This is a genomic window from Clostridium sp. AF34-10BH (genome assembly GCF_003478095.1).
Lineage (GTDB): Bacteria > Bacillota > Clostridia > Lachnospirales > Lachnospiraceae > Acetatifactor > Acetatifactor acetigignens.
The window spans coordinates 1-57,671 of record NZ_QUEC01000008.1; the positions used below are offsets into that span (position 1 = coordinate 1).

Consider the following 57,671-nt stretch of genomic DNA (forward strand, 5'->3'; position numbering starts at 1 on the left):
GTTTCATATATATTCCACCTTCCTACTTGCTCAGTTTTCTCCCTAAATTTCGTAGAACATACCAATTTTGTCTTTTATTCTCTGCATTTCATTATCTGCTTCAATGATAGCTCTTGCAGAATGAAGTAATTCTTCACTTATCTCATCATAGCCAGGCATTTCTTCAATTCCTTTTTTATAGCGAAGTTGATGTTCCAATGTTGCCCAGAAATCCATACCATTGGTTCGAATCTGTAATTCTGCACGCATAGGTGTTTTACCCTTAGCAAAAAATACTGGTATTTCAACAATCATATGATAGCTTCGATAACCATTCGATTTTGGATTTTTTATATAATCTTTTATTTCAATAACTTTAATATCATCCTGTTGGGTAATCAAATCTGATATCATATAAATATCGTCAATAAACGCACAAACTATTCGAACGCCTGCTACATCATTGAGATATGTCTGTATATTTTCTGTTGTAAATTCATATCCCATCTTCTGCAGTTTATCGTAAATACTATTGGGCTTCTTAATTCTTGTTTTTATAAAAGAAATAGGATTTCGATTGTTCTCAGCTGAAAATTCATCATCCAAAACCTCAAGTTTAGTTTGTATCTCCCGAATAGCACAACGATACATCATCATTAAATTATAAAATTTTGTAGCATTATTTAAAAACTGTAGTGATTCCGGACTGTCCATCCTGAGTTTTTTTACTTCATCTTTTGTCATGGAACTTTCCTTTCTACCTCATCCCTGATTTCAAAACATTATTTATTTTGATAGTTGATTCGTTCTCCTTGAATTACTGGATAACAAATCATTTTATCACTATCCAGATTTTCTACATGCATATCTACTGCACTGATCTGATGGTTTTCATAAGTATTGTAATAATAAATACCTTTTGTAACATTACAACACGACGTATACAATGTGATTTCATATTTTCCATCCGCTACTTCGCAACATCCTCGTTGCTGATCCACAGATCCGAGAATGTGGAAGAATTGGCTAACGCTTTCTTCCCCTGATTCACCTGAAATTGCATTTACCTTTGTAAAAGCCACACGTACAAAGCGTGAGGAAGATGAGAGATCTCCCGGAAGACCTAATCCTCCCATACCTCTACTATATGCATCAAGAGCCAAATTCTCGCAGAAAGTATTTCTGGGCTGTTTAGGAGATAAATACATATAATTATTTAGTTGAAACATCTGCTGTGGAAATGGCGGATTATTCGTAAGCACTCCTACTGGATTGTCATAAATATGTAAACCATCTGACATAGATTCTACCGTAATTGACTCATTCTCATCAGAAATGATCCAGTGTAATTGTGCTAATGGGAATTGCTCGCTGAAAGGAGTATTAACAATATTAATTCGTTCAAGAAGCTCGCGAACTTCAACTAAAGAAGAACACTGACTTAAAATCCACGGAATAAATTCAAACTGTGCAATATTTTCCACATCTGGCTTAATCGCGGCATAAACAGCATTTCCGACAAAATTCAGTCCTGCCATTGCCACTCCTTTTTCATTCATAGCATCATAATACAAAGGATAATCCTCTGCAACATGAGCCATTCCAATAATTGCATAATGATTTTTCATATCGCCAACATGGCGAAAATTAAACGCATAATTACGTGGTGTAATTACTATCTGATCACCATAAGAGAATTCATAATCGAGGGTTCGTCCAAAGTAAAAATCTTTTGTTTTATAAGTTGCTGCTGTACACATGATCGTTTATCCTCCTAAATAGATTGAAATATGTCAATGAGTTTTTTTCTTGAACAATAGTATAGCACAATCTTTATTTTGTTCCAACTTCATACATGATCATAACATGTAAACTTTAAACTATTTTCCTAGATTATTTCTCCATCAGTTTTTCAAACCAAGTATCCATAGCTAGGATGAATTGACCTACGTCTGGCAATTCTTGCAGCATTTCGTTTCTCGTATATATATTTTACCACATACTTTTTCCAAAGGCACTGACTTCTCAGCCCTTAATTTTCATCTCTGCTATTATACGTTCTTCCCTCTGTCTCTCTTCACAATAATCCCAGAAGTCTTTCAATGCTTCCTCATCCGATTTCCACGGCAATGGTATGGGATCCAATTCATCTAATCGCTTCACAAGTTTGCGTACCTCTTCGGTATCGAACTCCTCATCACTTGCCTCCATTACATAAAAAATCCAGTTTTTCATTTATCATTCTGATTTCTTCGTCTTTAGTCATGTTAAAACCTCACTACATTATATACGTGACAGTTTTCGACAAAATCTTATAAATTTTTTGAAATTATTTTCTATTATTTTCTATTCCAGACTGCTTCGGATGCACAAACCTCAGATGCACAAAAGATCCCGGGCTGCTCACCCGGGATCCTTTGAAAAGAGATGTATGAAACTATGCGTTGCATTTGTTCCTGTCGATCCATAATGTAAGCTCTTACATTTTGAATCATAATTATTCTACCATTATTTCGACTATTTGGCAAACAGATTTCTTACAGTTGCGAGTTTTTCGCACTTTTAGCCAAAATCAGGACTTCTTTTTTGTCTAATCCTCATATTTAAAGTAGTCAAAATCCGCTGCTTTGCGGCTTCCACAGCCTCCGTTGTTGGCATAGATGCCTACCAGCGTACCGGTATGGCGTTTAGGATCATCGGGAACACCCTCGTCACAGAGGTAAATGCAGTTCTCCAGAACTCCGACCTGCTCCCAGTTCTCTCCGTCATAGCTGTAATAGAAAGTTCTGGTCAGCTTCTCCACCACTACTTTCAGATACAGAGCGCCTTCCTTCACATGGTCCACTTCCGCCACCAGCTCCTCGCCGTGGTTGCGGTTGATGACCAGTTGGATCTTCCGTCCGCCCTCATAGCACAGAGAGCATCTGGCATAGGTGGCTGTACTGTAGTAGCAGGTCAGTCCCGCCTGTTCTCCGTCCTTATCCGGGTAGAATTCCAGCTTCGTCTCTGCCACGTAGGACAACTCCTGTTCTCTGCGTAACAACGTATTTTTCGCACGGATCTCATTCAACTGTCCGTCTCTGGTCCAGATCCTGTAATACCCGGGACGTTCCGTCAGTGACCAGGATCCGTTATCCGGGTTGCGCACGAACTCCCATTCCAGATTCAGCCTGGTATCGTTAAAATCATCAAATAAGTTTCTCTCGTAGATACACTCGGGAAGATCCGGTGCAATCTGTGTCAGGCTGGGGCCTTTTCCTTCGTTGACGGTAAACCAGCCGTCCTCCGTCCACTGTACGGGATCCAGAGCAGACTCTCTGCCTACGGTAGTATAGTTGCCCTCGTTAGGTCTTCCGCAGAGATAATAACACCACCACTGACCGTTCTGATCCTGTACCAGCTTGCCGTGTCCGGCTCTCTGAATGGGTGCCGCAGGGTCCTTCTGACGCATGACCGGATTATAGGGAGAACACTCATAAGGACCGTAGAAATTCTTACTTCTTCCCACATTGATGCCATGGCCGTAACCGGTGCCACCCTCAGCCACGATAGCGTAATAATAACCGTCCTTTTTCATGATATGGGGACCTTCAGAGCAACGCTCGCCCGTGCCTTCCCATGCGGTCTTCGCCGGACCCGCCACTGCCAGTCCGTCCGCCGTCAGGGGAACCGCCTGTGCTGCCTTGGCAATGATCATATATCTGCTGCCGTCATCATCCACGAACAGAGACGGATCGATATCGTCCACTTCCAGACATACCGGCTTACTATAAGGACCCTCCGGCCTGTCGGACACCATCACCAGTTGTCTGCGCATTACGTTGTTATCACGCTTGCCGTCCGCATTCAGGCGTAAGGTAACATAGATATAGTATTTTCCGTCCACATATTCAATATCCGGTGCCCAGATTCCGTGGGAATCCCGGATGTCGCTGAGATCCAGCCATTCCGGATTCGTGATGGCATGACCGATAATATGCCAGTGTACCATATCCCTGGAATGGGAAATGGGGATCGCCGGAAAATACTGGAAACTGGAATTCACCATGTAATAATCGTTACCGACACGGATCACCGAAGGATCCGGGAAAAAACCGCGTTGTACAGGGTTATGATAAGTTCTAGGTTCACTCATAGGGAGTCTCCTTTTTACATGTATTAGTCTTTCTATTTGCGCAAAGCTGCGTGTACCACGCTCATACTATAAGTGTATTCTTTACCAACTCTCCTGTCGTGCCAGTTTCCCTTTTATTTTATGACAAATATTGCGTTTTCTCCGGACATTTCAAAATTTGGCATAATTATTCCATAATGGAATACTGCATCCACTCGTATAACAGCTTCGTGCCCTCCATGATCTCGGGCGGAAGCAGCGCGCGGGCCACCAGCTTTAATTCATCGGATTCGATGTCTGTTCTGCGAAGATGGGCATAATCGCCGTCAATGCTTTCTACGATGTATTCAAAACGATTCATAAGGGTATACCTCTTTCTTTGATGTGTTTGAGATAAGTTTAAGAGGTTTTTGGGGGAGAGTCAAGGGGATCTGACGCAGCAGCGGCTTATCGCATAAATTGCTTCGCAATTCATGCGATATCCGCTGGACTTCGCCATATCCGCACTAAAAAAGAAGCGCACTATTGCAAGCTAGCTTGCATAGTGTGCTCCCTTTTTAGCACGGCTGCGTCGAAGCGGTCCTGACGCTTACATCATTCCGCCCATGCCTGCGCCGCCGGCGGGCATTGCGGGGGTGTCTTCTTTGATATTAGCTACAACGCTTTCGGTAGTAAGTAGTGTGCTTGCTACGCTGGTAGCGTTCTGCAGAGCGCTTCTGGTAACCTTAGCGGGATCCAGGATGCCTGCGCTTACCATATCTACATATTCCTCTTTCAGAGCATCGAAACCGACACCGACCTCAGACTCACGTACCTTGTTGATGATAACGCTGCCTTCCAGTCCTGCGTTTGCTGCGATGTGATACAGAGGTGCTTCCAGTGCTTTCAGGACAATGCCTGCACCGGTCTTCTCATCACCTTCCAGACTTGCTGCCAGTTTGGCAACTTCCTTGGATGCATGAATGTATGCGGAACCGCCACCACAGATGATACCTTCCTCTACGGCTGCTCTGGTAGCTGCCAGAGCATCTTCCAGACGAAGCTTAGCTTCCTTCATCTCGGTCTCGGTAGCAGCACCTACACGGATAACTGCAACACCACCGGACAGCTTAGCCAGTCTCTCCTGTAATTTCTCTCTGTCGAAATCAGAAGTGGTCTCTTCGATCTGCTTCTTGATCTGTGCGATTCTGGACTGTAATGCTTCCTTATCGCCTTCACCGTCTACGATCACGGTGTTCTCTTTCTGTACCTTAACGGATTTTGCACGACCCAGCATATCCATTGTGGTATCTTTCAGTTCATAACCAAGCTCGGAGCTGATCACGGTACCACCGGTCAGGATTGCGATATCCTCCAGCATAGCTTTTCTTCTGTCACCATAGCCGGGAGCCTTAACGGCTACTACGTTGAAAGTACCACGCAGCTTGTTAACGATCAGGGTGGTCAGTGCCTCGCCCTCTACATCCTCAGCGATGATCAGCAGCTTAGCGCCGGACTGAACGATCTGCTCTAACAGAGGCAGGATCTCCTGAATGTTGGAGATCTTCTTGTCAGTGATCAGGATATAAGGGTTATCCAGAACAGCTTCCATCTTATCCATATCGGTTGCCATGTAAGCGGAAATATAACCTCTGTCGAACTGCATACCTTCTACCAGATCCAGTTCGGTCTGCATGGTCTTGGACTCTTCAATGGTGATAACACCGTTGTTGCTTACCTTCTCCATAGCATCTGCAACCAGCTGTCCTACAGCCTCATCCCCTGCGGAGATTGCAGCTACTCTTGCGATGTGCTCCTTGCCGTTTACTTTCTGGCTCATCTTACCGATGGCTTCTACTGCACATGCGGTTGCTTTCTTCATACCTTTTCTCAGGATGATGGGGTTAGCACCTGCTGCCAGGTTCTTCATCCCTGCATTTACCATAGCCTGTGCCAGAACGGTTGCGGTGGTAGTACCATCACCGGCTACATCGTTGGTCTTGGTAGCTACTTCCTTTACCAGCTGTGCACCCATGTTCTCGAATGCATCTTCCAGCTCGATCTCTTTTGCAATGGTAACACCATCGTTGGTGATCAGGGGTGCGCCGAAGGACTTATCCAGTACTACGTTTCTTCCTTTGGGTCCTAAGGTTACTCTTACGGTATCTGCCAGCTGGTTTACACCAGCCTCTAATGCTGCACGGGCTTCTGCGCCGTATTTAATCTCTTTTGCCATAATAATCAGCCTCCAATTTATTTGTTCTTAGTCTTAATTTCTTTTTAGGTTTGCAATTACTGAATGATTGCAAGGATGTCGCTCTGCTTTACGATGATGTACTCTTCATCATCCAGCTTTACTTCGGTTCCTGAGTATTTGGAATAGATGACCTGATCGCCAACCTTAACTTCCATCTTTACTTCCTTACCGTCTACGACACCGCCGGGGCCGACAGCAACAACTTCTGCCTGCTGGGGCTTTTCCTTATTCTGACCGGGGAGCACGATACCGGACTTGGTAGTCTCCTCTGCAACTAACTGTTTTAATACTACTCTGTCACCTAAAGGTTTCAAACTCATGACAACTGCCTCCTTATAACTATTTAAATATCATATTACTCTTTTTCATTTGTTAGCACTCATTTTTATCGAGTGCTAATTTCTATAGTTTATATTAGTTTTATATGCCGAGTTTTTCAAACGCATTCACCGTTATTTAAATAACTATTTCTTTTATTTTCTCGTTTTATCTCCGTTTTTCTAATGTTTTTATATTACATGTGTAAAAATGCGATTTAATATTTCGTTTATAATTCTGAAAATCCATATCCGGTTCATCCCTTGCAAACTCCTGTGCAGACATAAAGCTATACCGGTTACATCGTATAAGCAAAAAGCAGCCGGGGATCTTATCATTATCCCAAGCTGCTTCTGTTCCGCTCTGTATTTACTTTCCCGTCCTATGCGTTCTTGGATTCCTCATGCCATTTCTGCCACTTCTTCTTATAAATAAAGTAGCAGGGGATTCCTACGAATACCATTCCGCCTAAGATATTGCCGATGGTAACGGGAATAAAGTTGTTCAGGCTGTGCAGTACTGTCAGTCCCTGGATCTGCTCTGCGGTCAGGCCGTATGCTTCCTGTGCCTTTGCAACATACGCGGGATTCTGTGCAGCCATCATGCCTACGGGAATGTAGAACATATTTGCAACACAGTGCTCGAAACCGCCGACTACGAAGGCCATGATCGGGAAGAAGATCGCCCAGATCTTACCGACGATATCCGTAGCTGCCGCTGCCATCAGGATCGCAATACATACCAGAATGTTACACAGGATACCGGAGGTAATTCCTTTCAGCGGAGAAATGCCTACCTTGCCGACTGCCACTTTGATGGCATAAGCCCCCAGCAATCCGCCGGTGTAGTCCAGATTTCCGGAAAAGTAGATCAGGGTATCAATGATCAGCGCGCCGATCAGGTTGCTGAAATATACCACGATCAGATTGCGGATACATTCGAACCAGGTCACCTTTTTGCCTACCACGTCCATGACGATCAGGCAGTTGCCGGTGAAAAGTTCTCCACCTACAAATACAATGATCATCAGTCCCACAGGGAAGATGATACCGGCTACGAATCGGGCCAGACCTACGTTGTCAATAGCATGCGCCGCAGTACTGCTGGTAGCTCCGCCCAGTGCAATGAAAGCACCTGCCATAATGCCTAACAGGATCATCTTGCCCAGAGGAAGATGTGCCTTGCCCTCTCCGGCCTTCATGTTATTATCAATGACTTCTGCCGGGGTATTAAAATGCTGTTCCATATTTTCCCTCATTTCCGTACAGCCCTTATCTGCCGTACTTTCTCATACTCATTTACTACCTATATTACACGAAATCTGCGGCGGGAATCAAGCTTTTCCCCCTATGTATCTGATTATATACATTTCCTCTCACCGTTTTTGTCATAACACAATCTTTTTTTGTAAAATTTATGCAAAAAAATAGTAGACAAAAGCCGAAATGTGTAATATACTTAGGATGTTCGGCGAGAGCCGAACCGCTTATATAAGTAGATTTCCGGAAGAATTCCCCTTTTACACAATTAAAGTGGCTGCAGGTTTCCCGCCTGCGGCTGCTTTAATTGTGTTATAAGGTATTCTTTGTGGTTTTCCCCGGAATTGCAAAAGTTTTTGCAAAAATTTAAAATTTTCACTTGCTAAATGATAAACATCTATGCTATAATAGCTTTCGTCAGTGATTCAGCTGATACAATTTCATAGGGGAATAGTACAGCGGTAGTGCGGCGGTCTCCAAAACCGTTAACGGGGGTTCGATCCCCTCTTCCCCTGCTTTCAAAAGTCGATGTTATCGGCTTTTTTTATTTTCTGTTTTGGTAACACTTTTTACCTCACCATGGCGCGATCTGAAGAATCACGCCATGATGGGGTGTTATTTTAATGTGAATTAACAGGAATGTTTTTCATCATGATATTGAACATACGTTCGATTTATGTTATACTGTATTTGTGTAATCGAACAGAAAGCGGATGCGATTTTCCGATTGTTAGATGCCCTCTAGTCTTACAAAGGAGGGTGATGCCCATGAATACGATGGAAGTACTTACTCTGTTGTTAGTTGTCTTTGCAGCTTTATCATACATTGACAGACATGGTGACGATAATAACAAAAAGAAATAGCATCCCCTCGCCAAAGTAGATGCTATTTCTTTTCTAGTATTTTACTGAGGGCAAATCGGAATTTTCACCTCCGACTTACTTTCTAAATAGATTATACACCAAGAGGGATTGAGAAATCAATCCCTCTTACTTTTTTATTTCTCAAATCTCCTCTTTCTCCGCATCCGGCGCAATCACCGCCCCAATAGCGGTAGCATAATCAGAATACTCCGGAATAGTAATCTTTACATCCCACAGGCTCTTGAAGTCTTCGATGATCTGGCGGCACTCGAAGAATTTGGTCAGGCCGCCGATGAGGATATAATCCTTGATGCCGGTGTTCCGGGAGGCCAGGATTCCGGCCTGGCAGATGTTCTCGATGACCATATGGACGATACCAGCCGCGATGTCCTCGGGCTTGGACTGGGCATCCGCTTTGCCGAAGTTGGACGCAGTCACGTCCAGGTTCAGGCCGGGGAGCTTTTCCTTGGCCAGATCGCCGATCCGCAGGTCGATCTTTGCCACATCACCTTTCCGGGACAGAGGGACGATCTCATGGATGTCCCCGGTATTCAGTATGATCGAGGACAGTCCGCAGATGGTTCCGCCTCCTAAGCCGACACCGCCTAAATGCTTCATCTCATTCTCCGTCACCTTGACGAAAAAGCTTCCGGTTCCCATACTGATAACGATAACTTCCTTTTTATCCGTCAGATAATAGCCTCCGGTTCCTGTGGCAACGAATTCATCTACCTTATAGGTCGGACGATCGTATACCGCTTTCTCCACATATTTGCTTCCCACGCCGGTGATATAGACACCTTCCACATCTAAAAGCTGCAGATTATTCTCATACAGATATCTTCCGAAAGCACCGTAGAGGGATGCCACCTGGCTGTCTGCCTTGACTGCCATGGGCGGAAGCATATGTTCTCCTTCAAAAGCTACGATCTTGGTGGTACTGCTGCCGATATCAATTCCTATTCTTACGGCCATATCTTTGTCCTCCTCATAATGAAATGCTAAAAAGCTTCTTTAGAACAATCGGTCCATGGCATCCTGCACGGAGCTGACGCCGATGACACGGATTTTGCTTCCTTTTTTGCACTCTTCCAGTGACACGTAGGGCACCACGCATTCCTCGAAGCCCAGTTTCTCCGCCTCCGCCACACGCTGTTTTGCCATGCTGACCGCGCGGACTTCGCCGCTTAATCCCACTTCTCCGAAAGCTACCATTTTCGGATTCAATGCCTTATTCCGGAAGCTGGACAGAATCGCCAGCACGATTCCCAGATCAATGGCCGGCTCCTGGATCTTGATACCTCCCGTAATATTCACGTAGGCATCGCAGGAGGACAGCTGCACTCCCGATCTCTTCTCCAATACCGCCATCAGCAGGTTCACACGGTTGAAATCCGTACCGGTGGTCTGTCTTCTGGGGATGCCGAAATTACTGTGGCACACCAGTGCCTGCAATTCGATCAGAAGCGGTCTGGTGCCCTCCATGGTACACGCCACCACAGAGCCGCTGGCATTCTCCGGCCGTCCGTTCAGCATATATTCCGAAGGATTCTTGACCTCTGCCAGTCCCGTTTCCCGCATCTCGAAAACACCGATCTCGTTCGTAGATCCAAAACGGTTCTTCACCCCCCGCAGAATACGGTAGGACGCATGTCTGTCCCCTTCAAAATAAAGAACGGTATCCACCATATGTTCCAGCACTCTGGGACCTGCCACCGTACCTTCCTTCGTCACATGGCCTACAATGAAGATTGAGATTCCCAGTCCCTTTGCCAGCTGCAGCAAAATACCGGTGGATTCCCGCACCTGAGACACGCTTCCCGGCGCCGCCGACACGTTCTCGTTGTACATGGTCTGTATGGAGTCGATGATCACGACCTCCGGCTTGCTCTTGCGGATCACTTCACTGATGATATCCAGATTCGTCTCACACAGTAGCAGCATATGCTCCGAAAAAGCCCCCAGACGGTCCGCCCGCATCTTGATCTGTACCTTGGATTCCTCACCGGAAATATACAATACTTTATGTCCCGCCGTGGATAAGTTATGGCAGACCTGCAATAACAGTGTGGATTTACCGATACCGGGGTCTCCGCCTACCAGCGTCAGAGATCCCTGCACAATGCCGCCTCCCAGCACCCGGTCCAGTTCCTTAATTCCGGTGAGAGTCTTATTTTCCTCCCGGATAGCGATCTCCGACAGCACACAGGGCTCCGAAGCCTCTCTCCTGTCTCTCTTTGCACCGTTTCCGGTATTTTTCAATTCCGTTTTATCTATCGTCTCTTCCACGAAAGTATTCCACTCTCTGCAGCCGGGACATTGTCCCAGCCATTTCGTGGATTCATAGCCACAGTTCTGACAGAAAAATACAGTGGCCGTCTTTCCTTTTGCCATGCTCTCTCCTCAATCATTGTAATACCTATTCAGCCCCCGCAAAACCGCCTCCGGAAACTCTGAATATTTAAAAAAAGCCCAGTCACGAAGTACTACAATATCCTCCGTGCCTGGACTCCTTTGCAGTGCGTCCTTACGCCTCTACGATCTTAACAGGTACTTCACCTGCTGCTTCCAGTTCTACGCTCAGGCTCAGTTTGCCGCCAAGTCCGGTTTTCATGATTCCTACGTTCTTACCGTCGATAAATACTTCGTACTCGGTATCGTCCTTCAGTCCTACAGTGATCTGGGAATCCTCGTCACCTTCTACGATGAACTCCACACTGTTGTCAGCTTCCTTGAACTCCAGTACACTGGTTCCGGGAACAGATTCATATAAAAACATGCCGTTCTTTTCCAGCTTTGTCATCTCATTGTAGGTCTTAACCTTCAGCAGATCTCCTGCATGCTCATAATCTTCCACTTTTGCCTTCTTGGCCAGCTTGTGATTACCAAAGCTGATAGATCCGTCTGCTTCACTGCGAAGTATTTCTTCCACTACTGCCATCTGTCTGTCCTCCTGAAAGTAACTGCATCCGCAATACATCTTTCTCTTTCGTTCTTTGCGAATGGGGTTTGAATAGTTACAGTATAATATATCTCACCCTGTTTTTCTACAAAAAGTTTTATTTATTTTGTAACTATTCAGAGTCATGTAAATTGTGTCATAGGTACGTCGAATGCTTGCATTCGTAAGAACCTTTGACGTAATTTATAGGACGAAGTAACCTCAATGAGCAAAAGGAACGCTCTGCAAGAGCGATTTTGCAAATTGAGTGACTGAATAGTTACAAATACTTAATTTTTCACAGTAAATACAACTTTTCCATCCTTGAATCCGGCGGATACCTTATCTCCCGGTACCACCTTTTTCTGCAGGATCTCCTCTGCCAGAGCATCCTCTACCACGGACTGGATCGCACGCTTCAAGGGTCTTGCTCCCATCTTGTTATCCGCATATTTGGATACCAGATGCTCCTTCAGCGCTGCTGTGATGGTCAGATGGATCCCCAGCTGATCCTCACATCTCTTGTACAGATTGGATGCCAGAAGATTCACGATCTCCTTCATGTTCTCATTGTTCAGCTGATGGAACACGATAATATCATCAATACGGTTGATAAATTCCGGCTTGAAGCTGCGCTTTACTTCTTCCATGACATTGGATTTCATCTTCTCGTAATCCTTTGTCTCGCTCTTCTCTGTGGCAAAGCCCAGATTCTTGGGATCCACGATACGCTGTGCACCCGCATTGGAAGTCATGATCAGCACAGTGTTCTTGAAGCTGACCTTGCGTCCCTTGGAGTCCGTGATATGACCGTCATCCAGTACCTGCAAAAGAACATTAAATACATCCGGATGCGCTTTCTCGATCTCGTCAAACAGAACAACAGAGTAGGGATTACGGCGAACCTTCTCGCTCAGCTGTCCGCCTTCTTCAAAGCCTACATATCCGGGCGGTGATCCGATCATCTTGGAGACCGAATGGCCTTCCATGTATTCGGACATATCAACACGGATCATGGCATCTTCAGAGCCGAACATGGCTTCTGCCAATGCCTTGGACAGTTCCGTCTTACCAACACCGGTAGGACCTAAGAACAGGAAGGAGCCGATGGGACGGTTGGGATCCTTCAGACCCACACGGCCTCTGCGCATGGCCCTGGCCACTGCAGTCACTGCTTCCTCCTGGCCGATGACACGCTTATGCAGCGTCTTCTCCAGTTTTAACAGTCGTTCGCTCTCTTTTTCCGCCAGCTTCTGTACGGGGATCTTGGTCCACTGGGCAACGACCTCGGCGATCTCATTCTCACCGATACTGATAACATTGCCCGCTTCCTGTTTCTCCCGCTTTTTCATCAGGCGGTCATATTTTTTCACCAGCGCATCCTGCTGCTTCTTGATCTCTGCCATCTGGTCAAATGCTTCCATGCGGATAGCTCTCTCCATCTCCTGATCCATCTCGTGGATACGGTCAGCGATCTCCTTCGCTTTATCCGGGGCATCCAATGCACTCAGTCTTGCGCTTGCCGAAGCTTCATCGATCAGATCGATGGCCTTATCCGGCAGATTTCTGTCATTGATATAACGGCTGGACAATCTGACAGCAGCCTCAATGGCCTCCGGGGTGATCTGCACATGGTGATGATCCTCATATTTTCCTTTGATGCCCTCCAGAATACGGACCGCCTCTTCCTCTGTAGGTTCTTCCACAGTCACCGGCTGGAATCTGCGCTCCAGAGCCGCATCCTTCTCAATATACTTGCGGTATTCCGCAATGGTGGTGGCACCAATCAGCTGGATCTCTCCACGGGCCAGGGAAGGCTTCATGATATTGGAAGCGTCAATGGCGCCTTCCGCACCTCCGGCACCAATGATCGTATGAAGTTCATCCAGGAATAAAATAATATTCCCGTCCTCCGTCACTTCCTTCAATACCTTCTTGATACGTTCCTCGAACTCGCCACGGTACTTACTTCCTGCCACCATTCCCGACAAATCTAATGTCAGTACTCTCTTATTCTGCACGGTAAAAGGTACGTCTCCTGCCACAATGCGGGCTGCCAGACCTTCTACCACGGCGGTCTTACCTACACCGGGTTCTCCGACGAGACAGGGATTGTTCTTCGTGCGGCGACTTAAGATCTGCACTACTCTGCGGATCTCTTCTTCTCTGCCTACCACAGGATCCAATTTTCCTTCTCTGGCCAGAGCCGTCAGGTCTCTGCTGTATTGTTCCAGTGTAGACTGCTTCGCCTTACGGTCTCCCTTTTTCCCAAGATCTTCCTTGTACAGATTGCCGTCCTGTCCGATGGCGATCAGGGTATCTACATAGATCTTCTGCACATTGGCTCCCAACGTGTTCAGCAGACGCACGGCAACATTCTCGCCCTCTTTGATCAGTGCAAGAAGCAGATGCTCCGTGCCGGTCTGCTTCTGTCCGAAACGGGCAGCCTGGCGGTGTGCCTCTTCCAGAATCCGGGCAGCTCTGGGAGAATATCCCTCTTTGTCCTTCACGGCCACACCGTTTTCAAAGGCGATCAGATCCCGGATCATTTCCATGACCTGATCCACTTCTACTCCGTTATCCGCCAACACTTTTGCGGCTACACCGGTATCTTCCTTTAGGAGTCCCACCAGAATGTGTTCGGTCCCGATATAGCCCTGTTTCAGGCCTCTGGCACATCTGCCGGCCTGGGCAAGCGCATTCTGCGCTTTATCCGTAAACTGTGACTGCATCAATTCAGTCCTCCATATTCTTCATAAATTTCATCAATCAATTCATGTACTTCCTGCCTGGAAATATTTTTGCAGCTGCTCTTAGCAAGTATTACCTGCAGTTCCTTCCGCAATTCATCCACCGCACGCATACGGTCCACATCCAGAGCGATCACGGCTCCCTTTCGCCTGTCGACCTTGACATAGCCCTCCTGCTTCAGAACCGTATAGGCCTTATTTACAGTATGCATATTGATCCCGATGGTATCCGCCAGCTGCCGTACACTCGGCAGGGAATCTCCCTCATGAAACTGTGACGTGGCAATTCCCATGATGATCTGATTGCGCAGTTGCATATAGAGCGCTTCATTACTGTTGAAATCTATCTCTATTATCATCAAAATCACTCCCTTCCCACTGTCACCGATTGTTATACGTCTATTATAACAGTGAGGGCGGTGCTGTCAACTGCAGACCGGGAAAGTTTATCAAAATTTTAAAAAGAAAGCGGCATCCCACTCTCGTAAGATGCCGTTTCCGGTCTTTTTATTCCTATTGTTCTTCGTCGCCGTCCCAGTTCAGGAATTCGAATTCGAACTCGTCATCATCGGACATGAAGTTCTTGGACTTCCAGCCGGGATCCTGCGGATTATCGTTATTCTGTGCCGGTTTTACCGGTCTGTCTACTTGCGGTGCGGATCTTCCGGTCTGGGGTGCTGCAGGTCTGGTTCCCTGCGGTGCGGGTCTTCCGGTCTGGGGTGCTGCAGGTCTGGTTCCCTGCGGTGCGGGTCTTCCGGTCTGGGGTGCTGCAGGTCTGGTTCCCTGCGGTGCCGGTCTTCCGGCCTGGGGTGCCGTAGGTCTGGCTCCCTGTGTCGCGGGTCTTGCCTGCTGGCCTGCCGGTCTCTGTCCCTGCACCGGTCTGCCGCCCTGTCCGGCGGGCTTTCCTGCGGGACGTCTCTCTGCTCCCACTTCATGCATCACTTTCTGGCCACCCTGGGTTCTGCCGCCCTGAGGTGCCGGTCTTCCACCCTGACCTCTGCCGGTCTGGGGTCTGTCCACTCTTCTTCTGCGAAGTGCTGCTTCCTCCGCATCAGAGAAATCAGCCGCATCCGTCATATCCTTAATCTTGAAGATCAGCAGAGTGACTGCTGCCGCCGCTGCCACCAGAAGAATGACAAGAATAATGATCACGACCTTCTGACTGGTGATCTTCTTCTGATTGGTCTCAAACTGCGCATTGATCTCAGTAATCTGGTCAATAGAGCTGAACAGATCATCGATCTTGTATTGTTTCTGTCCTACCATATCTAACAGATACCATGCATCTCCCTGCAACTGGGTATCCCAGTCCTTGGAAGTGGTCTGTGTATCTTCGGCGGGCTGTTCTTCCGAAGGCTGTTCTTCCGCAGGCTGCTCTGTGGAAGGTGCCTGCAGTTCTCCGGATAACGCCACATAATCGGAACGGATAAATCCGGTCACTTCGGTATTGTTGGCGATGAAATTCACCTGATACCAGGTATTGCCGTCCGTACCGGTAGCCTGTCCGGTGACGGTCAGAGCCATTCCGTTCTCTGCTGTGGTTACGATCTGGCTCGTGGTAGATGCATTGCTGCGCACACGCACCGACTGTCCGCCCGTCACGGTAGCACTTACAGGCTCCACCGCTGTGACATCCACCGGTGTTTCATTCACTGCCGGAGCCGGTGTTGCTGCGGTAGTCGTCGTTGTAGTTGTCGTGGTGGTCGTAGTTGAAGAAGACGGCGGGGTAGATCCGTCGGTAATGCTTACCAGATCGGAACGAATATATCCCAGCGTATTCGCATCCACATATACCTCATACCAGGTATAGCCATCCGCTCCCTTGGTCTGGCTCTTGATGGAAATGGTCTTATCCTTTGCCGCACTGCCGATGACTTCACTGGAAGAATCCGCGCTCTTACGGATCTTTGCACTGGATGCTGTTACCTTGGCTGCGCTTTCCGCATGGCTGACAAACGCCAGATTCTCGGCAAAAAGTCCTGCTCCCAGCACAAGCACCAATGCAAACATTCCCCAGAAAGCCTTGAATTTACTTGTTCTCTGTACTGTCTTTTTCATCTGCAACTCCTTCTGTATCCTGACATGTCTTACGCTTCATCGATTGCCTTGCCAATGTCATGACGCATGTATTTGTTCTCGAAGGTGATCCATTCCGTTGCCGCATAGGCATTGGCACGGGCCTCCTTCAGGGTAGCTCCCTTGGCTGTCACTCCCAGAACACGTCCGCCGTTTGTCACGATTCCCTTGTCTGTGAGCTTCGTTCCCGCATGGAAACAATAATAGCCGTCTTTTCCGTTGAACTTCTCCAGTCCATTTATCACATAACCCTTCTCATAGGATACCGGATAGCCATCACTGGCCAGGACAACACAGACTGCAGCATTGTCTTCAAACTGCAGATCGATCTGATCCAGAGTACCGTCCACACAAGCCTCCATGACCTCGATAATATCGTTCTTCATGCGGGGCAGTACCACCTGTGCCTCCGGGTCACCGAATCTTGCATTGTACTCCAGTACTTTGGGGCCGTTCGGTGTCAGCATCAGTCCGAAGAAAATAACGCCTTTGAAAGGTCTGCCTTCCGCTGCCATGGCATCCACCGTAGCCTGGTAAATATATTTCTTGCAGAATGCATCCACTTCTTCGGTATAGAACGGGCTGGGAGAAAAGGTTCCCATACCGCCGGTATTCAGTCCCTGATCGCCGTCCTTCGCTCTCTTGTGATCCTGTGCAGAAGTCATGATCCGGATGGTCTTGCCATCTACAAAGGAAAGTACACTGACTTCTCTTCCGGTCATAAACTCTTCGATGACCATACGATTACCAGCCGCACCGAATTTCTTGTCCAGCATGATCTCATCCACGCCTTCCAGAGCTTCCTCCAACGTATTGCAGATCAGTACGCCTTTTCCCAGTGCCAGGCCGTCTGCCTTCAGCACGATAGGGAAACTTGCCTGCTCCTTCAGATATTTGATGGCATCCTCCGCATTATCGAAATTCTCATAGGCTGCGGTAGGAATATTATATTTTTTCATAAGATCCTTGGAAAAAGCCTTGCTGCCCTCCAGGATTGCTGCATTTTTACGGGGTCCGAAAGCACGCAGGCCCTCTGCCTCCAGTGCATCTACCAGTCCGCCTACCAGAGGATCGTCCATACCTACGATGGTCAGGTCAACGGCCTGTTCCTTCGCAAAAGCAACGATCTTGTCAAATTCCATGGCTCCGATGGGAACACATTCTGCGATCTGACCGATTCCGGCATTGCCCGGAGCACAATAGATCTTATCTACCTTAGGACTCTTTGCAACACAGGTTGCAATGGCATGCTCTCTGCCACCGCCACCTACGATCAATACTTTCATACCCATATTATGTTTCTCCTTATTCCGTAACTATTCACCCCCCATTCGCAAAACCGCCTCTGCGAGGCTTTCCTGAATAACATGTTTGTATGCTATTTGCTCATGGTGATTACTTCGCCCATTGGCTCTGAATAGTTACTCATTTGTTATGCTTTACTTTGCCGTCTACGACGCAGATCCGTCCATTGGCAATGTCATCCACCGCCTGAGGCAGAAGCAGCCACTCAGCCTGTTCCATGACACGTCTCTGTAAGATTTCCGGGGTATCATCATCTTCCACTGCCACTGCTTTCTGTGCAATGATAGGGCCTTCATCCATGCCTTCATTCACAAAATGCACGGTGGCTCCGGTGACCTTCACACCGCGCTCCAGTGCCTTTTCATGCACATGAAGTCCATAGTATCCCACACCACAGAAAGAGGGGATCAGAGACGGATGAATATTGATGATACGATTACTGTATTCATGCACCATAGCCTCCGGGATCTTCACCAGGAAGCCTGCCAGCACGATCAGATCCGGGGTAAATTCCTTCACCTTTGCAAGCAACGCATCGTTAAATACTTCTCTGCTCTCATAATCCTTCGTAGACACACATACCGCAGGAATTCCTGCATTACGTGCTCTCTCCAGGCTCTTCACCGTCTTGTTGTTGCTGATGACACCGACGATCTGCGCATTGGTGACCTTGCCCGCTGCGATAGCATCAATGATCGCCTGCAGATTCGTTCCGCCGCCGGATACCAGTACGACTACTCTTAACATATGGTCACACCCTTTTCACCGGCTTCGCAGGTACCTACCACGTAAGCGGTCTCCCCTGCTGCTTTCAGCGCTTCCAGAGTCTTGTCCACATCTGCGGGATCCAGTGCCAGCACCATGCCAAGACCCATGTTGTAGGTGTTGTACATCATCTCGTCAGCAATGTTGCCCTTTTTCTGCATCAGACGGAAAATAGCGGGTACTTCGTAGCTGTCCTTCTTCACAACTGCGCGGATGCCTTCAGGAAGCATTCTGGGAATATTCTCATAGAAACCGCCGCCGGTAATATGGCTGCAGCCCTTTACCTTAACGCCTGCGTTCTTCACAGACTTCATAGCCTTCACATAGATTCTGGTGGGAGCAAGCAGTGCTTCACCCAGAGTCTTGCCCAGTTCGTCATAATAGGTATCCAGGCTCTCTTTGGTCATATCGAATACCTTTCTCACCAGGGAGAAACCGTTGGAATGTACACCGGAGGAAGCGATTCCCACCAGTACATCACCGGGCTTGATGTTCTCGCCGGTGATCAGATCCTTACGCTCTACCACACCTACTGCAAATCCGGCCAGATCGTACTCATCCTCAGGCATCAGTCCGGGATGCTCTGCGGTCTCACCGCCTACCAGTGCTGCGTCAGACTGCTTACAGCCCTCTGCCACGCCCTTTACGATGGTAGCGATCTTCTCGGGAATATTGCGTCCGCATGCGATATAATCCAGGAAAAATAAAGGTTCACCGCCTGCACATGCCACATCGTTCACACACATGGCTACACAGTCGATTCCGATGGTATCATGCTTGTCCATTAAAAATGCCAGCTTCAGCTTGGTGCCTACACCATCGGTTCCGGACAGGAGCACGGGATCCTCCATATCTTTAATGGCACTTAAGGAAAATGCTCCGGAGAAACCACCGATGCCGCCCATTACTTCGGGACGCATGGTCTCCTTCACGTACTTCTTCATCAGTTCTACAGACTTGTAGCCTGCTTCGATGTCTACTCCAGCTTTCTTGTAATCCATTTTCTCCTCATTTCCGCCGCAGGGGCTCTTTCGTTTTATTTAGTGGGACAGCCTCTTAAGAGGTCCCGGATTCTCTGTCTTATCTTCTTATTTTTTCATGCCTTCCAGATATGCTTTATAGCCGATTTCCTGCAATTTTGCATCCTTGGCTTCTACCTGTTCTTTTAATTTGGTGCTGTATGCTTTTAACTTTCCGAGAAGTTCTGCGTCGGAAGTAGCCAGGATCTTGGCTGCCAGAAGTCCTGCATTGGCGCCGCCGTTAATGGCTACTGTGGCAACCGGGATGCCGGAGGGCATCTGAACGATGGAATACAGAGAATCTCTGCCTCCCAGGGAAGTGGTGTGCATCGGGATTCCGATGACGGGCATAGGGAAAATAGCGGCACACATGCCGGGCAGATGCGCTGCCATACCGGCTCCGGCAATGATCACCTTGAAGCCTTTTTCCTCCGCACTTTTTGCATACTCAAAAAACACATCCGGCTCTCTGTGAGCGCTGATCACGGTCATCTCATAAGGGATGCCCAGTTCTTCCAGAATGTCTGCGGCTTTCGCCATCACAGGCATATCGGAATCACTACCCATTACAATGCCAACCTTAGGGCAATTCTCTGTATTTGCCATAATGTCCTCCTCATGTATCGGTTGCACCGATTTTATCCATATATATTTTATCTTACTAAAATCTTTTCAATGATGCAATGGTTTTATGAAATCTTATGATAACTATTCAGAACCATGCAAAATTGCTTTCTGCAAATGCTTGCTGAATAGTTTTAATCCAACTCCCTCAGCGGCTCATTCAGTTCTTCCGTTCCGTGAAGGACAAATCTGCCGTTCGCAATAATGGGGATCCGCCCGCCGTCCTTTTTCACTGCGGTCAGCTCTGCCAGTTCATCGTAAGGAATGGTAATGTCCGTATGGCAGTTAAAATAAGCCTTGGAAGGGTTCACACTGCGAAGGGCGGCCACCTCATTGTCTCTGGCCACGATCTCTTTACCGTCGGGATTGTATACCTTCACCTCTTCCGCATGGGAATAGCAGGTATCGCCCACTGCAAAATGCGGTCCCATCTTCTCCGCGATCAGGATCGGCATCCTGGCTTCCACGCCCAGACGCTTTGCCGCCACATAAGCCGTAGTGTTTGTGCCGATGGCAAATTCTCCCAGCGGCAGTGTCTTATGGCGGAACAGGATATTTTCCTTAATGAATGCCTTGTTCTCTTCCTCCGTGGCAAAATTAGCACAGTTGTAGTTTTTAATCCTGCCGTTTTCGAAGGTGATCTCCAGATTCTTATATTCCAAGCCGTTCAGGAACACTTTTGTCACATGCAGCACACCGTTTGTGCCTTCCAGCACCGGAGAGGTAAATACTTCTCCCACGGGAATATTCACGTCTGCCACGCAGTTTTCAAAAATAGTTTCTTTGGCAGGATCTTTGAGCTTCCACAGATTCACTGTGATATCCGTGTGATTACCGTTACAGCCCTTCACCTCACAGTGGTCTGCCTGATCCAGCGCATCGATGATGGTCTGCTGGATCCTCTGATATTTTTTATAATCCAGGGTGTTGATCCGAATAGTCTCCCGGAAAAGTTCTTCAAAGCAGTCCCCTACCTCCGGGATGGGGAACGCAATAATCGTAAAGCTACGCTCTTCCTCAATAATATACTGTCTCTGCAACTGTCCCATCTGGGCGCGGTGCTCCACCATAAGAGTGCTCTGCTCATCCGTCATTTTCACCGCTTCCGGCTTGTTCACCGGTGCGAAATCTTTCTCACCGAAGGTCTCCACCACGGCCGGGCCCGCATAGCCTCTGGCCTCTGTCTTATATTTTTCAAAAGCGGTATGCATGACTTCCAGTTTCCGGCTGCAATACATTTTATCCAGGAACAGTGCTTTGTCATCCTTGTGATCGAACTCATACTGTCTGTTGGGGCTGACACTGTAGAAGCCGTTTTTATAAATGGAGGGATTATATAAAATACTGGCAGCTGCACGGTAGATCACAGGCTGCAATCCCATTTTGTCAAAATTCTCCAGAGCTCTCCGCATCATGCGTTCGAAGCCCAGCTGATAACGGACATCCACCGCAGCTTTTTTCGACAGATCCTTGCCGGTCACTTCAAAACCGATGCGGTACCCCTCGGTATAAGTGTCTGCCATGGTATTTATGGTCTCTTCCGGCAGGGAATTCAGGAATTTCGCCATTGCCAGTTCATTTTCCCCCACGTATTCTCCATAGGCATAGAGATAACGCAGATCGGTCAGTTCCGCCCTTCGGATAATGTCTGCCGCAAAATTATTCCCCGGGCATACCAGTTCCCGTACCCGTGCTTCCGCCGCCACATCCGCGTAATCGCTGACGAACCAGTAAAGGATCTCACGGATGGACGCATAAGACGGAAGTCTGTGATTCTCCTGCTCCTCATATACAAATGCCGCATATACCTCAGAAAACAGTTCCATACGGATCACCAGTTCGTCCAGTCTTCCCTCATAGGTAAAACCGATCAGGCTCCGCATTTCCGTATAAAGGAAGGCGGCCAGTGCGCCGAATTCTTCTCCCAGACACTTTACAGCTACCGCAGGATTAGCAAAGCTGTTCTCATAATTTTCCGGTAAAATATCTTCATACAGGGCATGGTTACGCTGTTTCAGCTCTTCCAAAGTGGCAGTGTTCTGTTTTCCCTGCTCCAGGAACTGTCTGGTATCCTCGATCAGCAGTAAAAATTTTGCTACCGCTGTAAAATATTCTTTCCAGTGCTGCAGGCTTTCTTCCTGCCAGTCCTCCCCGGGGATCTCCCGGATCCGGTCTAAGGCCAGTTCCAGACGTTCCAGTAATAATTCTCTTTCTTCCATAGATCTGATTGCTCCTTCTATCTAAATAACTGCTGTGTGATCCAATGCTTCTGTTCCAGAATATCCGTTACAGACGGCTTCCCAGATACAGCAAAAAGCTGACACCTCCAAGGGCAACAACATTTAATATTGTTCCCAGCACGGGAAAGATACGATAGATATCTTTTTCCCGAAGGGTCAGTATTCCCAGGATCAGTCCGATCAGGGAATAGATGGTGGCCAACACACCGGTAACACCGTATCCACCGTGCATCACGCCGCCCTGACTGTAGGACAGATACGTCACGATCCCCAGGGACACCAGACTGATGCCCCCCAGGATGGTCGACATGATCGCCCTGTTGGAATGTTTTTTATTCGTAAAAATGTAGTTCTTTTTCCGCATACTATTTTCAAGCCTTTCAGTAACCTGCAATCCCCCATGGAACCCGAAAAGGGCACTTCCGGTATGGAAATGCCCAATTTTCACGCCCTGACGGCGTTTTCCTTCTCATTTGTGATCAGAACAGAATACGTGATTTGCCGGAGACCAGCTTGCCGCCACTGATGATCAGCAACACACCTGCCGCGATTCCGACTACCAGGGAAATGACTCCCAGTACAATATTCAGAGCACCTGCTCCACGCATGATCTTATAGATTTTCTCTTCCATGGAATCCTCCTGTCTTCTATCCAAAACTTTCGAAGCCGTCTGCTTAAGCACCGTATACAGCATAATATTCGTCGATTGCCTTCTTCAGAGTATCATCAATGTATACCTGTCCCTTGTAAGGCTTGTTGTACAGATGATCGATGACATCCTGCATGGTTACGATGGCATGTGCATCAAATCCGTACTTTTCCTTGATCTCTTCCAGTGCGCTGACCTTGCCGCCCAGACCCTTTTCCATACGGTTCAGGGATACCATCAGACCAACGATTTCTACATTGGCTGCTCCTCTTACCTTGGGAACAGTCTCTTCCATAGATTTGCCGGAAGTGGTAACATCCTCGATCATGATGACTCTGTCGCCATCTTTTAAGGAGCTTCCCAGGAAGCTTCCCTTATCTGCGCCGTGATCCTTCTCTTCCTTGCGGTCGGAACAGTAACGAATCTCTTTGCCGTATAATTTGCTGTAAGCCACTGCGGTTACCACACTGATGGGAATGCCCTTATAGGCAGGTCCGAACAATACATCGAAATCATCACCGTAGGTATCGTGAATTGCTTTCGCATAGCTCTCCCCCAGCTTCATCAGCTGAGAACCGGTGACATACGCACCCGCATTCATAAAGAAAGGAGACTTTCTACCGCTCTTTAAGGTAAACTCTCCGAATTTCAATGCCTTACAATCCACCATGAACTCAATAAATTCCTGCTTGTACTGTTCCATTGTATCTAAAAACCTCCGTGATTCTCGTATCTTTGTCAGTTCTGCCCTTTATCATACCATACTTTTTTTTAACATTCAATGAGTTTCCTTGAGAAGAAAAAAGGCAGTCCATCGACTGCCTAATAGGTATCTCCCTGTAAAGGTCGGATATTCACTTCCTCCAGTACTGCCTGTGGGGACAGACGGAAGGTCAGGGTGATGACTTTTCCGAGGTCGGAGGTCTCTAAAAGTGACCTGTCCTCTTCGGAGGATTTCTTTCTGGTCTCGGTAAAGGTGCCGCCGGGATTAATGAGGGATACACCGATCCCCATAGGCTTGCATTCCTCCCGGAGGGCATAGGCATAGGACCGGAGCGCCCATTTGGAAATGCCGTAGATGCCGCCCCTGTCTCTGCGGATTCCCGAAGTGGAACCGATGAGTACGATGCGGCTGCCCGGTGCCAGCAGCGGAAGAAATTCCTTCACCAGACGGTAATATGCCGTCACGTTGCTGTCAAGCATTGCCTGCAGTTCCTCCGGCTCCGGCTGTACTACGGATGTCTTCGTGGCCGGATTGGGAAATACCGCCGCACACAGGATCAGTCCATCCACGTTATCTCCGAATCCCACTATTTTACCGTTCTTCACTGCATCCACCAGTCCAGTGGTTTCCTCTGCCTTACCGGCATTACAGGAATAGGTAACTGCTCCTGCCAGTTCTTTTCCGGTTTCTTCCAAAGTCTTCGGATTTCTGCCGACAATCAGTACCTTATGTCCATCCTGTAACAGTTCCCTTGCAGCCGCTTTGCCGATGCCGCGGCTGCCGCCAATGATCACAATGTTCATATTCAGGTCTCCTTCTTATCGCACCCATTTACAGTCAGATTCCTATCTGATCTTCTATTCCGCTCAATCGTTTTAGTATCTTCCGAGGATCGTATCCTTGACATCCCATCTCTGCGGCGGATAAGGAGTCTGATCACCATATCCTACATCCACATAGGTCACCAGCCGGATATAATCCGGCAGATTGAATTTCTTCCGCAGTCTGTCGCAGAATTCCTCTCCGGGGAACGTCAGCCATACCCCCTCTAATCCTACCGCATGAGCAGCCAGAACGATATTCTGTCCGGCGGCTCCGGCATCCAGCAGCTGATTTCTCACCGGGGTAAAGGAGTTGGCTCTGTAGCATCTCATATCCTGTAAGATCACCAGATGCACCGGACCTCCCGGCACGTCACTGCCGCGGAACAGTCCCGGCTCGTTTTTCTCCCGTACCACCACATAGCGGATGGACTGTATATTACAGCCGTGAGCAGCCCAAAGCCCCGCTTCCAGGATCTTATCGATCAGTTCATCCGGTACTTCCTTGTCCTTGAATTCCCGGACGCTTCTGCGTTCCTTTACAATCGTGAAAAAGTCTTTCTCCATCTGTTCCGTCACCGGCGTAGGTTTGTAAGGTGTCAGATCCACGTCTTCCCCCTTTACCAGTTTCTCCGCCGCATCGATCAGGAAAGAGGCATACCGATATTCCGGCAGATTTTTTCCCAATCCTCTTTTCTCCCACAGTTCCAGCAGATGCTTCGTATAATCTGCCTGGTTGGGTTTTAATTTCTGGTGGCGATATGCGGTGGCATATACCTGGATCTCCAAGGTATGATGGGAACGTTCTCTCACTCTTGCCCGGAATTCTGTCTCATCCATGGCTAAAAGCTGCTCGTCTGTCAGACGCATATTGTTATTCCAGATCTCAAGTACTTCATCTCTGGAAAGGTAATCCATACTGGTGTCACGAAACATACTGCTGCCTCCTTATTCTCTGTATTCTCCGCCTATAAGTTGCCCCAATAGTTGTTGGGAATATCCTGTCCACCGCTGTTGATGTCTTTTGCGATTTCTGCTGCAATTTTTAAAAGCAGAGGATCATTACGCCCCCTCTTCTGCTCCAGAGGAATCTCGTAGATTTTCTGAATGGTACTGGGTCTTGGACTTAACAATACCACTCTGTCTGCCAGGAACACCGCCTCATTTATATCGTGTGTGACGAATAATACGGTCTTGTTCTCTGCCTGTCTGATATTGATCAGTTCCTCCTGCAGAGTGCATTTGGTCAGATGATCCACGGCACTGAAGGGCTCATCCATGAGGATGACCTTGGGATTCATGGCAAGGGTTCTGGCGATGCCGGCTCTCTGCCGCATACCGCCGGACAGCTGTGCCGGATATTTGTTCTCAAAACCGTTCAGGCTGACCATGGAGATATAACGCCTTAACCGTTCTTCTCTCTCTTCCCTGGGTACTCCGGCGATCTCCAGTCCGAATGCCACATTTTTCCGTACGGTTCTCCAGGGAAACAGGGAGGCATCCTGGAATACCACGCCAATATCTCTGCTGGTACCGTGTACCGGCTGTCCATCCAGCAATACTTCGCCGCTTGTAGCATCCAGCAGGCCCGCCACGATCTCTAACAGGGTACTCTTACCGCATCCGCTGGGACCTACGATGCAGACGAATTCACCTTCTGCCACATCAAGATTGATGTCATGCAGTGCCTGTACTTCGTTTCCATCCTGATCGATATAGGTTTTGTTGATATTTTTAATGGATATTGCGGGCATTTCCATTACCTCCGTTTCCTGTGTCTCTTATTTTCAGAGCATTCTCAATTATTTTGCTTCCGGGTCGGTCATTCCCAGGGTATCTGCAGCTACCTGCGCGAATTCGTTGGTGTAGGTTCCTTCGTAGCTGACATTTTCATCTACCCAGCCGTACTCCTTCAGATATTCAAAGGTGGTAGCCAGACGATCTTCGGGGATTACCGGATAATCCAGCCATACATCGATTTCCGACTCGATGGCCTTTCTCATAACCTCTTCGGATGTATTCATCTCTTTTGCTGCCCATGCAACAAATTCGTCGAAATAGTCATTCTTAACTTCTTCATGTACCTGATAATAAGCGGTCAGGAAGCGCTGCAGCTTCTCCGGCTCATTTTCAATAAAGCTGTTGCTTGCGATGATCGTTCCGGTATAGTAGTCGGGGATGTAGTCCCAGGCTCTTCCCAGGATATGTCCGGTGCCGTCTGCCTCAGCCAGTGCCGCATACGGGTTGTGAATGATCGTAGCGTCCACTTCGCCGGAAGTCAGGGATGCATAAGCGGTCTGGTATACGCCGTTGGCGATCAGATCCACGTTATCCGTGCTGACACCGTTCTTCTCCAACATCTTCAATACGGAAAGTCGCATTCCGCCGGAAGCTCCTGCGGTACCGACTTTTTTGCCTTCCAGATCGGAGAAGTCCTGTATATCATTGTTTGCCACCAGCCAGTAGCATCCGGAATATCTCCACATATTTCCTACCAGCTTGGCAGGCACACCGTTGTAGATACCGGGGATATAAGAACTGGGATCTCCGTCTGCCACATCGATCTCTCCTCTGGTGATCAGGGACATTACTGTGGAGTTGGTATCAGCGCTGGCCTCTACGTTTTCGAACTCAATACCAAGCTCTTTATACAGACCCTTTTCAATGGCAAAACGGTTCACCGCACCGGTCATTCCGGTAGCGAAGCAGGAACGGATCACGATGGTGTCTCCGGATTCCTCTCCTGCGGTAGTTGCACTTGCTGCCTGGCTTCCCTCATTCTGTGCGGTTCCGGTTGCTGCATTGTTGCCGGTTGCTGCACTGCTGCCGCAGCCTGCCAGTACTCCGGTTGCCAGTGCCACCGTCAGTAATACGCTGAATACTTTCTTTTTCATAACATTTTCCTCCTCGTCTATTGAAAAAATTTATTTGCTTATACATGTCTCCATCGATAGCTGATAGCATATTCGATGGCATCGATCAGTTTTACCGCACCTACGGATAATAAGGTGATCAGGATGATCAGGAAGAACATCCTCGGGGTGTTCAACAGGTTCTGGGATTCTGTCAGCAGATAGCCGAGTCCCGCTCTCGCCGACTGCATTTCCGAGAACAGGACACCGGTCAGTGCCGTTGCCGCTGCCAGCTTCAATCCGTTGAAGATCGACGGCAGTGCCGCCGGAATGATGACCAGAAATACGGTCTGGAAACGGTTGGCCCGAAAGACCCTTGCGACCTTCAGGTATTCCTTTTTACACTCCTTGGCTCCGGTCACGGTATTGTACAGGATCGTAAATACCGAGAACAGAAATACCAGAAATGCCTTGGACTGAAAGCCGATGCCGAACCACAGGATCAACAGCGGCAGAATCGCTACCTTGGGAACTGCCATGATCGCAGAACAGAACACATTCATGTATTTCTCCGATACCGGAAACAGTGTCCACAACAGACCTACCGCAATACCGACTACCACTGCGGACAGGTAACCTGCCAGTGCCTCCTGGATCGTCAGCAATAAGTGGGGCCATAAGGTTCCGTCTGTAATGATCTTAATGCCCTCTTCCACGATGGAAGTCGGGGATGCCACGAAGATCGTAAGCACCCTGCCGGAATCTACTGCCCATTGCATCCACAGAAGCAGTGCCGCCACGGTGAGCAGCTGTGCCAGATTCACCCAGGTAAAACGTTTCTTATTCTTAGTTTTCTTCTTTTTTTCCATAAGTGTATTCTCCTCGCTTCACCTTATCGCTTTCAAAGTACTCTCTCTTACAACAGGTACCTTCCAGGATGACATTCTGTGTGATCCTGTGGGAGAGACACCTGGAAAAATTCTCAATGGTGGTGGTATCGATCACATCACAGTAAAACGGTGCGATCTCTCGGAACCAGGGATATTTGTCAAAATAAGTTCTCCACACTTCCGCATAGGGACAGTGATCTTCTCCCCATTCCGGGATCCATCCGGTGAAGGGAAGGTCGATAACACTCATAAAGTCTTCTACGGAATCTGCCTTCAGGCCTTGCGCCAGTGCCTTTTCCCGCAGCTGATCCGACCGGTCCACTGCCAGTTCGAATACGGTCTGTCTCACGATATCTTTGGTCTTCTCCAGTCCGAACTGGTCATATAATACTTTGCTGAAATGAAAGAACTGCATGGCGAACTGTCTTGCGGCCTTTCTTACTTCACTTACCAACAGTTCTCTGGGAACCGTTCCTTCTATTTTATAATCTGCTTTACTCAATGTCCGCTTCCTCCACCTTATTAAAGCTGTCCATAAAAGCTATGTATTCCTGTTTATCAGCGAATCTCGGATGATATTCCTGTTTGGTCCGCTTCGTCACTTCCGCGCCATTCTTTAACATTCTGTAAGCACTCAGGGCAAATATCTTTGCTGTCAGCACATAGGCTTCTTCCTCATCCACGATATCGAAATCCACCTGGTGCAGACCACCTACAGCACCGCCGGTATTGAAAGTGATCACAGGAAGCAGATGCTGTACATCTCCCACATCTGTGGATCCTCCGCTGTGTTCCTCCGGTCTGACCTCGTATACCGTTTTTTCTCCTACCAGTGCTTTCACCGCATCGGCCATCTCTTCCGGTGCCGACTGCCAGAGAGAAGGAAGATAGCCCGGCATAGTCTCGATACGATACCCTGCTCCCATGGCAAGTGCTCCTGCCTTGAAGGAACGATCTGTCTTGACGGATGCATCTGCGAAAGCCTCCAGGGTCTTGCCTCTTACCAGTGTCTCCAGCACCGCTTCGTTGGGAACTACATTGACCAGATCTCCGCCCTTGGTCAGGATCGGATGAACCCTCACGCAATCCTCATCCCGGAAGGTCTCACGGTTCAGTGCCAGTGCCTGTAACCCCAGGCTTGCTGCCGATAAGGCGTTGACACCTTTTTCCGGACATCCCGCCGCATGGGCTGCTTTTCCTTTGATACGGATCACCTTGGATACAAAACCATTGCCACTGTTGCTTCCCAGCCGGATTCCCTCTAAGGAAATATGATGCGCCAGTGCCACATCCACATCATCGAAAGCACCGATGCGGATCAGTTCACATTTTCCACCACCGTAAGCGATCTTGCCATCAGCGATCAGCTGATTCTTGAATTCGATCTCACCGTACTCTTCCGCCGGTGTGGCGAAGAAGATCACCTGTCCATCCAGCTTCTGTGCCACCTCTGCATCCGTAAGTGCCAGCGCCGCTCCGATGACTCCTGCCAGTTGTGCGTGATGTCCACAGCAGTGAGCTGCCTGTGTCTCCTGATTTGCATGTGCATGCTGCGGAATCCTCAGGGCATCCAGTTCTCCGATCAATGCCAGGGATGCATTTCCGGCCTTTTCTTTATTTAAATAGGCTTTTGCTCCGGTGATGGCCAGATCTGTCTGTACCGGCAGCTGTAAGCTCTTCATAAAATCCACGAACTTTTTCGAAGTGCGGAATTCCTTGTAGCCCAGCTCTGCATGATCGTAAATATCTCTTGCGAACTCTACGATGGTCTCCCGGTTGTCATCTATGATCTTAAGGATTCTCTGTTCTGTCGTATCAAAGGTTGCTGCCACGGTGTCATCCTCCTCGTCTTTTATATCCTAGTAAATCTATATGTTTTCTATGTTTTAGATGATATTACCTTATATTTCCTAGTTTGTCAATAGGGTTAGTATGTATTTATATAAAAAAGTTAGGTAACAGTTCAGCCATGAACATATTTGCCCGCAAAATCATGCAAGCATGATTTCTGTGCCCAGATATGTTCATGGCTGAACTGTTACCTATATTTACTTACTTATTTACTCTCTATTCTTCAATACTTCCGCAGGCACCAGCTTGTTCAGTCTGCCCACCAGCAGGAAGTTGATCACCAGATAGCAGATCAGGATGCCTCCGTAGATCATGCCGTACAACTGCGGCGGGAACTGTAAATCCATTCCGATGGCCACATTGGAAATAAAATACGGGAAGATCAGATCCATGGACCATTTTGCCAACGGTACTCCCAACAATGCTCCCAACATTATAATATAGAAGTTCCCGTCCAGATACAGTCTGCGGATCTCTCCCTTTCGGTAGCCGAATACTTTCATCAGGGAAATGGAGAATGCAGAACGGTCGATCATGACCTTCATCATCAGATACATGACGATCATGAAGATCAGTGCGGAGATGGCCGCCAGCATGCTGACCATAGGTCCCATCATATCCGTAAATATCTGAGAGCTTTCCTCCACGTTTTCTCTGGATACCGTAGAATACAGTCTGCCGTTGTCGATGTCCAGTGCATGATCGGCGAATACTACATTATAATAGTCGTCTTCCTGATCGAACAGTTCCTGCATGGCATCCCGGTCTAAAAATACATAAACACCGGAGGCAAAATGAACGATATCTTTGACAGTAAACGCATAATCTCTCTCGTTCACTTCATCGGAAAGCACTAGTTTGTCACCGACCTTCACGCCAAATTTCTGTGCTGCGGCGCTGGAGATCACGATCTCATTTTTCTTATTGCTGGTCTCCACCGGAAAATATGGATTATCCTTATCGATTCCCAGTACCGTCACATCCAGATTATAACCGTAAGCCTCTTTTTTCAGACTCTCCACATAAGCCGGAGTACCATCCTCCGGCACATCCTCCGTGGGATATTTGTAAGTATACATATAAGCATAGGTCGTCTCATCCAGGCAGGCGTCTCCAAAGTTCTTACACAGAACATAGCAGTCTGCAGAGATCAAAAGTACCAGCAGGCAGATAAACATACCGATCACCACCGCCACGGCAGAACGCATCTCCCGAAGGAGCTGACGGACCTGGAATCTGTGAAGGAACTTCATATTTCCCAGATTTACATCTTGTATCTTCCCGGCCCTGCCTGCGGTCTGTTCATTTCGAAGCAGAGACAGTGCCGTGCGCTTCAACTTCTTGCTGATCACCAGACAGTTTACCAATGCGGCCGTCACCGGCGGCATGACCAGACTGTAGACCAGCAGATAGGCCGGAGTCACGATTTCCATGGGTGGCAGGGAAAAATACACGATACTGTCCTGCATCTGCCAGCCGGTACCATACTTCGAAAAGCCCAGGACACAGCCGACCGCACCTCCTAAGAAGGAAATCATCATGGGATTGAGCAGATAATGGAACAAAAGCTGCCCTCGCGTCACACCCAAAGCGTACAGCGCACCGATGACGCTGCTCTCTTTTTCAATATTATGTACCACAAATACGGAGATCACGTAAGTGAACATGACCATCAGGATAATACCGGATACCATACCGGCATATTTATTGATGATCACATCCCCGCTGGCGGCATCGATTCTGGGATTATCCCCTGCCACCAGAAACTGTGTCAGATTGTCGATATCGAAAGTAAAATACTCATCGATCATATCATTGGCTTCATCCTGCAGTTCCTGCACACCGTCCCGCAGTTCCCTGCTGCCATCCGCAATCTCATCCACGGCATCCGTATAATCGATGATTCCTCCCCGGAAATCCTCCAGATCCGCCAAAGTATCCTTCGCGTCCTTCAAGGAATCCCGCAGCCTGGCATCCACACTGCTGCCCTCTGCCATCAGCCGGTCCAGCTCTTCCTTATAATTGTCGGCAGTCAGTTCTACCTGAATATCACTTTCTTCCAGCTGTGCCTCCACCATATCCATCAGTGCATCCACCACGGCATCTGTGCCGTCTACCAGAGGCTCACTGGCGGTATAAAGCACGCTCAGTCCCTGGAACAGCTTCTGGGATCCTCCGGCTGCTTCTCCGACACCGGCGGTATAGGCTTTCACCCCATCCCGAAACTGTGCCACGGTGTCCAGCTGACTTTTCACTGCAGACAGCTGCCCCGCTGCCTGGGATGCCCCCATCTGTGTAAAGACAGTTGCCAACTGATCCAGCTGCTCTCCGTAACCGCCAGCCGTCAGTCCCGGAAAGCTGATCCCGTATGCCGCATAAGGTTCCAACTCTGCCTGGAGCTGTTCATTCACCATGCCCAAAATGGCATTAAAAATAGCATCAGCTCCCTGATTCAACGCAGCACTGTTTTCCGTGATCTGACTCATACCGCCCACCAGTGCTCCGCCGCCGGCAGAAGCTGCATTAACTCCGTCCGTGTAGGATTTCACACCATCCCGGAACTCCTGCAGATCTTCCAGAGACTTTTTCGCGTCCTGCAGGTTCTGCCGCAGGGATGCGGTGTAGGCATGAGGATTAGCGATCATGGCATTCAGCTGTTGTTCATAATTTCCTGAAGTCAGTGTCACTTCCACTCCGGCATCCTTCAGGCTGTCATTCACCTGTTCCAGCATAGCATCAAACAACTCATCCGCCGCATCCGTCAGTTCTGTATTATGATCCGCCAGTTCATCCACACCGTCCACCAGCTCATCCACGCCATCCAGAAGTTCCTGGATACCATCCTGAATATCGTTCTTCGTCTCTTCCGCATCTGCCAGCATTTCCAGAAAATAAGTATCCGTCACCTTACTGCGGTCCAGTTCGAAGGATTGTAACAGTTCCTTCAGTTCCTGATCCGTCATGGTATCATTCAGCAGATAGGTGTAAGTATAATCCTCCGTCCGGAAATTCTGTCCGCCTGCTTTCAGAGCTTCATAATCCTCTGCCGTGACAAATCCGAAGCCAAACAGATTGCTGTCTACAGTGGTATCTGACGTTTTCTCAAAAGCAGCATCGTAATCCGGCGTGCTGCCGATTCCGGTAACGGTGAACTCTTTTCCCCCAACGATAAAGATATCTCCTAATTGCAGCTCATGTTTTTCCGCATAATGCTGTTCCAACAGGATCTCTCCCTGTGCCGGAATTTCCTCCCCTTCTGCTGGAACGAACAGATCTACCGATTCTCTTGCCTGATAGACACGAAACGTTGACTGTCCCAGATGAAAATCCAGGGAAAAATCCCTCTGCAGTGTCACACCTTTTTCCGTGATCTGTGCAGTCTCTTTTTCGGTCAGCGGAACAAAAACGCCAAACTGTCCGTCCTCTCTGTGATGGACACGTCCGCTCTCCTTCGTCCCCTGCATAATAGTCTCGGCAGCTCCCACAATAGCCACCACCATATACATGACCAGTGCCACCAGGAAAAACAGTGCCAGATACCGAAGCAGGTTTTCCCGGATATCCCGAAGTACTCGTTTGCTTAATATCCTCTGCATCCTACAAATCCTCCAGTTCTGCCGCAGGAACACGTTTCTCGTTCCGGTAGTTCTTGCTGATCTGTCCGTCCTTGATCATAATGACCTGATGTACCATGTTTTTAATGGAATTATTATGCGTAACAATAAGCATCGTAGTGCCATACTGTCTGTTGATATCCTCCAGCAGTATCAGGATGTCCCGGGAAGTCCTGGAATCCAGCGCACCCGTAGGCTCATCGCATAACAGAAGGCTCGGATTCTTGATCAAGGCTCTGGCGATGGCACAGCGTTGCTGTTGTCCGCCGGAAAGTTGTGCCGGGAACTTGTTCTGATGTTCCGTCAGTCCCAGTACCTGCAGCAGTTCCTCCATATTCAAAGGATTCTTCGTCAGATACTGGCAGACCTGGATATTTTCCTTCACCGTCAGATTCGGCACCAGATTATAAAACTGGAAAATAAAACCCAGCTTCTCCCGACGGTAATTGGAAAGTGCTTTACTGTTAAGCCCCGCCACCTCCTGTCCATCCACTACGATGGAACCGGAATCCACGGTATCCAGTCCTCCGATGCAGTTGAGCAGCGTGGATTTTCCGGAACCGCTGGTGCCCTGGATGACACACATTTCACCTTGTTCCACTCCTGCGTTGATTCCCTTTAATACCTGTACATAACCGCCGCCTTCTCCATAGCTCTTCTTCAGATTCTTCACTTCCAGATACATATCCTGCCTCCTCATCACTAATGATAATGATTTTCATTAACATAACACTGTTATGTTAATGCTCTGAAACAGCACCCCTGCAAAGTCCAAACTTCCTTGGGGTGCATTGTATTTTAGCTTTCTGTCATTATGCCCATCCATCCGCGCACCAGATACATCGTCAAGGCATCCACATGCTTCAATGCCACTCTCTCTTCTGTCTCATGCAGAAACAGGTGTACAAAAGTATCTACCATAATGTGGGCCATCCAGTGTGTCATGTAATCATCGACCCGCGGTCTTCCGGTGGCATTCGTCACCATATCGCATAATCTGCGGTACTGTTGCTCCGAGATATCCACGACCTCATCCAGACAATTTTCAAATCGGGACCCCTGAGATTTCGTCAGGAGCAGCAGAAAGGCCTCCCGGTTCGCATACATCTGCCGGATGATCTGTCTGGATGCTTCCAGATCCCCGTCATCCACAATATCCAGCTGTGCCACCTGATCCTCGTTGTGCATCTCTGTGGCATAATGTTCTTCCATTATTGCATACAGCTGCCGCAACGGCTCTTCCACCAGTGCTGCCAGCAGATCTTCCTTATCCTTGAAGAAAAAATACAGCGCCCCTGTGGTCACTCCGGCCTCTTTACAGATATTCCGCAGGGAAGCTTTCATATATCCTTTTTCCAGGAACTCCCTTTTGGCACATTCCAGAAGGTGCTGCCTGGTTTCTTTATTCTCATTTTGCGTTTCCTGTTTTAAGGGCATTGCGATCTCCTTCGGGAATAATACTCCTCTCATAGAAAGCATCCCCTGCCTGCAAGCAGTCAGGTATGTTTTCTATGGAAGAGTTTATTCTATCATATGTTCACTCGTTCACATAACATTGTTATGTCTGCATTATAAATAAAAACAGGATTGCTGTCAACCCTGTTTTTATTTTCGTCATTTCGTTTTATTTTGTTTTCAGCTGTTCGATCTTTTCCTGTAAATCTGCAATGGCTCTCTGGCTGTTCTTAATGGTCTCGCACTGCTTCTCAAAAGGAGGCTCCGGCATATCGCTGTACTGTTCAAAATAGATCTTGCCGATCTCCAGATAGTTCTTCTTCATGACTTCCTCGCAGGTAGAGATCTGGCTCTTCAGATTAGCAATGGCTGCCAGTTCTTTTGCTTTGTCTGCCGCTACTTTTCCCTTTTCGGTGATGGTATCACCGATCTTCTCTATAATATCCATCGTATGATCTCCTTTCTCTTCCTACCGCCCGTACTTTGGATCTGTCTGTCCTTCCCGTCCGGGCTGTTTCGGTTTCCATATTCCGTGTGTATTATTGTACCTTCTTCCGGATACCGCGTCAAGTATAAGCGCTACTTGCGCATTTCAAAGAATCTGTGCTATAATCGCCTTGTAATACTATTGGAGGTGACATCATGCAGCCGCTATATACCACTCTGAAAGTTAATAATGAGATTGAATTGTGCGAAGTATCCGATCCCGATTGCAAGCAGCTCATCGAGAGAGCATTGCTGAAAAACCGGATTTCTTATTATATCCGCTGGCCGAAGGCTTCCTTCTTCAGCCGCAAAAAAGATGCCTGCATCATCTGCATCAACGACAATGTCAAGGATGCTGCGGAAGAGATCGTCCGCGGGATCTGTGACGAATCCGGATACAATGTGCGCTTTATTTTAAAACGTTCCTCTAATAACTATTTATAGACCCTTAAAGCACATAATTTTATGTTTTTTTCGTTTATTGATTGATTTTTTCTCACTAACGGATCATAATGATGATATCATCTAATACAAAGGAGGGGCTTTCTAATGGAAAAGCGTGTTAACAAGCATGTATTTGCCTGGGTTTTCTGCTTTTTACTTGGTGAGTTGGGTGTTGATAGATTCGTCAGAGGTCAGGTTGGTCTCGGAATTTTGAAGCTTCTCACTGCCGGTGGCTGCGGAGTATGGAGCCTGGTCGACTGGATCATTGCTCTTACCAAGGCATACGGTGCTGCTTATGCCGGTTCCGAAGAAGTTGTATTCGTAGACGGTAAATATACAGCATAATCACAGGATAAAAAAAGCTTTTGCCGGAGACGACAAAAGCTTTTTTCTTTTTATAGGTTGCTGATCATGAATAAAAACATAAAACAAACTATATTTCTTATTTCTATTATTGCACTACTCCTGCTTTTCCTGTGGTTCTCAGGATATCAATGCCCTTTACTATTCTTTTTTGGCATTCCATGCCCTTTCTGTGGAATGACCAGAGCATTTTTATGCCTATTAAGCGGTGATCTTACAACAGCCTTTTATTATCATCCTCTCTGGCCTGTAGTATTGGGAATTTTTATTATTTTTCCTCTTTGGAAATTCCGGCTTCTTCACTTATCGGACAAATGGATCGATCATGGGGCTTTTGCGATTGGAATTCTGTTCTTGCTCTGCTTTATCATAAGGCATGTAACACATTCTCCCATTGTACAGATTGATTTTACAAAAGGTATTTTTCATTTCTTTTCATATATGAATATATGAAAAAGGAGCTGTAATACAGCCCCTTTTTTCAATGCTCTTATGCAATCGCTTTATCCGTTTTCTCAATCAAAATCGAATTTGGTGTAACGCTCATACATAGCGCCATAACGGAATCTTGCCATTTCATTTTTCTTGAGGACATCTTCCTCGGATCCCCTGTACTGACAACGCAGGCAGTAGTATTCCTTCTTATCCTTATCGTAGAACATATCCATATCGATATCTCTCATGAAGCAAGAGGGACATCTGTAGTTTAATTTGCCTTTTCCAGCTTGAGCCATGTTGCAACGACCTCCTTATCCTTGATTTTGGAATTGTAACCCAGTGTAAACATCGGGGAGAATGCATATCCTTCCTTCACATATCCGACAGCGCCTTCTGCATTGGTGTTCATGGATACTGCGGTCTCGATCTGAGGAATGACAGCTCTTACTTCGTCAGCCTCTGCCTTCTCCATCTCACGGCACTTGTACTCGTAATCCAGAGTCTCTACCTCGTCACCCTTTTTGGTGCTCAGGGTGATACCCAGCATGTCCTCAGAGTACTCAGTGGTACCATAGCATGCTACGATGTACTCGTTCAGTTCTACTTCTGCGTTCGGATCGCTCATCTCCAGGATCTTACGCTCGATCTTGATTGCTGAGCTGCCTTCCTCGAAGGAAACGATGGTCTGTAATTTTACGGTCAGATCATAGAACTCGATATCTACGGGATCCAATGTCAGGATTCTGGTGCTGCCTTCCTGAGAGAAATGAGCCTTGGTACGGCACAGGCACAAATCCACTTCTTCACCGTTGTGTTTTAACTTGGCACTTCTAACGGTACCTTCTCCTGCATAATGTGTGAAGTAACCTGCACGGTACTTCTCCTGGATCAGGAAAGGATAGGAAGCATCGGTCACATGCTTGGTGCCGATACCTACCGGCCACTCCAGCTTTGCAGCGTAAGGGCGCAGGTCTACGATAGCACCGCCCTGATCCATATTTACGCAGGCACGCATGAAGGGATCACAGTACCAGAACAACTGCTTGTCGGAACCGTACAAAATATCTCTCCACAGAGCACACTCAGGCTCGGTGTAGGTCTTCTTCTGACGATAGTAATCAGCGAACTCCGCCATGGTCATATCGGTAAGCTTGCCTTCCTTCTTCAGGTCGCCGTAATACTTCATACCGTCTTCATAACTCTTCTTCAACAGTTCGTAAGGCTGCTCCCAACGGCCCATTTTGTTCAGCCAGCCGGGTCCTACGAACATCATGTTGTATGCGTATCCGTTGTTGTACTTCTCCAGGGAACGATACTGATCGATCAGGTTGTACAGATAAGGATACTCCCAGGTCTTGGTGTCATAGATCATACCACGCAATACGTTCTGAGGATGGGTTCCGAAGTTGGAGCCATTGCCGTCATAGCATGCCAGCAGGTCTCTGGACAGGTGAGGGATTGCTACTACACCGCTGTCCTCAGCTTCGTTGGCTGCAGGTGCATGGGTATTCTGCTTGGAAGGGATCCAAGGTGCCCAGGGGCCGCCATCCATGAAGGTATACCAGGAGTTGTTGCAGGTATGATATGCCTTGGGGCCTTCCTCCCAACAGGTTGCTACCGCACATTTTACGGTAGGATAGGTTGCTTTGATATAATTGGTCAGATCTGCATCCATGTAGTAAGATCCGGTGGATTCGGGATAGAATCCGAACTTCTCATGGAACTTGCAGAACACATCATCCACGATAGACTTTTTGTCTTCCATGGAGAACATCCAGATACAGAAATCCTTGGTCTTGTACTTCTCACGGAACTCTGTGCAGGGCAGACCTAACAGAGACAGTGCGATCTCATCACCGTACTTCTCGTGATCTGCCTTAGCCAGTGCTACCGCTTCGTCATTGAACAGGGAAGCATAGGTCATCTGAATGGTAGTCTTCAAACCATTCTTATGCGCAGTTTCCTGCTGAAACTTGAAAATATCCAGAGATTCTGTCAGTAGTGCTTTTCTGCCCAGATCCTCTTCTTTGCCGTGTCCGGTTACTTTTTCCGCATACTCGGGAACCATCTCCGGACGGTGAATGATATTCACGATAAACTTATCCATCTTTTCCTCCATCTCGCCATTTGGCATCTTATATCGTGAGCATAGCTCACTCAATGCATTTCGCAAAATCACACTTGCAAGCAAGTGATTTTGCTTCATTATATCATGATTCGCACCTACGGTGCTTACCGTTGCTTCGCAACGATCATGATCAAATTCGCCGTTCGCCAATTATGCAAGCATATTGGCTCACTTGCACTCATTATATCATCCTCCCCGCATTGCGGGAACGAATATCACATTACTTCTGAAAGTCTCTGATCACTTTCAACGCGGGCAGTGCATTTCCATCATAATCGAACAGTGCCTGATTGGCCCACTCGTTTCCGCCCGGACCGGGATCCTGAATATAGTTCAGGGATTCCTCGTTGGCCCAGCCACAACCGGGCATTGGGATCCATGCCGGCTCCCAGTAGTAGAAACCTTTTCCTCTGCCATCCGGAACCTGCGCAATGCGTTCCATGACCTTCTGCATAAATGCAGCCTGTCCTTCCGGTGTCATAGGATACTCCACCGCCTCTGCAAGGTGGGGCTTGGTCGCTATGCCCTTGCGCTGTTCCGGTGACAGCTTTTCCCTGTCTGCATAGTCCTCCATGGTGAAGCCCATGGATACCTCTGCCACAATGACATCCTTCTGATATCTCTGAGAGAGATCGTTCATATTATTGGTCAGGTCATCAATGGTTCCGTGCCAGAAGGGATAATAGGACAGTCCGATGACATCGAAGTCCTCTCCTCTCTGTACATAGGCATCAAACCATTCTCTGCAGCGGGCATTGTTGCCGCCGCAGTCCAGATGAAGCATCACTCTGCTGTCCGGTGATACTTCTCTCACCGCACGGATGCCAGCACTGATGAATCTTGCAATATTGTCAACGTTGTCCCATTTTCCGTGGGGCCACATCAGACCATTGGTGATCTCATTCCCCACCTGTACCATCTCCGGAAGCAGATCGAGACGCTTTAATTTCAAAAGCACATCCTTTGTGTAGTCATACACATGCTTCTCCAGTGCATCCGCATCTGCGTATGCCCACTCCTTGGGTGGGAACTGTTTGCCGGGATCTGCCCAGAAATCACTGTAATGCAGATCCAGCAGATAGCTGTAACCCAGCTTTTTGCCTGCGGAAGCCAGTGCCACCAGTTTTGTAAAGTCACTGGTACCGGCTCCGTAAGGCTTGCCGTCCTCACTGTAAGGATCATTCCAGAGACGGATGCGCAGAGAGTTGGCACCGTATTTTTTCAGGATCTCCAGTGCGTCCCCCTCTTTGCCTTCGTCATAAAACCTTGCACCGAGAGCTGTCTCCTCCGGCAGACTCGATACATCCATACCTTTGATAAATTTATCCATAAATTTAACTCTTTGTCTCCATGTCATACGTTTATCCTAAAGAATCCATTCCATGGATTCTCCCAGGTTAAACCGCCGAAGCAGTTTAACCCTTCACGGCACCACCGGTAATACCTTCCACATAGAACTTCTGCATGATGACAAACAATACAGAGATGGGAATGGATACCAGTACACCACCTGCACAGAACTGACCAAAGTAAGTATTGATCAGGCTCTTATCCAGCATATTGTACAGACCGATAGCAACAGTCCACTGGGAAGAAATACCGGAATTCAACATCAGCTTAGCATATACGAAATCCATCCAGGGGGACAGGAAGGAGCTGATAACTGTATATACAATGATGGGACGGCTCATGGGGATAACAACCTTCCAGAAGATCGTAGCCTCACTGGCTCCATCCAGATAAGCGGCCTCGCGCAGGGAATTCGGGATCGTATCGAAGAAGCCCTTTGCGATCAGGTAACCCAGACCGGAACCGGCAGAATATACCAGGATCAGTCCGAGGTGCGTATTGGTCAGGTTCAGAGTCTTCAGAATGAAATATACTGCGATCATGGACAATACACCGGGGAACAGATTCACAATAACTGCGGCGTTCATCAGCGGCTTACGTGCCGGGAAACGCATGCAGGAGGTCGCATAGGCCACCATCAGTACAAAAGCAGTGGAGATCACACATACCACACATGCAATGATGAAGGTGTTCTTGAACCAGTTCGGGAACTGTGCCACACTGTCTGCGGAAAACAACAGGTTCTTATAATTGACCAGGCTCCATTCCTTCGGGAAAAAGGTGCTGGTATTCATGCCGGTGTATGCACTGAAGGAGGTGACCACCAGCCATACGATGGGCACCAGCCAGACAAATGCCAAAAACGCCAGTAACAGGTTATGTAATAAAGTCTTAATAAATCTCTTCATTAACGGAACGCCTCCTCTCTGTCACCCTTCAGGAATCTGCTGAAGGCAATGAGGGTAAATACCGCACAAAGGATAAACACGATAATACCGATGGCGGATGCCATCTTGTAATTGTAATAACTCTGTGTCAGATTGAACAGCCAGGTGATCAGCAGGTCCACTTCCTTCGCCTGGGAGTTCGCCATGGCCTGATTGGTGGTGGTATATACACCCTGGGTCAACAGATAGATTACGTTAAAGTTATTAATATTCTTGACAAAATCCGTTACCAGAGAAGGTCCGGTGACGAACAGCATATACGGCATGGTGATATGAATAAAGCTCTGCAGAGGAGTAGCTCCGTCAATCTTCGCACTCTCCAGCTGGTCAGAAGGAATATTCATTAACACGCCGGTAGCGATCAGCATCTGGTAAGGAACACCGATCCAGATATTGATCAGGATGATCATTACATGTGCCCATCCGGGAGCGGACAAAAACGGAATATAACTGGTGCTGATCGCGCCGATATCTCTCAGCCACTGGGTAATTCCTGCATTGGCACAGATTGTGTTCATGATACCGTTGTTAGCGAAGAAGTTACGTACCAGAAGCAAGGAAACGAACTGGGGAACTGCGATCGTTACAATGAACAGCGTTCTCCACAGCTTCGGCAGCTTCGTTCTCTTATTATTGATCAGCAAGGACAACAGGATACCGCCAAGGTAAGTGGTAAAGGTTGCGAACAGTGCCCATACCAGTGTCCAGATCAAAATCTTACGGAAAGCATAACCGAAGGTAATGGTCATTCCACCGTTGGCGAACAGATTCTTGAAATTGGTAAATCCCACCCAGGTAAACAAAGCGGAAGGAGGCATATGTCCCTGATCATAGTTTGTAAATGCGACAGCGATCAGGATCAACAGAGGAACGATCGTGAAAATAACGACCCCCATGACGGGAAGTGCCAGCAGTGTGATATAGAATTTGTCATTCTTGAACTGCTGCAGATCCTCTACAAACGTATTGATATGTTCTCCTGCCTGTGCTTTTTTCTGAAGCCGGTAAACAGTCACTTCATTCTTAAGCCAGATCACCAGAAATGTAAACCAGATAACAAATGAAACTACGGAGAACAACAAGATCATAAACGAGTTGTCATAATCGTTGAATTCATTCTGCATGGTTACAATGTTGAAAACCGTCTCCTGCTGAACCGTTCCCAAAGTTCCAAAATCACGTACATACTCTGTGGCAAAGCCAAAGGTAAATACAATGACTGCCACTTCGAGCAGAGTCATTAAAATACCTTTGATAATTTGTTTTCTGCGGATATATCCTGCTCCCATCCAGACCAGGGATAATTTTACGAACAGATCTCCTTTTACAACTGCCTCACCGAACTCCTTGAAGAATCCGCCGATTCCGCTCTTTTTCTTCTTCATTCTCTGCCCTCTCCTTTCTTAATATTAAAATAAATAATTTAGTAACTATTCGGAACACCTTCCCGCGTTCATCTGACTAGTTACCTAACCCGGCAGGCAGGAGTCGAACCCACTTACCGGAAACGTTTCCTGTAAAAAAGGCATCCCTCCACTACGTATTATTGTTCATAGCTTCAGGACGCCTTTCTATTCTCTGTATTCGTTCTGCACCAGAACGTTTTCATCATTCATTTGTCACAGAACCGGAACAGATCATCTTCCCAAACTTATTCAGCGGGTACGGAAACACCTTCTACCAGCTCATCCAGTGCTGCCTGGATACCAGCTTCATCATCAGCCTTCAGCTGACCCTGAGCTACTTTCTCACCGAAGGTAGCAGCGGGATCCCAGTACTTACCACCAACAATCTGAACTACACCATAAGCGGACTGCTCAGACAGAGCTGCAATAGCGGTATTGGAAGAAACTTCCTCGGAACCTGCTATGTTGATATTGGAAGGTCCGATCTCTCTCTCTGCGAAACGTACTGCCTGGTTGTCTTCGTTGGTGATCCAGTCAGCCAGCAGAGTTGCCCATCCTGCATTTGCAGAATACTTGTTAACACCTACCAGTTTGAAGCCTGCTACAGAGCCCTGCTGGATCTGCTTGTCGCCACAGGTATAGGTAGGAAGCTTGGTAGCTGCGTAGCCATCACCAAAAGCGGTCTGAGCTGCAGCTGCATCCCAGGTACCGGAAACTACTGCACACAGATCACCGGAAGCGATCTGGTTAGATACGTCACCATCAGCGATCGGAAGGAATGCGCTGTTGCCGGTGATGTTCAGCATAGCCTGTACCACCTGTACACCGGTAACGCCATCAGCGCTGGTGCCGTTCCAGTCCATAGCAGTGCTGCCGTCATCATTCAGTGCGGTAGTGAAGCCTGCACCATAGAAGAAGGAAGCGTTATACCAACCGGAAGCAAGAGTCATACCAACCTTCTTGCCAGCCTTATCAGCTGCTGCAAGTAAGGTATCCCAGCTCTGTGCATCTTCGGGAGTTACTAAAGTGGAATTGTAATATAAGAAATAACCGTTATCAGCACTCATAGGGAATGCATACAGTGTGCCGTCCTTGGTTGCTGCATCTACAGAACCGGGAGCATTTGCGCTCTTAACATCAGCTACGCTCTTGCCTGCATAAGCTTCCAGAGCTGCATCCATTTCATCAACGGACTGCAGGGCACCTGCATTTACCAGATCGATCAGCTGATCAGATGCGAAAGCATACACATCAGCAGCAGCCTCAATATCGGCTAAAACAGTATCCTTAGCTGTGGACTCGGATTCGGTACCAAGCTGGATATCGAAGTTTGCATAATCTGCATAATGCTCCTTGAAGGAATCGATCATGCCCTGTAACATGGTCTGATCTTCCTCAGCACCCCAGATTCTCAGGGTAACGTCCTGCTTCTCAGCGGGAGCGGTCTGCTGTGCAGCCTCGGTGGTGGTTGCTGCTGCAGAAGTTGCTGTGGTATCTGTTCCGGCATTTGCAGAAGCATCAGAGTTTCCACAAGCTACCAGAGAGAATGCCATAGTCAGTGACATTGCTAAAGCGACTAACTTTTTCATTTTGTTATCCTCCTGTTTTGTTTTGCAAGTTTGTGCGTATTGCGCAACCGCTTGTCTACAATAATAGTTTAGCAACATTTCCTTATGTTGTCAATTTATAATAATGACTGATATTGAGATCTAAAATTGTGCACTTTGTACAAGTGCGTTTTGAAACCATTGATTTTACTGGGTTTTCTGTATATCCAATTTCTTCAAAAATTCAATTTTTACCCTTGTATTTTGAAGTTTTTTTGGAAAACGTTTTTCTAAATTATGTCTTGTCATTTCAAGATCAGCCCTTCGTGGACTCTTTCAGGATGATTTCATAGTCCAGAAGTGTCTTGTCCGGAACCGTTTTCCCGTGAATCATGTCCAGCAGCACCTGGCAGGATCTTCTGCCCAGCTCTGTGATATTGAATTTCAGCGAGGTTATGGTAATCGGATAATTTTCCAGAATACGACTGTAATGGCAGGATGCCACTTTCATCTGATCCGGGATCCGCACACCCATGTGAGAAAGCTTTCTTACCACCTCATCGCAGATGTAGTCATCCTGGCACAAAATACACTCCACACCGCTCTTTTTCAGCTCTTCCACGGCCTTTTCCACCATAGCCTTGCTGCTCAAGTCCGTGTAGACCAGATCCGGATTCAGCTTGCGTTTGCCTTTGCGGTAAGCTTCCTCATAGCCCTGATATCTGCAACGGTTGACCATCTGATCCATATCACTGCCCAGATATGCAATATTCTGTATGCCCTTGGCAAACAGTACCGTCACCAGTTCTCTGCAGGCTCCCACATTGTCGTGGTCCACCTGTACCACATCATCGTCAGGGATTTTTCCCACTGCAACGAAAGGAATCTGCTTCTGTTTCAGGAATTTTACATATTTATCGTTCTCATAGGTCCTGGTAAGGATCATTCCGTCCACTTTCCGGTTTTTGATCAGCCGCTCCAGCGGTCTGGTATCGTTTCCATTCGTCGTCACCACGATAATATCGTAGTCATTGGCCTGCGCCACCTCTTCCACACCGTACATACAGGTATGGAAAAAGGGGATATCCACCAGGGTATTGACCTCCGGCAGGATAATTGCGATATTATTGGTCCTGGACTGTGCCAGGCTCTGTGCTGCCGCATTGGGATAAAAGCCATGTTCTTCTATGTAGTCGAGAATCCGGTCTCTGGTAGCGGCCCCAATACGGCCTTTCCCTGAGATTGCCCTGGAAACCGTGCTGGCAGACACCCCCAGTTCTCTCGCTACATCATGAATCGTCATCGCCTTGTCATTCTCTGAATGATTGTTCATATCAAGTCACGCCTTTCCGTGACCTGCAATCCTTGGATTGCAGACACACTATTCTCCCCATCCTTTGCGCAATCCGTTTTTTTCATATCATTTTATTGCCATTTTATGCGCAAACGATTGTTCATGTTTATAGTAGCATCTTAAGATGTGGCTTTCAATGCACCTTTTTACACAAATTCCCTTTTTATTTCTATACAATAGTTACAAAAGGGCAGGTTTTTCTGAAGTTATTTAAGCTATTTTGCAAGGATCCGCTTCCGGAACTGTTTCCATTTTTTCTAATTGTGCTGATTTTCAGGAAAGCTATCCGCCACGCACAGTTTCCCATATCCCACCCGGTCATTGGGGTATTCTGTCTCTCCCCGCAGGGGTCTTGCGCCTTTTCTGAGACAGGCTTTGACCTTTTCTCCGTAGAGGAAGGGATCATTCCCCTGCACGATCCCCCATTCCATCAAAAGCGCTGCCGCACCACTAACAATGGGCGCTGCGAAGGAGGTGCCGGTCACGGGAGTAAAACTGCCGTAGACATTCGGAGCCTGGATATTCACACCGGGAGCCACAAGATCCGGCTTGGTCAGTCCCGCAGCAGCCACACCAATGGTTCTTGTGCTATCCGCATAGCCTCTGCCGGAGAAATCGGCATAGGTATCATAGACCTGGTCATAGGCTCCCACGGTGATCACCTTGGCTGCGGTAGACGGAATGGTCAGTGTCACCTGGGGTGTGGCACGGTAGAATCCGGTACTCTCCCCGATTCCGCTTCCCGCTGGGAGATACAGATAATATTGTCCTGTCACGGTCACTACCGGTTCCAGCCGGATTGTCCAGATCCCTGCATTGATGTAGCTTCCCTCTGCCGGGATCATGTCCAGATAGATTTCCTGTGCCACCGCATAGGGCAGAGGCTCTCCCAGATAAACCAGTATTCTAGTCTGTTCCAATTCCAGCGTGTATTTTCCTCCCTGGATATTTGTGGACAATTCTGCTTTCTCACCTCCCGGGGCCTGCAGTCTTATCCGGAACACATCGCTGTAATTTTTCCATAGCTGTATGTTCAGGTTTCTCTCATAATTGCCCACAGCCAGTTCCACGCGGCCGTCCCTTGTTATATTGCCGGCAAAATGTCCTCTGGCGGCTCCTTCGTTGCCGCTGCCCACGCATATCACCGTCCTGCCGATCTCCGAAGCATTGTCCAGGAACCTCTCCAGCAGAGAACTTCCATCGTGGGAACCGTAGCTGTTGCCGAAGCTCAAATTGATGACAAGAGGCATATTTAACTGTCTGGCTTTCCGCAGCGCATAAGTAACGCCTCTCATAATCTCCGTGGTCCGGGGAAAACCTTCCTCCCTGGGAAGTCCCAGTTTCACGATGATCAGTTCCGCCTCCGGGGCTGCCCCGGTATAGAGACCGTCCGCACTTCTCCCGGCGGCAATCCCTGCCACTGCCGTTCCGTGGCCGGTCAGATCCCTGCTGGGGATCAGGCCGTACCGTTCCAGAACACTGCTGTTCAGTGCCCGGTTGATTTCCTCCTCCGTATATTCAGTCCCGATGGGAAATCCATCCGGTGTCCTCCCATATCCCGTATCGCCCGTTTCCTCCGGCGCTATCTGATTCTGTGGCAATGTCGGATTCCGCAGCGTCTCCTGCTCCCGTGATGCGGCCTGCTTTCCCGGAATTGTCTGATCCCATGGTATCGTCTGATCCCATAGATACCGTATCCTCGTACTGCCATCTGCCTTGCGGAACACCTCCAGATCCCAGGTGATCCCGGAATCCAATACAGCCAAAAGAACGCCCCTTCCATTCAGAAAAGGCGTTCTTCTTGTCACCGGTGGAAAGCAGGATGCGCCGTCCGGATCTGTCTGCTGATAGTAAAACCGCTTAGGCTTCTCCACATACTCGATCTCCGGAGTCTCCGATACGGTATCTACCAGTGTCTCCGGTACCGTAAGGATCGCATATCCGGCAATCAGCTCTTCCACCACAATATTCTGTTCCCGCAGTCCGTCCAGACTGCCATGATATTTTACGATCAGCTCCCAGCTGCGACTCTCCGCACTGTAACCGACATTCAGACTTTCCGTCTGTTCCCGTTCTTCCTCCGGGGTCTCCAATGCAAGATTCAGGATGTTTTCCAGTTTCTGGTCCATGGGCACTCCCCATTACTTCCGCTTCTTACATCTTATGTCCCATGTGGGAAATCATTCCGGAAAAGTCAGGTCTTACGCCTCTTTCGGAATCTGTCCATCCACATGAAGGATATGGTTGATCAGCCAGTCCGTCAGGTAGTTCAGAATATCCATGATCTGCTCATCCTGATTCCCTTCATCTTTCTCATGCTGATCAATAAATTCATCCAGTTTCTTGATAAATTCCTGATGCTGGATCTTCTGGGTAAAAATCTTTTTGTACTGGATGGATTCCATATACGCTTCTTCATCTGAAAAATGTTTTACGGTATAATCACGCAGTTTTTCCAGAATTGCATCAATCTTGTCATACTTGTCCGGTGTAAACTCTTCCTGCAGCAGTTCGTATGCTTCACTGGCATAGTCAAACAACTGTTTATGCTCCTGATCGATCATGTCAATTCCAATATAGTATTCCGGTTTCATTTCAAACATAACTTCAGCCTTCTTTCGTATCTTTTTTGTATCTTTTCCTGTATCCTAAATATGCACTTTTCGTGCAGAACTTTCAAGTGCTTCCACGCTTTTTATACTTTTTTAAGAATTCCCGCTGCCAAAATCATTCGCCCCAGAATTCCTTCAGCACCCGGACCGCATATTCCGTATCCTTCATACCTGCTGTCTCCACAGCGGAATGCATGGCCAGCTGAGGCAGTCCGATATCCACGCTGGACACTGATACATGTGCGGTGGAAATATTGCCGAGAGTGGAACCTCCCGCAATGTCGGAGCGGTTGGCATAAGTCTGGTAAGGTACCTTCGCCCGTTCGCAGTAATCCTTCATCTTTGCTGCCGAAATACCGTCAGTGGTGTATTTCTGGCTGCCATGATATTTAATGACGATTCCGCCGTTTAGATACGGGCGGTTGGCAGGATCTGCTTTTTCGGGATGGTTGGGATGTACCGCATGGGCATTATCCGCAGAGATCAGGAAGCTGTCTGCCACCCAGCGCAGATAGCTGCTGTGATCCGCCTGCAATCCTTCCGCGATCCGCTGTAAAATATCTTCCAGAAAAGTGGAATCTGCACCCTGTCTGGTACCGCTTCCCACCTCTTCATTATCGAACACCGCACAGACATTGATATACTCTGCCGGAGTACTCTCCGTAAATGCTTTCGTCAGGGCAAAAGCGCTCTGCAGATCATCCAGTCTGGGAGACAACACGAATTCTCCCTTTGCTCCTATCATTTTTCCTTCCTGTCTGGTGTACAGGAACAGGTCTTCTCCGAGAATCGTCTCAGCATCCACGCCTGCCGCTTCTGCTGCCAGCGCTGCCAGTGTGGGCTTCTCTACTGTTTCCGGCTGTTCCTCCGCATTCTCCGATGCGGTCTGTGCATCGTATGTAGTATGTGTATCATATTCGTCAAATGATACGTCCGCAAGCAAAGGCAGCAGATCCACCTGGGGATTGTACTCCACACCCTTGTTCATTTCCCGGTTCATATGGATGGCCACATTGGGGATCACACAGAGATCTCTGTCGATATTCACCAGTCTGCCCTCGATACCGTTCCCGTTCTTCACAGCCAGTCTGCCAGCGACGGAGAGTGGTCTGTCCAACCAGGTGGACAAGATCATGCCGCCGTATTTTTCGGTGTTCAGACGCAGATAATGCTCCTCCACGGTCAATTCCGGCTTCTCTTTGATCTTAAAGCAGGGGGAATCACTGTGGGCTGCTGCCATATGAAAGCCCCTGATGCCGACCTCCTTTTCCGGAATCACAAACGCAATAACGGAAGAATCATTGCGCTCCGTATAATACCGTCCGCCCTTTTCCAGTTTCCATTCTTCCTTTTCCTGTAACTGCTGAAAGCCTGCTGCCTCCAGCATCCTTCCGATATTGGCCACTGCATGAAAACAGGTAGGACTTATTCTTATAAATTCCAGCATCTCCTGTGCTGTCTTCCGAAAATCATTCATTCTGTTCACTTCATCCTTTCCCGGGCCGTCTGTCTGCCTGCGCTGTTCGTGCCCGGAACCATTAGCGTTCCGCACGCATGGGATTATTGAGGAAATCCTCATAAGTCAGACGGATACCTTCTTCCAGCTCCGTCGTATAATGGTAGCCCAGGCTTTCCAGTTTGCTGACATCCAGAAGCTTTCTGGGAGTTCCATCCGGCTTGCTGGGATCCCATTTGATCTCCCCAGTATAACCTACTACCTTCGCTACCAGTTCCGTCAGTTCCCGGATGGTCAGTTCCTTGCCGGTTCCCAGATTCACTGTCTCATCGCCGCTGTAGGTATTCATCAGATACACGCAGGCATCTGCCAGATCATCCACATAGAGAAATTCCCGCAGTGGGGTTCCTGTTCCCCAGCAGACTACTTCCTTTGCGCCGGATACTTTTGCCTCATGGAAGCGGCGGATCAGCGCCGGAAGCACATGGCTGTGGGTGGGATGATAATTGTCGTTGGGCCCGTACAGATTCGTGGGCATGACACTGATATAATCGGTTCCGTACTGTCTGTTCAGGAACTCGCAGTATTTCAGTCCGGAGATCTTCGCCAGTGCATATGCCTCATTGGTTTTCTCCAGCTCAGAAGTCAACAGGCAGCTCTCCTTCATAGGCTGCGGTGCCATACGGGGATAGATACAGCTGCTGCCCAAAAACATCAGCTTCTTGCAGTTGTTCTGCCATGCCGCATGGATCACATTCATCTCCAAGATCATATTTTCATACATGAAATCCGCCAGTGCCTCACTGTTGGCCATGATGCCGCCCACCTTGGCTGCGGCCAGGAACACATAGTCCGGCTTCTCCCTGGAAAAAAATTCCTCCACGGCAACCTGTCTGCACAGATCCAGTTCCTTATGGCTGCGGGTGATGATATTGGTATATCCTTTTCTCTGGAGTGCTCTACAAATAGCACTTCCTACCATACCCTTGTGGCCGGCTACATATATTTTTGCGTCTTTTTCCATGATATTACAGTACTTCCTCTCTTTATTTCTCCTGTTATTCCGCGGTTTCCTTCAACACTACCGCTTCAGCCTTTGCCAGCTTCAGATCGTGCTCTGCCATCAGACGGCACAGTTCCTCGTAGCTGGTTCTCTGGGGATTCCATCCCAGCACCGTGCGGGCCTTCGTCGGATCTCCCCACAGATTGACCACATCCGTGGGACGGTAAAAGGCCTCGCTGACCTCCACCACCACCTTGCCGTTGGCCTTGTTGATTCCTTTTTCATGGATACCGCTGCCCTGCCATTCCAGTTCGATTCCCACATAATGGAATGCCAGTGTGGTAAATTCTCTTACGGTATGCTGTACACCGGTGGCAATAACGAAGTCCTCCGGCTTGTCATGCTGCAGCATCAGCCACATGCATTCCACATAGTCCTTCGCATAGCCCCAGTCTCTCTTGGAATCCAGATTGCCCAGATAGAGTTTATCCTGGATACCGCAGGCGATTCTGCCGGCTGCCAGTGTGATCTTACGGGTAACGAAAGTCTCTCCCCGGCGCTCGGATTCATGGTTGAACAGAATGCCGTTGACTGCGAACATATTATACGCTTCTCTGTATTCCTTCACGATCCAGAAGCCGTACTGTTTTGCCACCGCATAGGGGCTGTAGGGATGGAACGGGGTGTTCTCATTCTGAGGCACTTCTTCCACTCGGCCATAGAGTTCGGATGTGGATGCCTGATAAATACGGCAGGTCTCGGCCAGTCCCACCATACGCACAGCCTCCAGAATCCGCAGCACGCCCAGTGCATCTACATCTCCGGCATATTCCGGTGCCTCAAAGCTTACCTGTACATGGCTCTGCGCTCCCAGATTGTAGATCTCATCCGGTCTGACTTCTCCGATGATACGTACCAGACTGGTAGAATCCGTCATATCTCCACCGTGGAGAACGATCTTATCCTCCCGGATCAGATGGTCGATACGACCGGTATTGCTGATGGAAGATCTGCGGATCAGTCCATGCACTTCATATCCTTTTTCCAGCAGGAACTCTGCCAGATAAGAGCCGTCCTGTCCGGTAATTCCTGTAATTAATGCTTTTTTCATTCTTTGTCCTCGTCTTTCTCTTCAGCTGCTTACGGCTGAAATACAATAGCGTGGGCGCAGGCATCTGCCTTATCCTGTCCACAGAATACACCGGCGATCGCCAGTCCGAAGGGGATGGAAGTCCCCATTCCGCGGGAAGTGATCACGTTACCGTTCACTTCCACGGGGCCTGCAGTCACAGCCGCACCTTCCAGATGATCCTCGAAGCAGGGATAGGCGCATGCTCTCTTTCCCTTCAGGATTCCTCTGTGTCCGAAGATACTGGGAGCCGCACAGATTGCCGCAATGTATTTTCCCGATGCATAAAAAGCATCGATCTGCTGCATCAGGGGCTCACAGGCCTCCAGATTCTTCGTTCCCTGTCCGCCACCGGGCAATACCAGACAATCATATTCCTCAAAATTCACCTGGGACAATGTCATATCCGCAGTCACCGGAATCTTATGTGATCCCATCACCTGTTTTTCTTCCGTAATGGACACCATATCAATGGTCAGTCCACATCTGCGGCAGATATCCACTACCGTCAGACCTTCTATTTCCTCAAACCCATTTGCCAGAAAAATCGCTATCTTACTCATGGTTTTCCCTCGCTTTCCGTTTTGTTTTCTGTCTCATTTGCAAGTCATATACTCTGACTTTGCACAGTTATGATTAGTATACACAATTTGGAAGCGTAATTCAATTCCCAGGGGCAGATATTTGCAGATTTCACTGTATTTTCAAGGAAAATCATGTTATACTAAAGAAGTGTTTTTAAGTCTTAATTACAGAAGCGAGGCATTAGTATTATGGAAATCGAGCGAAAGTTTACCCTGAAATCCTTACCCGACAATCTGGAAAGCTATCCTTCTCATCATATCGAGCAGGTATATCTGAATTATAATCCTGTGGTCAGAGCCAGAAAACAGGATGATGAATATTATCTCACTTACAAAGGCAGCGGCATGATGGCCAGAGATGAGAGCAATCTTCCGCTGAACGAGGCATCTTATTATCATTTACGGGAAAAAGCCGATGGCAGCGTAATCTCCAAAAGACGCTATCTGATCCCTCTGGAGCATCCCGGATTCAAAGAAGGCTTTCCCACTCCTCCGGCAGATTATTCCCTGACCATCGAGCTGGATGTTTTTGATGCCCCCTTCGCCCCTCTGATCATGGCAGAAGTGGAGTTTGGAAGTAAAGAAGCAGCAGAGGCTTTCGTCCCTCCCGCATGGTTTGACAAAGATGTCACCTACTGCAAGGAATACCACAATTCCTATCTGGCTCTGGAGCTGCATCACGCTCCGGAAAATTCCTAAAATGTAACTGCAGTCATTCAAAATGCACGGTAATTCCCCATCGGGAATCCCGTGCATTTTATTTTTTCTGTCTATACCACTGTAAAACAGCGGATACTTTCTTTCAACTGTCCCACTGCACCGGTCAGATCATCCACCGCATAGGAAATATCCTTCATCTCCTGCTGTAATCCCCGGTTGTTGTTCTTTACCACCGCCAGCTTTTCCGTACTGTCCTCCACGGTTGCTTCCATCTGTGAGTTAGCACTATTGACATTCTGCAGTACCGACAACAGTTCATCGATCTTCTGTCGGAATTCATTCATCATCTCATCCACATGATCCGCAGCCTCATGATAATTTGTGCCCGTATCCTCCAGAGCATCGTAATCTCTCATGACTCTGGTATTCATAAAATCCAAAAGTTTTGTAGCATTTTCGGAAAGTTCTTCCACGCTTTCCACTACCCGGTTACTTATCTCCTGGATATTATTGGCTGACTCTCTGGAGCTGTCTGCGAGCTTGCGGATCTCCTCCGCCACGACTGCGAATCCCCGGCCTGCTTCTCCTGCTCTGGCAGCCTCGATAGACGCATTCAGTGCCAGCAGATTCGTTGTTCCAGCAATTCCCAGGATTTCTTCCGTCAGTTCCGTGATCTTGTGGATCTGCCTGCTGTTGGCGATGGACTCCGTCATTGCCGTGTCGATCTCCTTCATCACCCGGGTTGCCTCCTGCTTACTCGCCACCGCCGTTGCCTTCATTTTTCCGGCCCTATCCTTGATATCCGCCGCATAATTGCGTCCATCCTGTGCCACCTCCAGCATGTTCTCCACCGTGGTATCCAGCACCCCGGTATCCTGTTGCACCCCTCCGATAGCCTCCGTGACAGACTGCATGCCACCAGCCATCACTCCCAGCTTCTGGGTGGTGTCCTCCGCGGTGGCATTTACCTTTTCCACATTGGAGATAATACCGGTCTGTTTTTCCTCCATATGTCCGCAGCTCTCGGTAATCGCCCTTATGATGGTCTGCATCTGCGCCACCAGATCATTGATGGCCATGGATAATCTGCCGACTTCATCCCCCGATTTCACCCGGATCCGTCTGGTGATGTCACCTCTGTTATTGCGAATGCCCTCCACCAGTTCATCCACCTGCCTCGTAGCATATTTCACCGGACCGATGACCCAGATCCGCAATCCCAGCATGATCACCACGACTACTGCAAGCAGTACCAGACTTGCCACCGCCACAATCATGGGCACTCTGGCCGCACGCTGCTCCATCTGTCCCTGTGCCTGTGCCATCTGCTCTCCGGTGATCTCCAGCATCTGATTCATATAACTTTCAATATGTTCATTGAACATCGGCAGATTCGATGTGGCGGACACATAGGCCTGCGTCTTATTCTCTGCACTGGTGACCAGCAGACTCTCCACGGTCTTTTTGTATTTTGCCAGTTCCGCAGAAGCACTGTCAAACGCCTCTCTCCGGGCATCCCCCTCAGACAGCAGTCCTTCGAACTCCGTCATCTGTTGTTCCATATCAGTGATCTCCTGCAGGATCTTATCCGACAAATTATCCATTGTCACACTGTTGGTGGTCATGACATGGGTCAGCACCTGCCCGTTAATGTAAGTAAACTGTCTGGAAAGCTCCGAGATTTTCTCCTGTTCAGCCACCTGACCGGCCACGATTTCATCGTTGGTTACAATGACCGATTGCAGTGTCTGCACCAGCACTCCCATACAGCTGAGTGCAGCAACTGCCAGCAGCAGTAAAAGCGTCACGATCTTGACTCCGATCCCGACTCCTTTTTTCTGCTTTCCTTCCCGCTTCTTCCGTTCTTTTCCCTTATTCATGCTCTTCTCCTCCGCCCAATACCATCAAAAGGGCCTGCAGCGCATATGCACCGGGCCCTTTTGATTAGATATGTAGAAATTAATTCTTGGCAATTAATTTTCCACCACGTTTGGATACAACATCGAAGATAACTGCTGCCAGAAGTACCAGACCCTTGACTACCTTCTGCATATTCTGATCGACACCCATCAAAGACATACCCAGGTTAATAACACCCATCAGTACAGCACCTACGATAACTCCGGGTACAGTTCCGGTTCCGCCGTATGCGGAAGCACCGCCGATGAAGCAGGAACCGATGGCATCCATTTCATAGTTCTGTCCGTATGTCGGCTGTGCGGAAGTCATACGTGCAATGGTTACCATACCAGCTAACGCTGCCAAGAATCCCATGTTCATATAAGCCAGGAAATAAACCTTGTTGGTATTGATACCGGATAATTTGGTGGCCTTCTCATTACCGCCCACTGCGTAGAAATAACGTCCCACAGTAGTGTTGGAAGTGATGTAACCATATACCATGATAACAATCAGTACCCAGATCAATACGCTGGGAATACCTTTGTGCTGTGCCAGACGATAGCTGAATGCCAGGATCACTGCAGCGATCACTACGATTTTGCCGATCGTGGAACCCATGCTGGGAGCTTCGTATCCTTTTTTCACCTTGTCGGCTCTATTCTTCAGCTGTAACACTGCAAAGATCACTGCAGCGATCACACCGGCAAATACACAGGTCAGATTGATGGGACCATTACCGAAGAAATCGGGAATATAACAGTCAGCACCGCCACCGAACAGATTTACGAATGTAGTGCAGTCCTTAATGGATACGGTCATACCCTGCAGGACTACGTTGCTTAATCCTCGAAAAGCCAGCATGCCGGCCAATGTCACGATGAAAGGCGGGATTCTCACATAAGCGATCCAGAAACCCTGGAAAGCACCGATCAGTGTACCGATAGCAAACATGATCAGAATAGCCAGCCACATGTTCATTTTCATGTTGACCATGAGTACCGCTCCGATGGCACCGACGAAACATACAACAGATCCAACGGACAGATCGATGTTACCGCCGGTCAGGATACATAACAGCATACCGGTTGCCAGAATAAACACATATGCGTTCTGCGAGATCAGACTGCTGACATTCATGGGAAGCAGGATTGCTCCTCCGGTTCTCCATGCAAAAAATGCCGTAACCACGATCAGTACGAGGATCATGGTATATCTTTTTATAAAATCGAGGCCCTTTGTTTTATTCATGCCAATGCTCCTTTCTTACCGGCTGATAATATCTTGGACATGATAAGCTCCTGTGTTGCCTCACTGCCCGCCAGTTCTCCTACTATTTTTCCTTCGTTCATTACATAGATCCGGTCACACATGCCAAGGATCTCAGGCAGCTCCGAGGAGATCATGAGAACCGATTTTCCTTCTGCCACCAGTTGGTTAATGATGCAGTAGATTTCGTATTTTGCACCAACATCAATACCTCTCGTCGGCTCATCCAGGATCAGGATATCCGGATCTGTGAACATCCATTTTGCCAAAAGTACCTTCTGTTGATTACCGCCGCTTAAGTTTCCTACATTCTGCTCCACAGTTGGACATTTCGTATTCAGTTTGTTCTTGTAGTCTACCGCCACATTGTACTCTTTGTCTTTATCAATAACAGTATGTCTGCTGATGGCATCCAGATTTGCCAGAGTTGTATTAATCTTGATCGGGTTGCTCAGAATCAGTCCGTTGCCCTTTCGATCCTCCGTCACATATGCCAGATGATTTTTGATGGCTTCCTGTACAGTATTCAGCTGTACTTTTTTGCCGTTGATATACAGTTCGCCGCTGATATTGGAGCCATAGCTTTTTCCGAACAGGCTCATTGCCAGTTCCGTACGGCCCGCACCCATCAGTCCAGAGATACCTACTACTTCGCCTTTTCTGACATTGAGGTTAACGTTATCCACTACCTTACGGTCTGAGTACAGCGGATGATGTACCGTCCAGTCTTTTACTTCCATCAGGACCTCTCCGATCTTCGGCTCTCTCTTCGGGAATCGGTCAGCGATCTCTCTTCCTACCATTCCTTTGATGATCCGGCTCTCGGTAATATCATCTTTTCCCTTCACAAGCGTTTCGATGGTAGATCCGTCACGAATGACTGTGATCTTATCTGCCACATAAGAAATCTCATTCAGCTTATGAGAGATGATGATGGATGTCATTCCCTTTTTCTTGAGTTCCAGCATCAAATCTAACAGTGCTTTGGAATCTGTCTCGTTTAAAGATGCTGTAGGCTCATCCAGAATCAGCAATTTAGCGTTCTTTGCCAACGCCTTTGCAATCTCTACCAGCTGCTGCTTACCTACACCGATATCTTTTATCAATGTCTGGGGGCCTTCCTTCAGGCCTACGGTCTTTAACAGTTCCGCCGCCCTGGCATTGGTTTCATTCCAGTTGATTTTGTACTTATGTCCCCGTTCATTGCCAAGGAACATATTCTCCCCGATGGTCATATAGGGGATCAGCG

General features: G+C 48.1%; 53 protein-coding genes and 1 tRNA gene (1 of these 54 running past the window's edge). 5 read left to right on the forward strand and 49 right to left on the reverse strand.

Features of this window, described 5'->3' with window-relative positions; all coding sequences use genetic code 11:
* Nucleotides 1-42: 42 nt before the first annotated feature.
* From DWZ61_RS07380 to DWZ61_RS07415, 8 genes are all read right to left on the reverse strand, one after another.
* The gene (locus DWZ61_RS07380) at nt 43-723 is read right to left on the reverse strand and encodes a GTP pyrophosphokinase family protein (protein ID WP_118537934.1); all 681 of its coding nucleotides are present in this window, start codon (nt 721-723) and stop codon (nt 43-45) included.
* Nucleotides 724-761: 38 nt separating this feature from the next.
* Entirely contained in the window at nt 762-1,739 is a 978-nt protein-coding gene (gene bsh, locus DWZ61_RS07385; RefSeq protein WP_118503515.1) for a choloylglycine hydrolase, read from the reverse strand.
* A 265-nt stretch (nt 1,740-2,004) separates the two neighbouring features.
* Entirely contained in the window at nt 2,005-2,214 is a 210-nt protein-coding gene (locus tag DWZ61_RS07390) for a histidinol dehydrogenase (RefSeq protein WP_227733136.1), read from the reverse strand.
* A 355-nt stretch (nt 2,215-2,569) separates the two neighbouring features.
* Nucleotides 2,570-4,114 carry a glycoside hydrolase family 43 protein gene (locus tag DWZ61_RS07395; RefSeq protein ID WP_118537935.1) on the reverse strand — a complete coding sequence of 515 codons (1,545 nt, stop codon included), beginning with the start codon at nt 4,112-4,114 and terminating at the stop codon, nt 2,570-2,572.
* A 166-nt stretch (nt 4,115-4,280) separates the two neighbouring features.
* Nucleotides 4,281-4,454, reverse strand: a complete 174-nt coding sequence (locus DWZ61_RS07400; protein ID WP_022153764.1) for a hypothetical protein — start codon at nt 4,452-4,454, stop codon at nt 4,281-4,283.
* Between the two features lie 228 nt (nt 4,455-4,682).
* The gene (gene groL / locus DWZ61_RS07405; RefSeq protein WP_117465882.1) at nt 4,683-6,308 is read right to left on the reverse strand and encodes a chaperonin GroEL; all 1,626 of its coding nucleotides are present in this window, start codon (nt 6,306-6,308) and stop codon (nt 4,683-4,685) included.
* 56 nt (nt 6,309-6,364) lie between these two features.
* The gene (gene groES, locus DWZ61_RS07410; RefSeq protein WP_117465883.1) at nt 6,365-6,649 is read right to left on the reverse strand and encodes a co-chaperone GroES; all 285 of its coding nucleotides are present in this window, start codon (nt 6,647-6,649) and stop codon (nt 6,365-6,367) included.
* Nucleotides 6,650-7,029: 380 nt separating this feature from the next.
* On the reverse strand, nt 7,030-7,893 hold the full coding sequence (locus DWZ61_RS07415) for a formate/nitrite transporter family protein (RefSeq protein ID WP_022313392.1): 864 nt from the start codon (nt 7,891-7,893) through the stop codon (nt 7,030-7,032).
* A gap of 457 nt (nt 7,894-8,350) precedes the next feature.
* Here DWZ61_RS07415 and DWZ61_RS07420 point away from each other — a divergent pair.
* Nucleotides 8,351-8,421: transfer RNA gene (locus DWZ61_RS07420), tRNA-Trp, on the forward strand.
* A gap of 490 nt (nt 8,422-8,911) precedes the next feature.
* On the opposite strand, the gene coaW is transcribed toward DWZ61_RS07420, so the two are convergent.
* The 25 genes from coaW to DWZ61_RS07545 all read right to left on the reverse strand — a co-directional run bounded on the left by coaW (nt 8,912) and on the right by DWZ61_RS07545 (nt 35,795).
* A complete protein-coding gene (gene coaW / locus DWZ61_RS07425) occupies nt 8,912-9,745 on the reverse strand; it encodes a type II pantothenate kinase (protein WP_118503521.1) in 834 nt (277 codons plus the stop codon).
* Between the two features lie 39 nt (nt 9,746-9,784).
* The gene (radA, locus tag DWZ61_RS07430; RefSeq protein WP_118503523.1) at nt 9,785-11,164 is read right to left on the reverse strand and encodes a DNA repair protein RadA; all 1,380 of its coding nucleotides are present in this window, start codon (nt 11,162-11,164) and stop codon (nt 9,785-9,787) included.
* 133 nt (nt 11,165-11,297) lie between these two features.
* Nucleotides 11,298-11,711 (reverse strand): endosialidase, encoded by a 414-nt coding sequence (locus DWZ61_RS07435; RefSeq protein WP_118537936.1) that lies wholly within the window; start codon nt 11,709-11,711, stop codon nt 11,298-11,300.
* A 290-nt stretch (nt 11,712-12,001) separates the two neighbouring features.
* Nucleotides 12,002-14,443: an ATP-dependent Clp protease ATP-binding subunit gene (locus DWZ61_RS07440; protein WP_118503525.1), complete on the reverse strand. Its 2,442-nt coding sequence runs from the start codon at nt 14,441-14,443 to the stop codon at nt 12,002-12,004.
* A complete protein-coding gene (locus tag DWZ61_RS07445) occupies nt 14,443-14,820 on the reverse strand; it encodes a GntR family transcriptional regulator (protein ID WP_022312745.1) in 378 nt (125 codons plus the stop codon). The genes DWZ61_RS07440 and DWZ61_RS07445 overlap by 1 nt, the downstream gene beginning before the upstream one ends.
* 154 nt (nt 14,821-14,974) lie before the next feature.
* Nucleotides 14,975-16,519 carry an SH3 domain-containing protein gene (locus DWZ61_RS07450; RefSeq protein ID WP_118537937.1) on the reverse strand — a complete coding sequence of 515 codons (1,545 nt, stop codon included), beginning with the start codon at nt 16,517-16,519 and terminating at the stop codon, nt 14,975-14,977.
* A gap of 29 nt (nt 16,520-16,548) precedes the next feature.
* Complete coding sequence (gene purD, locus DWZ61_RS07455; RefSeq protein WP_118537983.1) at nt 16,549-17,823, reverse strand: phosphoribosylamine--glycine ligase; 1,275 nt, start codon at nt 17,821-17,823, stop codon at nt 16,549-16,551.
* A gap of 139 nt (nt 17,824-17,962) precedes the next feature.
* Nucleotides 17,963-18,589, reverse strand: a complete 627-nt coding sequence (purN, locus tag DWZ61_RS07460; RefSeq protein WP_118537938.1) for a phosphoribosylglycinamide formyltransferase — start codon at nt 18,587-18,589, stop codon at nt 17,963-17,965.
* Complete coding sequence (gene purM, locus DWZ61_RS07465) at nt 18,583-19,608, reverse strand: phosphoribosylformylglycinamidine cyclo-ligase (RefSeq protein ID WP_118537939.1); 1,026 nt, start codon at nt 19,606-19,608, stop codon at nt 18,583-18,585. The genes purN and purM overlap by 7 nt, the downstream gene beginning before the upstream one ends.
* Before the next feature lie 87 nt (nt 19,609-19,695).
* The gene (purE, locus tag DWZ61_RS07470) at nt 19,696-20,232 is read right to left on the reverse strand and encodes a 5-(carboxyamino)imidazole ribonucleotide mutase (protein ID WP_022153778.1); all 537 of its coding nucleotides are present in this window, start codon (nt 20,230-20,232) and stop codon (nt 19,696-19,698) included.
* A 152-nt stretch (nt 20,233-20,384) separates the two neighbouring features.
* Nucleotides 20,385-22,469: an aminopeptidase gene (locus DWZ61_RS07475; protein WP_118537940.1), complete on the reverse strand. Its 2,085-nt coding sequence runs from the start codon at nt 22,467-22,469 to the stop codon at nt 20,385-20,387.
* Nucleotides 22,470-22,536: 67 nt separating this feature from the next.
* A complete protein-coding gene (locus DWZ61_RS07480; protein ID WP_117465892.1) occupies nt 22,537-22,854 on the reverse strand; it encodes a DUF6142 family protein in 318 nt (105 codons plus the stop codon).
* Between the two features lie 115 nt (nt 22,855-22,969).
* Nucleotides 22,970-23,122: a hypothetical protein gene (locus DWZ61_RS19700; RefSeq protein WP_172594711.1), complete on the reverse strand. Its 153-nt coding sequence runs from the start codon at nt 23,120-23,122 to the stop codon at nt 22,970-22,972.
* Nucleotides 23,123-23,165: 43 nt separating this feature from the next.
* Nucleotides 23,166-23,843 (reverse strand): orotate phosphoribosyltransferase, encoded by a 678-nt coding sequence (gene pyrE / locus DWZ61_RS07490; protein WP_118537941.1) that lies wholly within the window; start codon nt 23,841-23,843, stop codon nt 23,166-23,168.
* A 119-nt stretch (nt 23,844-23,962) separates the two neighbouring features.
* Entirely contained in the window at nt 23,963-24,667 is a 705-nt protein-coding gene (locus tag DWZ61_RS07495) for an SDR family oxidoreductase (protein ID WP_118537942.1), read from the reverse strand.
* Between the two features lie 72 nt (nt 24,668-24,739).
* Nucleotides 24,740-25,621 (reverse strand): nitroreductase family protein, encoded by an 882-nt coding sequence (locus DWZ61_RS07500; protein ID WP_118537943.1) that lies wholly within the window; start codon nt 25,619-25,621, stop codon nt 24,740-24,742.
* A 32-nt stretch (nt 25,622-25,653) separates the two neighbouring features.
* Complete coding sequence (locus DWZ61_RS07505) at nt 25,654-26,439, reverse strand: ABC transporter ATP-binding protein (RefSeq protein WP_118537984.1); 786 nt, start codon at nt 26,437-26,439, stop codon at nt 25,654-25,656.
* A gap of 48 nt (nt 26,440-26,487) precedes the next feature.
* The gene (locus DWZ61_RS07510; RefSeq protein WP_118537944.1) at nt 26,488-27,579 is read right to left on the reverse strand and encodes an ABC transporter substrate-binding protein; all 1,092 of its coding nucleotides are present in this window, start codon (nt 27,577-27,579) and stop codon (nt 26,488-26,490) included.
* A 38-nt stretch (nt 27,580-27,617) separates the two neighbouring features.
* Nucleotides 27,618-28,406, reverse strand: coding sequence for an ABC transporter permease (locus DWZ61_RS07515; protein WP_117465898.1), 789 nt, complete (start codon nt 28,404-28,406; stop codon nt 27,618-27,620).
* Nucleotides 28,384-28,929, reverse strand: coding sequence for a hypothetical protein (locus DWZ61_RS07520; RefSeq protein WP_118537945.1), 546 nt, complete (start codon nt 28,927-28,929; stop codon nt 28,384-28,386). Before DWZ61_RS07520 ends, DWZ61_RS07515 begins: the two co-directional genes overlap by 23 nt.
* Nucleotides 28,922-30,259 carry an amidohydrolase gene (locus tag DWZ61_RS07525; RefSeq protein WP_118537946.1) on the reverse strand — a complete coding sequence of 446 codons (1,338 nt, stop codon included), beginning with the start codon at nt 30,257-30,259 and terminating at the stop codon, nt 28,922-28,924. The genes DWZ61_RS07520 and DWZ61_RS07525 overlap by 8 nt, the downstream gene beginning before the upstream one ends.
* 228 nt (nt 30,260-30,487) lie before the next feature.
* On the reverse strand, nt 30,488-33,874 hold the full coding sequence (locus DWZ61_RS07530) for an FtsX-like permease family protein (RefSeq protein WP_118537947.1): 3,387 nt from the start codon (nt 33,872-33,874) through the stop codon (nt 30,488-30,490).
* A gap of 1 nt (nt 33,875) precedes the next feature.
* The gene (locus tag DWZ61_RS07535) at nt 33,876-34,577 is read right to left on the reverse strand and encodes an ABC transporter ATP-binding protein (RefSeq protein WP_117465902.1); all 702 of its coding nucleotides are present in this window, start codon (nt 34,575-34,577) and stop codon (nt 33,876-33,878) included.
* A 113-nt stretch (nt 34,578-34,690) separates the two neighbouring features.
* Nucleotides 34,691-35,362 carry a TetR/AcrR family transcriptional regulator gene (locus DWZ61_RS07540; RefSeq protein ID WP_182427028.1) on the reverse strand — a complete coding sequence of 224 codons (672 nt, stop codon included), beginning with the start codon at nt 35,360-35,362 and terminating at the stop codon, nt 34,691-34,693.
* 154 nt (nt 35,363-35,516) lie between these two features.
* Nucleotides 35,517-35,795, reverse strand: a complete 279-nt coding sequence (locus tag DWZ61_RS07545; protein WP_022312067.1) for a hypothetical protein — start codon at nt 35,793-35,795, stop codon at nt 35,517-35,519.
* Between the two features lie 194 nt (nt 35,796-35,989).
* On the opposite strand from DWZ61_RS07545, the gene DWZ61_RS07550 reads away from it, so the two are divergent.
* The 3 genes from DWZ61_RS07550 to DWZ61_RS07560 all read left to right on the forward strand — a co-directional run bounded on the left by DWZ61_RS07550 (nt 35,990) and on the right by DWZ61_RS07560 (nt 37,093).
* Nucleotides 35,990-36,277, forward strand: a complete 288-nt coding sequence (locus tag DWZ61_RS07550; protein WP_022312068.1) for a hypothetical protein — start codon at nt 35,990-35,992, stop codon at nt 36,275-36,277.
* A gap of 105 nt (nt 36,278-36,382) precedes the next feature.
* Nucleotides 36,383-36,622: a TM2 domain-containing protein gene (locus DWZ61_RS07555; protein WP_117465905.1), complete on the forward strand. Its 240-nt coding sequence runs from the start codon at nt 36,383-36,385 to the stop codon at nt 36,620-36,622.
* 66 nt (nt 36,623-36,688) lie between these two features.
* Complete coding sequence (locus DWZ61_RS07560; RefSeq protein WP_118503592.1) at nt 36,689-37,093, forward strand: DUF2752 domain-containing protein; 405 nt, start codon at nt 36,689-36,691, stop codon at nt 37,091-37,093.
* A gap of 62 nt (nt 37,094-37,155) precedes the next feature.
* Here the strand turns inward: DWZ61_RS07560 and DWZ61_RS07565 are convergent, their stop codons facing one another.
* The 13 genes from DWZ61_RS07565 to DWZ61_RS07625 form a co-directional block, all read right to left on the reverse strand.
* Complete coding sequence (locus tag DWZ61_RS07565; protein ID WP_022312070.1) at nt 37,156-37,374, reverse strand: hypothetical protein; 219 nt, start codon at nt 37,372-37,374, stop codon at nt 37,156-37,158.
* On the reverse strand, nt 37,347-39,185 hold the full coding sequence (locus DWZ61_RS07570; protein WP_118537948.1) for a hypothetical protein: 1,839 nt from the start codon (nt 39,183-39,185) through the stop codon (nt 37,347-37,349). The genes DWZ61_RS07565 and DWZ61_RS07570 overlap by 28 nt, the downstream gene beginning before the upstream one ends.
* 241 nt (nt 39,186-39,426) lie before the next feature.
* Nucleotides 39,427-40,536 carry a glycosyl hydrolase 53 family protein gene (locus tag DWZ61_RS07575; RefSeq protein ID WP_117465906.1) on the reverse strand — a complete coding sequence of 370 codons (1,110 nt, stop codon included), beginning with the start codon at nt 40,534-40,536 and terminating at the stop codon, nt 39,427-39,429.
* An 85-nt stretch (nt 40,537-40,621) separates the two neighbouring features.
* Nucleotides 40,622-41,464: an ABC transporter permease subunit gene (locus DWZ61_RS07580; RefSeq protein ID WP_117465907.1), complete on the reverse strand. Its 843-nt coding sequence runs from the start codon at nt 41,462-41,464 to the stop codon at nt 40,622-40,624.
* Nucleotides 41,464-42,888 (reverse strand): sugar ABC transporter permease, encoded by a 1,425-nt coding sequence (locus DWZ61_RS07585; RefSeq protein ID WP_117465908.1) that lies wholly within the window; start codon nt 42,886-42,888, stop codon nt 41,464-41,466. Before DWZ61_RS07585 ends, DWZ61_RS07580 begins: the two co-directional genes overlap by 1 nt.
* 266 nt (nt 42,889-43,154) lie before the next feature.
* Nucleotides 43,155-44,498 carry an extracellular solute-binding protein gene (locus tag DWZ61_RS07590; protein ID WP_243026372.1) on the reverse strand — a complete coding sequence of 448 codons (1,344 nt, stop codon included), beginning with the start codon at nt 44,496-44,498 and terminating at the stop codon, nt 43,155-43,157.
* Nucleotides 44,499-44,772: 274 nt separating this feature from the next.
* Nucleotides 44,773-45,789 (reverse strand): LacI family DNA-binding transcriptional regulator, encoded by a 1,017-nt coding sequence (locus tag DWZ61_RS07595; protein ID WP_118503541.1) that lies wholly within the window; start codon nt 45,787-45,789, stop codon nt 44,773-44,775.
* Nucleotides 45,790-46,067: 278 nt separating this feature from the next.
* Nucleotides 46,068-47,939, reverse strand: a complete 1,872-nt coding sequence (locus tag DWZ61_RS07600) for a S8 family peptidase (protein ID WP_118537949.1) — start codon at nt 47,937-47,939, stop codon at nt 46,068-46,070.
* Between the two features lie 72 nt (nt 47,940-48,011).
* Entirely contained in the window at nt 48,012-48,413 is a 402-nt protein-coding gene (locus DWZ61_RS07605; protein ID WP_117465911.1) for a bacteriohemerythrin, read from the reverse strand.
* Between the two features lie 124 nt (nt 48,414-48,537).
* Nucleotides 48,538-49,899, reverse strand: a complete 1,362-nt coding sequence (locus tag DWZ61_RS07610) for a M18 family aminopeptidase (protein ID WP_118503594.1) — start codon at nt 49,897-49,899, stop codon at nt 48,538-48,540.
* Nucleotides 49,900-49,960: 61 nt separating this feature from the next.
* Nucleotides 49,961-50,905, reverse strand: a complete 945-nt coding sequence (locus DWZ61_RS07615; RefSeq protein WP_279220484.1) for a GDP-L-fucose synthase — start codon at nt 50,903-50,905, stop codon at nt 49,961-49,963.
* Between the two features lie 31 nt (nt 50,906-50,936).
* On the reverse strand, nt 50,937-51,992 hold the full coding sequence (gmd, locus tag DWZ61_RS07620; protein WP_117465913.1) for a GDP-mannose 4,6-dehydratase: 1,056 nt from the start codon (nt 51,990-51,992) through the stop codon (nt 50,937-50,939).
* Nucleotides 51,993-52,021: 29 nt separating this feature from the next.
* Complete coding sequence (locus tag DWZ61_RS07625; RefSeq protein WP_118537950.1) at nt 52,022-52,573, reverse strand: DJ-1 family glyoxalase III; 552 nt, start codon at nt 52,571-52,573, stop codon at nt 52,022-52,024.
* A 210-nt stretch (nt 52,574-52,783) separates the two neighbouring features.
* Here DWZ61_RS07625 and DWZ61_RS07630 point away from each other — a divergent pair, with 210 nt between their 5' ends.
* Nucleotides 52,784-53,293, forward strand: a complete 510-nt coding sequence (locus DWZ61_RS07630; RefSeq protein WP_117465915.1) for a CYTH domain-containing protein — start codon at nt 52,784-52,786, stop codon at nt 53,291-53,293.
* A gap of 71 nt (nt 53,294-53,364) precedes the next feature.
* Here the strand turns inward: DWZ61_RS07630 and DWZ61_RS07635 are convergent, their stop codons facing one another.
* From DWZ61_RS07635 to mmsA, 3 genes are all read right to left on the reverse strand, one after another.
* Nucleotides 53,365-55,134 (reverse strand): methyl-accepting chemotaxis protein, encoded by a 1,770-nt coding sequence (locus DWZ61_RS07635; RefSeq protein ID WP_118537951.1) that lies wholly within the window; start codon nt 55,132-55,134, stop codon nt 53,365-53,367.
* A gap of 79 nt (nt 55,135-55,213) precedes the next feature.
* Nucleotides 55,214-56,404, reverse strand: coding sequence for a multiple monosaccharide ABC transporter permease (gene mmsB / locus DWZ61_RS07640; RefSeq protein WP_117465917.1), 1,191 nt, complete (start codon nt 56,402-56,404; stop codon nt 55,214-55,216).
* Nucleotides 56,401-57,671 carry the 3' portion of a multiple monosaccharide ABC transporter ATP-binding protein gene (mmsA, locus tag DWZ61_RS07645; protein ID WP_117465918.1) on the reverse strand. 274 nt of this gene lie beyond the right edge of the window, so 1,271 of the gene's 1,545 nt are visible here — the last part of the coding sequence; its start codon lies beyond the right edge, outside the window; the stop codon is at nt 56,401-56,403. Before mmsA ends, mmsB begins: the two co-directional genes overlap by 4 nt.

What these genes read in the sequence shown, in the direction of transcription:
- DWZ61_RS07450 (WP_118537937.1), bottom strand. Translation starts at nt 16,519, where the DNA reads ATGAAAAAGACAGTACAGAGAACAAGTAAATTCAAGGCTTTCTGGGGA.
- DWZ61_RS07480 (WP_117465892.1), bottom strand. Translation starts at nt 22,854, where the DNA reads ATGCGGAAAAAGAACTACATTTTTACGAATAAAAAACATTCCAACAGG.
- DWZ61_RS07590 (WP_243026372.1), bottom strand. Translation starts at nt 44,498, where the DNA reads ATGAAAAAGTTAGTCGCTTTAGCAATGTCACTGACTATGGCATTCTCT.
- DWZ61_RS07560 (WP_118503592.1), top strand. Translation starts at nt 36,689, where the DNA reads ATGAATAAAAACATAAAACAAACTATATTTCTTATTTCTATTATTGCA.
- DWZ61_RS07440 (WP_118503525.1), bottom strand. Translation starts at nt 14,443, where the DNA reads ATGCAGTCACAGTTTACGGATAAAGCGCAGAATGCGCTTGCCCAGGCC.
- DWZ61_RS07515 (WP_117465898.1), bottom strand. Translation starts at nt 28,406, where the DNA reads ATGGAAAAAAAGAAGAAAACTAAGAATAAGAAACGTTTTACCTGGGTG.
- purM (WP_118537939.1), bottom strand. Translation starts at nt 19,608, where the DNA reads ATGGATTACAAGAAAGCTGGAGTAGACATCGAAGCAGGCTACAAGTCT.
- purN (WP_118537938.1), bottom strand. Translation starts at nt 18,589, where the DNA reads ATGTTAAGAGTAGTCGTACTGGTATCCGGCGGCGGAACGAATCTGCAG.
- DWZ61_RS07605 (WP_117465911.1), bottom strand. Translation starts at nt 48,413, where the DNA reads ATGTTTGAAATGAAACCGGAATACTATATTGGAATTGACATGATCGAT.
- DWZ61_RS07400 (WP_022153764.1), bottom strand. Translation starts at nt 4,454, where the DNA reads ATGAATCGTTTTGAATACATCGTAGAAAGCATTGACGGCGATTATGCC.
- DWZ61_RS07500 (WP_118537943.1), bottom strand. Translation starts at nt 25,621, where the DNA reads ATGTTTCGTGACACCAGTATGGATTACCTTTCCAGAGATGAAGTACTT.
- DWZ61_RS07435 (WP_118537936.1), bottom strand. Translation starts at nt 11,711, where the DNA reads ATGGCAGTAGTGGAAGAAATACTTCGCAGTGAAGCAGACGGATCTATC.
- DWZ61_RS07565 (WP_022312070.1), bottom strand. Translation starts at nt 37,374, where the DNA reads ATGGCTCAAGCTGGAAAAGGCAAATTAAACTACAGATGTCCCTCTTGC.
- groL (WP_117465882.1), bottom strand. Translation starts at nt 6,308, where the DNA reads ATGGCAAAAGAGATTAAATACGGCGCAGAAGCCCGTGCAGCATTAGAG.
- DWZ61_RS07580 (WP_117465907.1), bottom strand. Translation starts at nt 41,464, where the DNA reads ATGAAGAGATTTATTAAGACTTTATTACATAACCTGTTACTGGCGTTT.
- DWZ61_RS07625 (WP_118537950.1), bottom strand. Translation starts at nt 52,573, where the DNA reads ATGAGTAAGATAGCGATTTTTCTGGCAAATGGGTTTGAGGAAATAGAA.
- DWZ61_RS07585 (WP_117465908.1), bottom strand. Translation starts at nt 42,888, where the DNA reads ATGAAGAAGAAAAAGAGCGGAATCGGCGGATTCTTCAAGGAGTTCGGT.
- bsh (WP_118503515.1), bottom strand. Translation starts at nt 1,739, where the DNA reads ATGTGTACAGCAGCAACTTATAAAACAAAAGATTTTTACTTTGGACGA.
- DWZ61_RS07540 (WP_182427028.1), bottom strand. Translation starts at nt 35,362, where the DNA reads ATGAGAGGAGTATTATTCCCGAAGGAGATCGCAATGCCCTTAAAACAG.
- DWZ61_RS07545 (WP_022312067.1), bottom strand. Translation starts at nt 35,795, where the DNA reads ATGGATATTATAGAGAAGATCGGTGATACCATCACCGAAAAGGGAAAA.
- DWZ61_RS07395 (WP_118537935.1), bottom strand. Translation starts at nt 4,114, where the DNA reads ATGAGTGAACCTAGAACTTATCATAACCCTGTACAACGCGGTTTTTTC.
- DWZ61_RS07550 (WP_022312068.1), top strand. Translation starts at nt 35,990, where the DNA reads ATGCAGCCGCTATATACCACTCTGAAAGTTAATAATGAGATTGAATTG.
- purE (WP_022153778.1), bottom strand. Translation starts at nt 20,232, where the DNA reads ATGGCAAATACAGAGAATTGCCCTAAGGTTGGCATTGTAATGGGTAGT.
- DWZ61_RS07495 (WP_118537942.1), bottom strand. Translation starts at nt 24,667, where the DNA reads ATGAACATTGTGATCATTGGCGGCAGCCGCGGCATCGGCAAAGCGGCT.
- radA (WP_118503523.1), bottom strand. Translation starts at nt 11,164, where the DNA reads ATGGCAAAAGGAAAGACGGCCACTGTATTTTTCTGTCAGAACTGTGGC.
- DWZ61_RS07535 (WP_117465902.1), bottom strand. Translation starts at nt 34,577, where the DNA reads ATGTATCTGGAAGTGAAGAATCTGAAGAAGAGCTATGGAGAAGGCGGC.
- DWZ61_RS07530 (WP_118537947.1), bottom strand. Translation starts at nt 33,874, where the DNA reads ATGCAGAGGATATTAAGCAAACGAGTACTTCGGGATATCCGGGAAAAC.
- DWZ61_RS07510 (WP_118537944.1), bottom strand. Translation starts at nt 27,579, where the DNA reads ATGAAAAAGAAAGTATTCAGCGTATTACTGACGGTGGCACTGGCAACC.
- DWZ61_RS07575 (WP_117465906.1), bottom strand. Translation starts at nt 40,536, where the DNA reads ATGGATAAATTTATCAAAGGTATGGATGTATCGAGTCTGCCGGAGGAG.
- DWZ61_RS07555 (WP_117465905.1), top strand. Translation starts at nt 36,383, where the DNA reads ATGGAAAAGCGTGTTAACAAGCATGTATTTGCCTGGGTTTTCTGCTTT.
- groES (WP_117465883.1), bottom strand. Translation starts at nt 6,649, where the DNA reads ATGAGTTTGAAACCTTTAGGTGACAGAGTAGTATTAAAACAGTTAGTT.
- DWZ61_RS07505 (WP_118537984.1), bottom strand. Translation starts at nt 26,439, where the DNA reads ATGCCCGCAATATCCATTAAAAATATCAACAAAACCTATATCGATCAG.
- DWZ61_RS07390 (WP_227733136.1), bottom strand. Translation starts at nt 2,214, where the DNA reads ATGAAAAACTGGATTTTTTATGTAATGGAGGCAAGTGATGAGGAGTTC.
- DWZ61_RS07415 (WP_022313392.1), bottom strand. Translation starts at nt 7,893, where the DNA reads ATGGAACAGCATTTTAATACCCCGGCAGAAGTCATTGATAATAACATG.
- gmd (WP_117465913.1), bottom strand. Translation starts at nt 51,992, where the DNA reads ATGAAAAAAGCATTAATTACAGGAATTACCGGACAGGACGGCTCTTAT.
- DWZ61_RS07475 (WP_118537940.1), bottom strand. Translation starts at nt 22,469, where the DNA reads ATGGAAGAAAGAGAATTATTACTGGAACGTCTGGAACTGGCCTTAGAC.
- pyrE (WP_118537941.1), bottom strand. Translation starts at nt 23,843, where the DNA reads ATGGAACAGTACAAGCAGGAATTTATTGAGTTCATGGTGGATTGTAAG.
- DWZ61_RS07635 (WP_118537951.1), bottom strand. Translation starts at nt 55,134, where the DNA reads ATGAATAAGGGAAAAGAACGGAAGAAGCGGGAAGGAAAGCAGAAAAAA.
- DWZ61_RS07570 (WP_118537948.1), bottom strand. Translation starts at nt 39,185, where the DNA reads ATGGATAAGTTTATCGTGAATATCATTCACCGTCCGGAGATGGTTCCC.
- DWZ61_RS07610 (WP_118503594.1), bottom strand. Translation starts at nt 49,899, where the DNA reads ATGAATGATTTTCGGAAGACAGCACAGGAGATGCTGGAATTTATAAGA.
- coaW (WP_118503521.1), bottom strand. Translation starts at nt 9,745, where the DNA reads ATGGCCGTAAGAATAGGAATTGATATCGGCAGCAGTACCACCAAGATC.
- DWZ61_RS07595 (WP_118503541.1), bottom strand. Translation starts at nt 45,789, where the DNA reads ATGAACAATCATTCAGAGAATGACAAGGCGATGACGATTCATGATGTA.
- purD (WP_118537983.1), bottom strand. Translation starts at nt 17,823, where the DNA reads ATGAAAGTATTGATCGTAGGTGGCGGTGGCAGAGAGCATGCCATTGCA.
- DWZ61_RS07600 (WP_118537949.1), bottom strand. Translation starts at nt 47,939, where the DNA reads ATGGACCAGAAACTGGAAAACATCCTGAATCTTGCATTGGAGACCCCG.
- DWZ61_RS07630 (WP_117465915.1), top strand. Translation starts at nt 52,784, where the DNA reads ATGGAAATCGAGCGAAAGTTTACCCTGAAATCCTTACCCGACAATCTG.
- DWZ61_RS07445 (WP_022312745.1), bottom strand. Translation starts at nt 14,820, where the DNA reads ATGATAATAGAGATAGATTTCAACAGTAATGAAGCGCTCTATATGCAA.
- DWZ61_RS07380 (WP_118537934.1), bottom strand. Translation starts at nt 723, where the DNA reads ATGACAAAAGATGAAGTAAAAAAACTCAGGATGGACAGTCCGGAATCA.
- mmsB (WP_117465917.1), bottom strand. Translation starts at nt 56,404, where the DNA reads ATGAATAAAACAAAGGGCCTCGATTTTATAAAAAGATATACCATGATC.
- DWZ61_RS19700 (WP_172594711.1), bottom strand. Translation starts at nt 23,122, where the DNA reads ATGGAAGAGAAAATCTATAAGATCATGCGTGGAGCAGGTGCTCTGAAT.